The sequence below is a fragment of the Hominisplanchenecus murintestinalis genome (assembly GCF_943193015.1).
GTDB lineage: Bacteria > Bacillota > Clostridia > Lachnospirales > Lachnospiraceae > Hominisplanchenecus_A > Hominisplanchenecus_A murintestinalis.
On record NZ_CALPCM010000016.1, the window covers coordinates 1 to 57,671 of the forward strand.

Annotated in this window: 50 protein-coding genes, 1 tRNA gene and 1 pseudogene (1 of these 52 running past the window's edge); 43 read left to right on the top strand and 9 right to left on the bottom strand. The window is 46.9% G+C overall.

Features of this window, described 5'->3' with window-relative positions; all coding sequences use genetic code 11:
* The first annotated feature begins 88 nt into the window (after nt 1-88).
* The gene (locus NFR99_RS07580; protein WP_135976245.1) at nt 89-382 is read left to right on the top strand and encodes an emp24/gp25L/p24 family protein; all 294 of its coding nucleotides are present in this window, start codon (nt 89-91) and stop codon (nt 380-382) included.
* 146 nt (nt 383-528) lie between these two features.
* Nucleotides 529-1,935 carry a MobQ family relaxase gene (mobQ, locus tag NFR99_RS07585; protein WP_251353332.1) on the top strand — a complete coding sequence of 469 codons (1,407 nt, stop codon included), beginning with the start codon at nt 529-531 and terminating at the stop codon, nt 1,933-1,935.
* Nucleotides 1,936-2,012: 77 nt separating this feature from the next.
* Here the strand turns inward: mobQ and NFR99_RS07590 are convergent, their stop codons facing one another.
* Nucleotides 2,013-2,612 carry a hypothetical protein gene (locus NFR99_RS07590; RefSeq protein WP_135976243.1) on the bottom strand — a complete coding sequence of 200 codons (600 nt, stop codon included), beginning with the start codon at nt 2,610-2,612 and terminating at the stop codon, nt 2,013-2,015.
* Between the two features lie 702 nt (nt 2,613-3,314).
* Between NFR99_RS07590 and NFR99_RS07595 the strand changes: the two genes are divergently transcribed.
* The 11 genes from NFR99_RS07595 to NFR99_RS07645 all read left to right on the top strand — a co-directional run bounded on the left by NFR99_RS07595 (nt 3,315) and on the right by NFR99_RS07645 (nt 14,126).
* Entirely contained in the window at nt 3,315-3,788 is a 474-nt protein-coding gene (locus NFR99_RS07595; protein ID WP_251353333.1) for an Ig-like domain-containing protein, read from the top strand.
* Between the two features lie 309 nt (nt 3,789-4,097).
* Nucleotides 4,098-7,037, top strand: a complete 2,940-nt coding sequence (locus tag NFR99_RS07600) for a DEAD/DEAH box helicase (RefSeq protein ID WP_251353334.1) — start codon at nt 4,098-4,100, stop codon at nt 7,035-7,037.
* Between the two features lie 27 nt (nt 7,038-7,064).
* Nucleotides 7,065-7,469, top strand: a complete 405-nt coding sequence (mutT, locus tag NFR99_RS07605) for an 8-oxo-dGTP diphosphatase MutT (RefSeq protein WP_135976240.1) — start codon at nt 7,065-7,067, stop codon at nt 7,467-7,469.
* Between the two features lie 118 nt (nt 7,470-7,587).
* Nucleotides 7,588-8,682: a phosphoribosyltransferase domain-containing protein gene (locus NFR99_RS07610; protein ID WP_251353335.1), complete on the top strand. Its 1,095-nt coding sequence runs from the start codon at nt 7,588-7,590 to the stop codon at nt 8,680-8,682.
* 109 nt (nt 8,683-8,791) lie between these two features.
* Nucleotides 8,792-9,850, top strand: coding sequence for a cysteine protease StiP family protein (locus NFR99_RS07615; protein ID WP_251353359.1), 1,059 nt, complete (start codon nt 8,792-8,794; stop codon nt 9,848-9,850).
* Nucleotides 9,851-9,862: 12 nt separating this feature from the next.
* The gene (locus NFR99_RS07620) at nt 9,863-10,831 is read left to right on the top strand and encodes an HpcH/HpaI aldolase/citrate lyase family protein (RefSeq protein WP_251353336.1); all 969 of its coding nucleotides are present in this window, start codon (nt 9,863-9,865) and stop codon (nt 10,829-10,831) included.
* A 2-nt stretch (nt 10,832-10,833) separates the two neighbouring features.
* Nucleotides 10,834-11,235, top strand: a complete 402-nt coding sequence (locus tag NFR99_RS07625; RefSeq protein ID WP_251353337.1) for a hypothetical protein — start codon at nt 10,834-10,836, stop codon at nt 11,233-11,235.
* Nucleotides 11,236-11,255: 20 nt separating this feature from the next.
* A complete protein-coding gene (locus tag NFR99_RS07630) occupies nt 11,256-11,405 on the top strand; it encodes a hypothetical protein (protein WP_251353338.1) in 150 nt (49 codons plus the stop codon).
* Nucleotides 11,406-11,760: 355 nt separating this feature from the next.
* On the top strand, nt 11,761-12,630 hold the full coding sequence (locus NFR99_RS07635; RefSeq protein ID WP_251353339.1) for a restriction endonuclease: 870 nt from the start codon (nt 11,761-11,763) through the stop codon (nt 12,628-12,630).
* 655 nt (nt 12,631-13,285) lie between these two features.
* Nucleotides 13,286-13,358 (top strand) — tRNA-Thr (locus NFR99_RS07640).
* A 234-nt stretch (nt 13,359-13,592) separates the two neighbouring features.
* Nucleotides 13,593-14,126 (top strand): hypothetical protein, encoded by a 534-nt coding sequence (locus NFR99_RS07645; RefSeq protein ID WP_251353340.1) that lies wholly within the window; start codon nt 13,593-13,595, stop codon nt 14,124-14,126.
* Between the two features lie 348 nt (nt 14,127-14,474).
* Here NFR99_RS07645 and NFR99_RS15680 read toward each other — a convergent pair.
* Nucleotides 14,475-15,389 (bottom strand): annotated as a pseudogene (locus NFR99_RS15680) (IS4 family transposase); the annotation flags it as partial.
* Between the two features lie 20 nt (nt 15,390-15,409).
* Between NFR99_RS15680 and NFR99_RS15555 the strand changes: the two are divergent.
* From NFR99_RS15555 to NFR99_RS07700, 11 genes are all read left to right on the top strand, one after another.
* Nucleotides 15,410-15,577, top strand: coding sequence for a hypothetical protein (locus tag NFR99_RS15555; protein ID WP_416388331.1), 168 nt, complete (start codon nt 15,410-15,412; stop codon nt 15,575-15,577).
* A gap of 122 nt (nt 15,578-15,699) precedes the next feature.
* Nucleotides 15,700-16,161: a Na+/H+ antiporter subunit E gene (locus tag NFR99_RS07655; RefSeq protein WP_251353341.1), complete on the top strand. Its 462-nt coding sequence runs from the start codon at nt 15,700-15,702 to the stop codon at nt 16,159-16,161.
* A gap of 4 nt (nt 16,162-16,165) precedes the next feature.
* Nucleotides 16,166-16,492: an MrpF/PhaF family protein gene (locus tag NFR99_RS07660; protein WP_251353342.1), complete on the top strand. Its 327-nt coding sequence runs from the start codon at nt 16,166-16,168 to the stop codon at nt 16,490-16,492.
* Complete coding sequence (locus NFR99_RS07665; protein WP_120482706.1) at nt 16,479-16,874, top strand: cation:proton antiporter; 396 nt, start codon at nt 16,479-16,481, stop codon at nt 16,872-16,874. The genes NFR99_RS07660 and NFR99_RS07665 overlap by 14 nt, the downstream gene beginning before the upstream one ends.
* A 1-nt stretch (nt 16,875) precedes the next feature.
* Complete coding sequence (locus tag NFR99_RS07670) at nt 16,876-17,148, top strand: hydrogenase subunit MbhD domain-containing protein (RefSeq protein ID WP_120482704.1); 273 nt, start codon at nt 16,876-16,878, stop codon at nt 17,146-17,148.
* Nucleotides 17,141-18,115, top strand: a complete 975-nt coding sequence (gene mbhE, locus NFR99_RS07675; protein ID WP_120482702.1) for a hydrogen gas-evolving membrane-bound hydrogenase subunit E — start codon at nt 17,141-17,143, stop codon at nt 18,113-18,115. The genes NFR99_RS07670 and mbhE overlap by 8 nt, the downstream gene beginning before the upstream one ends.
* A 1-nt stretch (nt 18,116) precedes the next feature.
* Entirely contained in the window at nt 18,117-18,494 is a 378-nt protein-coding gene (locus NFR99_RS07680; RefSeq protein WP_120482699.1) for a sodium:proton antiporter, read from the top strand.
* Entirely contained in the window at nt 18,494-20,008 is a 1,515-nt protein-coding gene (locus NFR99_RS07685; RefSeq protein ID WP_251353343.1) for a complex I subunit 5 family protein, read from the top strand. Before NFR99_RS07680 ends, NFR99_RS07685 begins: the two co-directional genes overlap by 1 nt.
* A 12-nt stretch (nt 20,009-20,020) precedes the next feature.
* Nucleotides 20,021-21,520, top strand: coding sequence for a complex I subunit 5 family protein (locus NFR99_RS07690; RefSeq protein WP_251353344.1), 1,500 nt, complete (start codon nt 20,021-20,023; stop codon nt 21,518-21,520).
* 13 nt (nt 21,521-21,533) lie between these two features.
* Nucleotides 21,534-23,009: a complex I subunit 5 family protein gene (locus tag NFR99_RS07695; RefSeq protein ID WP_251353345.1), complete on the top strand. Its 1,476-nt coding sequence runs from the start codon at nt 21,534-21,536 to the stop codon at nt 23,007-23,009.
* 16 nt (nt 23,010-23,025) lie between these two features.
* Nucleotides 23,026-25,095, top strand: a complete 2,070-nt coding sequence (locus NFR99_RS07700) for a complex I subunit 5 family protein (RefSeq protein ID WP_251353346.1) — start codon at nt 23,026-23,028, stop codon at nt 25,093-25,095.
* Between the two features lie 43 nt (nt 25,096-25,138).
* On the opposite strand, the gene NFR99_RS07705 is transcribed toward NFR99_RS07700, so the two are convergent.
* Both NFR99_RS07705 and NFR99_RS07710 read right to left on the bottom strand, forming a co-directional pair.
* Complete coding sequence (locus NFR99_RS07705; protein ID WP_120482689.1) at nt 25,139-25,333, bottom strand: DUF6440 family protein; 195 nt, start codon at nt 25,331-25,333, stop codon at nt 25,139-25,141.
* Between the two features lie 82 nt (nt 25,334-25,415).
* Nucleotides 25,416-25,778, bottom strand: coding sequence for a hypothetical protein (locus tag NFR99_RS07710; protein ID WP_147407904.1), 363 nt, complete (start codon nt 25,776-25,778; stop codon nt 25,416-25,418).
* Between the two features lie 197 nt (nt 25,779-25,975).
* Between NFR99_RS07710 and NFR99_RS07715 the strand changes: the two genes are divergently transcribed.
* The 11 genes from NFR99_RS07715 to NFR99_RS07765 all read left to right on the top strand — a co-directional run bounded on the left by NFR99_RS07715 (nt 25,976) and on the right by NFR99_RS07765 (nt 38,738).
* On the top strand, nt 25,976-27,859 hold the full coding sequence (locus NFR99_RS07715) for an O-antigen ligase family protein (protein WP_251353347.1): 1,884 nt from the start codon (nt 25,976-25,978) through the stop codon (nt 27,857-27,859).
* Entirely contained in the window at nt 27,856-30,480 is a 2,625-nt protein-coding gene (locus NFR99_RS07720) for an Ig-like domain-containing protein (protein WP_251353348.1), read from the top strand. The genes NFR99_RS07715 and NFR99_RS07720 overlap by 4 nt, the downstream gene beginning before the upstream one ends.
* A 121-nt stretch (nt 30,481-30,601) precedes the next feature.
* A complete protein-coding gene (locus NFR99_RS07725) occupies nt 30,602-30,820 on the top strand; it encodes a hypothetical protein (protein WP_120482681.1) in 219 nt (72 codons plus the stop codon).
* A 107-nt stretch (nt 30,821-30,927) separates the two neighbouring features.
* The gene (gene proS / locus NFR99_RS07730; RefSeq protein ID WP_120482679.1) at nt 30,928-32,367 is read left to right on the top strand and encodes a proline--tRNA ligase; all 1,440 of its coding nucleotides are present in this window, start codon (nt 30,928-30,930) and stop codon (nt 32,365-32,367) included.
* Nucleotides 32,368-32,458: 91 nt separating this feature from the next.
* Nucleotides 32,459-33,028: a prolyl-tRNA synthetase associated domain-containing protein gene (locus NFR99_RS07735; protein ID WP_251353349.1), complete on the top strand. Its 570-nt coding sequence runs from the start codon at nt 32,459-32,461 to the stop codon at nt 33,026-33,028.
* A 191-nt stretch (nt 33,029-33,219) separates the two neighbouring features.
* Nucleotides 33,220-34,428, top strand: coding sequence for an ABC transporter substrate-binding protein (locus NFR99_RS07740; RefSeq protein WP_120482677.1), 1,209 nt, complete (start codon nt 33,220-33,222; stop codon nt 34,426-34,428).
* 210 nt (nt 34,429-34,638) lie between these two features.
* Nucleotides 34,639-35,523, top strand: a complete 885-nt coding sequence (locus tag NFR99_RS07745) for a branched-chain amino acid ABC transporter permease (protein ID WP_120482675.1) — start codon at nt 34,639-34,641, stop codon at nt 35,521-35,523.
* An 18-nt stretch (nt 35,524-35,541) separates the two neighbouring features.
* The gene (locus NFR99_RS07750; RefSeq protein WP_135976650.1) at nt 35,542-36,618 is read left to right on the top strand and encodes a branched-chain amino acid ABC transporter permease; all 1,077 of its coding nucleotides are present in this window, start codon (nt 35,542-35,544) and stop codon (nt 36,616-36,618) included.
* A 2-nt stretch (nt 36,619-36,620) separates the two neighbouring features.
* Nucleotides 36,621-37,379 carry an ABC transporter ATP-binding protein gene (locus NFR99_RS07755; protein ID WP_120482673.1) on the top strand — a complete coding sequence of 253 codons (759 nt, stop codon included), beginning with the start codon at nt 36,621-36,623 and terminating at the stop codon, nt 37,377-37,379.
* Nucleotides 37,380-37,391: 12 nt separating this feature from the next.
* A complete protein-coding gene (locus tag NFR99_RS07760) occupies nt 37,392-38,102 on the top strand; it encodes an ABC transporter ATP-binding protein (RefSeq protein WP_120482671.1) in 711 nt (236 codons plus the stop codon).
* A 12-nt stretch (nt 38,103-38,114) separates the two neighbouring features.
* A complete protein-coding gene (locus NFR99_RS07765) occupies nt 38,115-38,738 on the top strand; it encodes a cytidylate kinase-like family protein (RefSeq protein WP_120482669.1) in 624 nt (207 codons plus the stop codon).
* Nucleotides 38,739-38,815: 77 nt separating this feature from the next.
* Here NFR99_RS07765 and NFR99_RS07770 read toward each other — a convergent pair whose 3' ends face one another.
* Both NFR99_RS07770 and NFR99_RS07775 read right to left on the bottom strand, forming a co-directional pair.
* Nucleotides 38,816-39,085: a hypothetical protein gene (locus tag NFR99_RS07770; protein WP_120482819.1), complete on the bottom strand. Its 270-nt coding sequence runs from the start codon at nt 39,083-39,085 to the stop codon at nt 38,816-38,818.
* Nucleotides 39,086-39,145: 60 nt separating this feature from the next.
* Nucleotides 39,146-40,504, bottom strand: coding sequence for a serine hydrolase (locus NFR99_RS07775; RefSeq protein ID WP_251353350.1), 1,359 nt, complete (start codon nt 40,502-40,504; stop codon nt 39,146-39,148).
* Between the two features lie 152 nt (nt 40,505-40,656).
* Here NFR99_RS07775 and NFR99_RS07780 point away from each other — a divergent pair, with 152 nt between their 5' ends.
* The 3 genes from NFR99_RS07780 to glgB all read left to right on the top strand — a co-directional run bounded on the left by NFR99_RS07780 (nt 40,657) and on the right by glgB (nt 44,754).
* Nucleotides 40,657-41,232, top strand: coding sequence for a TetR/AcrR family transcriptional regulator (locus NFR99_RS07780; protein ID WP_158604992.1), 576 nt, complete (start codon nt 40,657-40,659; stop codon nt 41,230-41,232).
* Nucleotides 41,233-41,254: 22 nt separating this feature from the next.
* Nucleotides 41,255-42,607 (top strand): alpha-amylase family glycosyl hydrolase, encoded by a 1,353-nt coding sequence (locus NFR99_RS07785; RefSeq protein ID WP_120486262.1) that lies wholly within the window; start codon nt 41,255-41,257, stop codon nt 42,605-42,607.
* A 239-nt stretch (nt 42,608-42,846) separates the two neighbouring features.
* Nucleotides 42,847-44,754: a 1,4-alpha-glucan branching protein GlgB gene (gene glgB, locus NFR99_RS07790; protein WP_243126880.1), complete on the top strand. Its 1,908-nt coding sequence runs from the start codon at nt 42,847-42,849 to the stop codon at nt 44,752-44,754.
* A gap of 149 nt (nt 44,755-44,903) precedes the next feature.
* Here glgB and NFR99_RS07795 read toward each other — a convergent pair whose 3' ends face one another.
* From NFR99_RS07795 to NFR99_RS15405, 3 genes are read right to left on the bottom strand one after another with little or no spacing between them, the layout of a single operon-like run.
* Nucleotides 44,904-45,164, bottom strand: coding sequence for a TIGR03905 family TSCPD domain-containing protein (locus NFR99_RS07795; RefSeq protein WP_120486264.1), 261 nt, complete (start codon nt 45,162-45,164; stop codon nt 44,904-44,906).
* A 32-nt stretch (nt 45,165-45,196) separates the two neighbouring features.
* Nucleotides 45,197-46,576 carry an aldehyde dehydrogenase gene (locus tag NFR99_RS07800; protein ID WP_251353351.1) on the bottom strand — a complete coding sequence of 460 codons (1,380 nt, stop codon included), beginning with the start codon at nt 46,574-46,576 and terminating at the stop codon, nt 45,197-45,199.
* Nucleotides 46,573-46,842, bottom strand: coding sequence for a hypothetical protein (locus tag NFR99_RS15405; RefSeq protein ID WP_330642170.1), 270 nt, complete (start codon nt 46,840-46,842; stop codon nt 46,573-46,575). The genes NFR99_RS07800 and NFR99_RS15405 overlap by 4 nt, the downstream gene beginning before the upstream one ends.
* A 290-nt stretch (nt 46,843-47,132) precedes the next feature.
* On the opposite strand from NFR99_RS15405, the gene NFR99_RS07810 reads away from it, so the two are divergent.
* The 5 genes from NFR99_RS07810 to NFR99_RS07830 form a co-directional block, all read left to right on the top strand.
* Nucleotides 47,133-48,881 (top strand): RICIN domain-containing protein, encoded by a 1,749-nt coding sequence (locus NFR99_RS07810; RefSeq protein WP_251353352.1) that lies wholly within the window; start codon nt 47,133-47,135, stop codon nt 48,879-48,881.
* A 165-nt stretch (nt 48,882-49,046) separates the two neighbouring features.
* Nucleotides 49,047-50,573, top strand: coding sequence for a leucine-rich repeat domain-containing protein (locus NFR99_RS07815; protein ID WP_251353353.1), 1,527 nt, complete (start codon nt 49,047-49,049; stop codon nt 50,571-50,573).
* 21 nt (nt 50,574-50,594) lie between these two features.
* Entirely contained in the window at nt 50,595-52,994 is a 2,400-nt protein-coding gene (locus NFR99_RS07820) for a leucine-rich repeat protein (RefSeq protein WP_251353354.1), read from the top strand.
* A 775-nt stretch (nt 52,995-53,769) separates the two neighbouring features.
* Nucleotides 53,770-56,493, top strand: coding sequence for a serine/threonine protein kinase (locus tag NFR99_RS07825; RefSeq protein ID WP_251353355.1), 2,724 nt, complete (start codon nt 53,770-53,772; stop codon nt 56,491-56,493).
* Nucleotides 56,494-56,502: 9 nt separating this feature from the next.
* On the top strand, nt 56,503-57,671 hold the 5' portion of the coding sequence (locus tag NFR99_RS07830) for a hypothetical protein (RefSeq protein ID WP_251353356.1). Its footprint extends 223 nt past the window's final position; 1,169 of the gene's 1,392 nt are visible here — the first part of the coding sequence; the start codon lies at nt 56,503-56,505; its stop codon lies off the right edge, out of view.

Here is a 57,671-nt window from a genome sequence, read left to right on the forward strand (position 1 = left end):
GAATTACCCTTCTGTCTAACAAAAAAAGAATAAGCCTGTAAGCTGTTTTTCTTGCTTACAAACTTATTATACGAGGAGCGATTGACGCATGGCAAAGACCAAAGCCGAAAAAATCACAAGCATTGAGGAAGAAATCCGACAGCTTGAAAACAGGCGCAGACAGCTTGTGCAGGAGCAAAAGGCACAGGAGCGCAAGGACAGGACGAAACGCCTATGCCGCCGCATACTGGACGAACTGACCGCCCAGAACGCCCCCACAGCCCCCGCACAGGGCGCGGAAACGGCGGCACAGGGTAACACACCACACACCGCTAAAACCGCCCATACAGCCCGCGAGGGCGGCGCAGGCGGGGACGCGGACGGGGGCGCGGCGCAAGGGTAACGGGCTATCCCTATACCCTTGCTAAAAAAGCAAGGGCGCACTTATATACCACATAAATGTGGTATGTGCGGTCTTGCAGACGGCGTTTTGTGCCTGCCGGCACAAAAGGAAACGGCGGGAGTTACCCGCAGAAAGGAGCGTGGCGCGTGGCAATCTACCATTGCAGTATCAAAGTCATATCCCGCGGCAAAGGCAAATCCGCTGTTGCCGCCGCCGCTTACCGGGCGGGGGAAAAAATCACAAACCAGTTTGACGGAATGACCCACGACTACACCCATAAGGGCGGTGTCGTCCATACGGAGATTTTACTCCCCGACCACGCCCCCGCCGCTTTTTCAGACAGGGCGGTTTTATGGAACGAGGTTGAGAAAATCGAGAAAGCGAAAAACGCCCAGCTTGCGCGGGAGATTGAAATTGCCTTACCCCGCGAACTGACGAGGGAGCAAGGCATTTCCCTTGTCCGCGAGTATGTGAAACGGCATTTTGTGGCGGCGGGAATGTGCGCCGATGTATGCCTACATGATACGGGCGGCGGCAACCCCCACGCCCATATCATGCTGACAATGCGCCCTTTTAACGAGGGCGGCGAGTGGGGAGCGAAGCAGAAAAAGGAGTACATTCTTGACAGGGACGGGAATAAAATCTATGACCCGAAAAAGCGGCAGTACAAATGCAAATCCATTCCCGCTACCGACTGGAACGAGCAGACCAAAGCCGAGGAATGGCGGGCGGCATGGGCGGGGCTTTGCAATCAGGTATTGGAGCAGTACGGACACGCGGAGCGTATCGACCACCGCAGTTATGAGCGGCAAGGGATAGACCAGATACCCACCGTCCATTTAGGCGTTGCCGCTTCCGCTATGGAGAAGCGCGGTATCCGCACCGAGCGCGGCGACCTTAACCGCGAAATCGAAGTGACGAACCAGAAGTTGCGGCAGTTAAAGGCGCGTATCTCCAAACTGCAAAACTGGTTGAAAGAAGAAGCCGAGAACACCGAGCCGCCCACCCTTGCTGACTACATTCAAGGCATTTTGTCACGCAAGGCACAGGCGGGGAAAGCGGGATATTCGCAATCGCTGTATAATCTCAAAGACGCGGCGAAAATGCTGAACTTCCTGCAAACCAACAGCATTATGGATATGGCGGGGCTTGATGAAAAATTCAAGTCCATGATAGGGGAACAACTGGATATTCAAGGGAAGCTGAAACCTGTTGAGCGACGGCTTGCCACTCTGAAAATGCATTTAGAGCAAGCCGACATTTATTTCAAGTGTAAGGGAAAGAAGCCGCTGATCGAAGCCGAGCAAATCCTATTCACAACGGCGAAAGATTATCTCAAAGGTGTGATGAACGGCAAGACCACAATCCCGACAAAGGCATGGAAAGAAGAATACACCAAGCTGACCGCCGAGAGGAAAACGCTTAATCAGCGGTATCTTGCATTGAAAGAGGAAGTGAAAGAAGCGGAGAAAATCAGAAAGAGTGTTTACAGTATCTTGCGGCAGGAACAGCGGGAACAGCAACCCCGCAGAAAGCAGGATATGGAGCGATAACAAACAGGGCGGCGGGATAGTCAACACCTGCCCGCCGCTCTGTTTTGAGTTTTGAATTAGCCCGATAAATGAGAAATTTATTCGCCAACTTTTGAAACCACTTTTTGTTCCGTTATTTCCATGTGTTGCTGACGGTATGTGTCATTGTCTTTCGCTTTGAGTTCGGCATTTACTTGTGCAAGCTGTGCCTCTAATTTCTCTTTTTCCTTTGGTTCCTTTGCCGCCGCAATTTTCTGTTCAAGCTGTGTTTGTGTTTGCTTTAACTTCTCAATCTCCTTATCTACTTTATCTGTGTTTACAGTAGTCTTTACAATATTAGGTTTTTCGCTCTCGTCCTGGGGCTTGGCTTTAGGTTGTCCCTGTGCAGTTTCACAACTCTCATCTACTTGAATAATTCTCCGACCATTTTCATCGTGAGTAACTTGATACACTCCCGCCGATTGTTGCGGCGGTTGTGCTTCATAGGTATCAACTCTTTTTTTTATGTCATTAGAAGAAGTATTGCGGCTTTCTTGCCCTTTTTGCTGTTCTAACTGGGCGATATGCTTTTCTATATTTGTAATGCGCTTGTTTTTTAACTGCTCTATTTTCCTATCCAAAGAAGAAGTATCATTGATTTCCTTTGCTTTGGGTGTGGTTGCCGGGCTGACTGCGCCAGCTATATTTGTTATACTCATTGCCCATTCCTCCCCCTATAAAAATTTTTCCAACTATATTTGAATTATAGCACACCTCTCTGACAAAAACAACCCCTGCTCTATATCCGTTCCGACTATCCAGACCGTCAAGGGACGAGTAGTATTTTTTCGCAAAGTGCGCGAAAAAATCTCCACTCTTAAACCCTTGACCGTCTGGATTTTTGCCGTTGCCATTTCGCCGCCGAAAACGGGGAACAGGATTTGACAACCCTGCCCCCGCTTTCGTCCGCTTCATTCTAACGGCAAAACCGTCTGCACTACTTCGGCGGCTGTCGGTAGGTTTTACGGTGGCTCTGCCCCCGCGCCCCCGACATCTCCCAAAGAACAGAATGGAATGTTACGCAATAGGGCTTGAAAAGGCTTGATTTTTAAGGCGTTTCAGGCACGAAAAACCACCAAGCAAGGGTTTTATACTACCCACACGCGAAAACGGCTTCTAACCGTCCACAGGTGCATTTTGCGCCCCTATTCCTGCCCCGTTTCCCGCCGCACTAATAAGGGCTTGCGTCAATAACTCAAAAAAGCACTTGACAAAACACTTCATGGAAGACGACGGAGGATGCAACGGTATTTGCAGAGGAGCGGCAGGAGCGGGTATGTTCTGTATGCGGTAGTTCTGAAAAGCGCAGCTATGACAAACGGCTGTCTCCGTATATAAAGCTGATGGCAAAAAGCCTGAAGATGCAGCTAAGACAAGCGACAAAGAAATTCAAAGTGACAGGCATGGCCAAAGGCGATTCGGTTGTCTCCGTAAGCTCAAGCAATCAGAAGATTTTAAAAGTATCGCAGGTGAGTCCTGACGGCGCTTTTAAACTGAAAGCCCAGAAGAAAAAAGGCAGGGTGAAGCTGACAATCACATTGGCGAGCGGATTGAAAAAGACGGTTAACGTAAAAGTGCAGAAAGAAAAGGTAAAAACAACAAAGGTTACCGTGAAATCTAAGAATGTGTCGCTTACAAGAGGAAAGAAAATATCATTAGAACCTGTTATTGCCCCGGTGACGTCACAGGAGAAGATAACATGTAAAAGTTCAAATAAAAAGATTGCGGCGGTCAATGCGAAAGGCGTTGTCACTGCGAGAAAAGCAGGAACGGCAAAGATTATTGTTTGTTCCGGGAGAAAGAAAGTGACTGTAACGGTGAAAGTAGGGAAATAAGGTAACAGTTCAGCCCAGGACTTTGCACTTGCTGCAAAGTCCGTGAAATATCGTCATGGCGGTCGCTTCATTGTAACTTTTTGCAAAGCCGTTGACGTTTTGAGGATTTATAGATATAATGCAGTTAGTGGACAAAAACCGTTGGAGGTTTTTAGCGGGATTAGTGCGTGCACGGATGCTGAATTTGAGCTGTTGAAAAATGACTCACGAAAGCGGGTTTCGGCGTTTTCGTGAGTCATTTTTCATAGAACTTTCAAAGGGATTTAGAATATTTTCTATAAATATATTTTTGATTAGGAGCATAGGCATATGGAAACTGAAACATACCAACTCCTGGAACAAGGGTTTGCAGCTGCATTTATAAATCGTAATATTTCCTCAAACTTGGCTTATAAGCCGCAGTTTGTCTCGAATGATTACAGACAGGGCAAAAAGGTTCTCTCATCCATTGAGGATGAGCTTTTTTCGTGTGATGAATTTGCGATCAGTGTTGCGTTTATTACGAGGGGAGGGATTACACCTCTGCTTCAGACGTTAAAGGAGCTTGAAAAGAGGGGGATTCCCGGAAGGATTTTGACGACAGATTATTTAAATTTCAGTGAGCCGAAGGCGATGGAAACGCTTGCTGGCTTAAAGAATATTACGCTGAAAATGTATGTAACGGAGGAAGCACGGGAAGGATTTCATACCAAAGGATACATTTTTAAGAAGGAAGAATTATATCGTATTATAATTGGCAGTTCGAATATGACGCAGAGTGCGCTTACAACAAACCGGGAGTGGAATACGAAAATCGTGTCGGCCGAACAGGGAGAATACACACAGGATGTGCTGGCGGAGTTTGAGCAGTTATGGGATTCCTCGCATGCGTTACCGTATGAAAAGTTTATTGATCAGTATTCGGAAAGCTATGTTCGAAATAAAGTAATCAGGAAGCAAAAGGAAATTGCAAGGAAGCAGGAGGTTGTTCGGTTGGAGGAGTTTACGCTTCAGCCGAATTCTATGCAGGTGGGATTTATTGCGAATTTGCAGAAGCTTCGGGAGTATGGTGAGGAAAAAGCTCTCTTAATTTCGGCGACAGGTACTGGGAAAACATATGCCTCTGCGTTTGCCCTGCGTGAAGAAAATCCAGAAAAGGTTTTGTTTTTAGTACATAGAGAGCAGATTGCAAAACAGGCAATCCGTAGCTATAAAAAGGTCTTTGGGAATACGAAGAGTTTCGGGCTTTTATCCGGAAATTCTAAGGAGTACGACGCCGAGTATTTATTTTCTACCATGAATATGATGGCAAGACCGGAAGTGCATGAACGATTTTCGCCGGACGAATTTCAGGTGATTGTTATAGATGAGGCTCACAGAACAGGAGCAGGCAGCTATCAGGAGATTATGAAATATTTCAAGCCGAAATTCTGGCTGGGAATGACAGCCTCACCGGAGCGAACGGATGATTTTGATGTATTTGAGGCGTTTGACCATAATATTGCGTATGAAATACGTTTGCAGCAGGCAATGGAAGAAAATCTGCTGTGTCCATTTCATTATTTTGGTATCACAGATTTGAGGATTGATGGGGAAGCGGTGGAGGATAAGGCAGACTTTAACTGTCTTATATCGGATACGCGTGTGGATTATGTAATTGAGCAGGCGGCGTTTTATGGTTTCAGCGGCAGCCGTGTAAAGGGACTGATTTTTTGCAGTTCGAAAAGAGAAGCGGCAGTTCTCAGTGAGAAGTTCAATGACAGGGGATTTCGGGCGCTCGCCTTAACTGGTGAAGATAAACAGGAAAAGAGAGAGGAAGCGGTAGAACGACTGGTATCTGATGGGCGGGAGGATATTCTGGATTATATATTTACAGTGGATATTTTTAATGAGGGTGTTGACATTCCAGAGATTAACCAGGTCATTATGCTTCGGCCAACGGAGTCGCCAATTGTATTCGTCCAACAGTTAGGGAGAGGACTGCGAAAGGCAGAAGATAAGGAATACGTGGTGATATTGGATTTTATAGGGAATTACGAGAATAATTTTATGATACCGATTGCGTTGTCCGGTGAGCGAAACTACAATAAGGATAACATGCGCCGCTATGTGATGGAAGGATGCCGGGTGATTCCGGGGGCGTCTACTATTCATTTTGATGAGATTGCTAAAAACAAAATTTTTCGTTCTATCGACCAGATGAAGGGAATCAAGTCGATAATAAAAAAGAGTTACCGTGATTTAAAATATCGGCTGGGACGGGTTCCAACGCTGATGGACTTTTATAAAAATGGAGAAGTGGACCCTCTGCTTATTTTGGAGCATTATAAAACATATTATTATTTTTTGCAGAGTGTTGACCGGGAGCAGTGTACGGAGTCCTTAACAGAAAAAGAAGTCCTGACGCTGGAATATGTTTCGAAAGTTGTTGCGAGAGGGAAACGTCCTCATGAGGCTGAGATTTTGTCGGAGATTATGAAAAGGGGACAAGTTGACAAATTGTTTGTCATTGAGGAAATTGAGAGAAAGTATGGGAGTAGGGTATCTGAACGTGAGATAGATTCTGCTGTTTCGAATCTGGAGGGTTCTTTTGTTAGTAAAAGCGATGAACAAAAGAAATACGCGCAGATTGAAATGGTACAGAGCACACAGTCGGGGATGATCTGGAGAATGAGGAGTTTATATGAAAGGCTGAATCATCCGGCATTTTATTCCTTTATGAAGGATTTAGTAGAGCTTTCTCAGGCAAGAATGCAGGATTTGTATGCAGGGAAATTGCGGGAAGATGTGTTTGTGCTCTATGAAAAATACTCTCGCAGGGATGTATGTCAGTTATTGAATTGCACAAGGGATATGTCCTCTACGATGTATGGAATGAGACGAATTGACGGCGATGCCTGTATTTTTGTGACGTATCATAAGCAGGAGAGTGCTTCGGGGCAGGAATATTTAGAGGGAAAGCCGGATTATGCAGATGAATTTGTGGATAATCACACTTTTATGTGGGATTCTCAAATTGGAAGGGGACCGGACAGCAGTTATATGAAAGAGGTATTGACGGCAGAGCGCAGACGGCTTTTTATAAAGAAGAGTGATTCTGAAGGCGCGGAGTTTTACTATATGGGGCTTTTTGATGTAATAGAAGCGAAAGCAGGGCAGAAAAAAGATAACCGTGGAAAGATGCGGGAGATTACGAAGGTTAAGGCACATATGCACCAGGAAGTCAGGGAAGATTTGCTGAATTATTTAAAGAGCACAGTTGAAACATAAAAATTTGTATATTACGGCGGAGGTTCTATGAAAACAATTAAAGTAACAGCAGCAATCATCATCCATAACAATATGGTATTCGCAACCCAACGCGGTTACGGAGAATTTAAAGACGGTTGGGAATTTCCGGGCGGTAAGGTGGAAGGTGGGGAAACATCCCGGACTGCTCTGGTACGTGAAATTCGTGAGGAGCTGGACACCGAAATTGAAGTTGGAGAACTTTTTGATACAGTGGAGTATGATTATCCGGCGTTTCATTTGTCGATGGACTGTTATATCTGCAAGGTGATTTCGGGAAAGCTGGTGCTGAAAGAGCATGAGGACGCCAGATGGCTGAAATGGGATCAGTTGGACAGTGTGGACTGGCTTCCGGCGGATATCGGGTTGATTCGAAAGCTTGCAGAATATCTACAAAATGGGAGCAAAGGGTAAGTATATGCTGGGGAGAAGTTACAGTCCATTTTGGACGAATTAACAGAGTGTAGAAAACATGATAAAATATGGAAAAGAAGATAGAAGATATTCACAAAAATCGGAGTAAGAGGTAAGCATGTACAAAAAAAAGCAACTGGTAGGAATAGCGAAACGGGAAAATAATACAAAGAGAAAATACCTGGTGGTGAATCGTCTGCAGGGAAAGCATATCCCGGTAAGACCAAAGGAGGCATTTCAGATGTTTTCGGAGCTTGCCGCCCAGGTTCGGGAGGCATATGCTGGGGAACGTCTGCTTCTTGTAGGGTTTGCGGAGACGGCTACGGCGATTGGGGCGGCGCTTGCCACGGAGTTAGATACTTTATATATACAGACTACCCGGGAGGATGTTTCAGGTGCGGAGTATCTGTATTTTTCGGAATCCCATAGCCATGCTACAGAGCAGAAGCTGGTTAGGAATGAGCTTGACGGAAGGATAGAAGCGATAGACAGGATTGTATTTGTGGAGGATGAAGTAACTACCGGGAATACGATTTTGAAGATTGTAAATCTTCTGGCGGCGGAGTATCCGGGGAAGACAGCATTTGCGGTGGCGTCGCTGTTGAATGGGATGCAGGAGGAAGCCCTGGAAATTTATAGGGAGCGGGAGATTCCGGTACACTATCTGGTAAAGACAGACCACAGGGGTTATACACAAATTGCTGAAAATTATCGTGGAGATGGACAATACTTTGCGAAGGATGAGCAAAAGACTGTCGTGACGGAGCTTCGGGTAAATGGGAAAATAGATGCCCGCAGGTGCGTTCAGGCACGGGAATACCGAAAAGCCTGCGGGGAATTGTGGACAACAATTGAAAAAACAGACTTCTTTGTGGATAAGAAGCGGGTTTTGGTACTGGGAACAGAAGAGTTTATGTATCCGGCGCTGTATGTGGCGGAGAGAATGGAAGAACAGGGGATTTTTGTGAGATGCCATTCCACTACCCGCAGCCCGATCGCGGTCAGCAGTGAGGAGGAGTACCCTCTTCACGGGCGGTATGAATTGGAGAGTCTGTATGAGACAGGGCGGAGGACGTTTATTTATGAGCTGGACAAGTATGACGCTGTGTTGATTCTTACGGATGCGCGAGATGGAGGAAGGGGCGTAGATACGCTCGTGAATGCTTTGAAATCCTGCGGGAATCAGGACGTTTTTCTGGTAAGATGGTGCTGAAAAGAGTCAAAGACCCCGCCGCAAGCAGCGGGGCATCAAACTTTTTAGAAAAAAGGAAAATATGATTCAAAAAGGAAGACAGGAAAATGATACAGAAAGGGAGAAGGGGATGCAGAGTTCTTACCGTGCAGAAGATGTAACGCTGCTGCTGAAAGATATTACGGGGCTGGTGAAGCCCAGCCCTACGGAGGAGAGGGAAAAGCTGATACAGGCGGGGAAGCATTACTGTGAGATGCTTCCTATTGAATATGTTCCGACGGAGAAATATATGGAAGTTTATCAAGAGGCGCTTGCGAGGTTTGCAGAGCCTACGGCGGCAGCGGTGGGAAACCTGTCGGATAAAATTATGGAAAGGCGGGGGAAACGTGTAGTTCTCGTTTCCTTAGCCAGGGCGGGAATCCCGATTGGGATTCTGGTGAAGCATTTTATCAGGAAAAAGTATGGGATAGAAGTCCCGCATTATGCGATTTCGATTATCCGGGGCAGAGGAATTGACGGCAATGCGATGCGGTATCTTTTGGAGAGATACGAACCCGCGCAGCTTTTATTTGTGGACGGATGGATTGGAAAAGGGGCGATTCTCGGGGAACTGCAGAAAGCGCTGGCGGAATATAAGGGCGTATCTGCGGAGCTGGCAGCGGCGGCTGACCCGGCAGGCATTACAGAGCTGTGCGGAACTCATGAGGATATCCTGATTCCCAGCTCGTGCCTGAACTGTACAGTGTCCGGTTTGATTAGCCGGACATTTCTTCGGGAGGATATTATAGGGAAAGATGATTTTCATGGGGCGGTATATTACGGTGAGCTTCGGAATGCAGATTTATCATATGAATTTATTGACGCCATTGAAGCACATTTTACATATGGAACATATTCAGAGCGGCAGGAAAAGCAGATAGAAGAAGGGAGCGGCGCCGAAGAAGTCAGGGAGTTGGCGAATATTTTCGGGATAAATGACGTGAACCTCATAAAGCCCGGAATCGGCGAGACGACCAGGGTGCTTCTGCGCCGGGTTCCATGGAAGATTCTGATGGATGAACAGTACAGGGAGGATGCGCAGTTGGCGCACATCAGAAGGCTTGCTGCTGAGAAGCAGGTGCCGATAGAGTATTATCCTCTAAAGCACTATAAATGCTGCGGGCTGATTAAGAAAATGGCAGATACATAAGGGAGAAGACAGATGAAAAATGCAGTAAAGTATTATAGCGTGGGCGCGCTTTTGTATTGCCCTGCAAACCGTGCAGGTATCGCGGAATCTATCATTAATCAGAAATTTGGAGATAAATTTTCTCTGGCGCTGTGTCTGGAGGACACGATAGGGGATGACTGCGTAGAAGAGGCAGAGGAGATGATGCGGGGAAGCCTGGAAAAGATTTATCGCTCATCCCAAAAGAAAGTATTTTACCTGCCCCGGATTTTTATCAGGGTGAGGGAGGCAGAACAGATTGTCCGCCTGATGAAAATGCTTGGGAAGGTGTCGGAGATTATCAATGGATTTATTCTCCCTAAGTTTTCCCTGGACAATGCAGACGCATATATACAGGCGATGCGCCGTGTGAATGAAAATGTGAAAAGTCCGGTTTATATGATGCCGATTTTTGAAAGTCCGTCATTGATTAATCTGAGGGACAGGTACGATATTTTGTATAAATTAAAAGAAAAACTTGATCAGGCGGAGGAGCTGGTGCTCAATATCCGGGTGGGAGGAAACGATTTGTGCAATGTATTTGGATTTCGGCGGCACAGCAATGAGTCTATCCATAAAATCCATCCGATCGCGGGCATTCTTTCCGATATCATTACCGTGTATGGAAGGGATTATGTAGTGTCAGGCCCTGTATGGGAATATTACGACGGCCCGGGCTGGGAAAGCGGGCTTCGGCAGGAGCTGGAGGACGACAGGCTGTGTGGATTTGTGGGAAAGACGGTCATACATCCGAAACAGATAGAGCTTGTAAACGAGGCTTATCAGGTATCACGGGAAGATTTTGACGACGCCAGGCAAATCCTGGGGTGGGATGCGGACTCCCGATTTCTGGTGGCGGGAAGCTCCGCCAGTGAAAGGATGAATGAATATAAGGTTCATACGAATTGGGCGGCGCGGACGATGATGATGGCGGAGGCTTTTGGGGAAAAAGGTGGTTTATAGATATGGAATATGCCGTGGAAGAACGATTCCAGATACCATACATAAGATTAAAATTTATACTTGTATTGTCAGAGGATTCCATACTGCCCAAGGAGAAAGTATCTGCATTGCGCGGTGGGATGGGGGAAATGTTGCTGAGGCAGAACTGCATTGGGATGAGGGATTGCAAAAACTGTTCGTTTGAAGAAGCATGTATTGTGCGTAGCACGGTATATACACGTATGAAGCGGAAGCCGGCGTTTATGCAGGGAGATGACAGTATTGGGTATCTTTTGGAGTGTGAGAATGCGCGGACAGATTTCAAGGCAGGGGAAGAGAAAATTTTGGAGAACCAGACGGCTCATATGAAAAATTATCGAATTGAGACAGTGGGGGCTTATTTGGAAAAAGAATTAGAGCACTGAAACGGCAGGGGTGTAAAAGTATGCTGATTTTTCATACGCCGCTCTGTTTGAAGTTCCAAGGAGAATATTTGAGGGAGTTCCGCTCAGAAGCCATATTTCAGGCGGCATTCCGCAGGGTTATGATGTTGGATTACTTTGTAGAGAAATATATAGAAAAACCGGAATTCTGATAAGACACTTTTTATAGCATTTATTAACTGTTATATCCTTATCTCCAAAAAGTACGCAAACCCTTGAAAATGCTAAATTTATAGCAAGTGAATTTGCCCTTAGACTTTCCCTTGTGTTATATCCTTTTTCCTCATGTCACGAACCCTCATAAGGGCAAAAATAAGGGAAAGAAAAACCTGTAATAAATGTATAACATGAAATGAACAGGACAGGAAGAACTGATTGGAATGCTTTCACAAATTTCTCCAAAACACAGATTTCTTCAAAAAGGAATGTTATAATATTTTTGCTGCACTTACAAAAGGAATGTGGTATGTTCGTCAGTATGGCTCAACAAATGAGGAGGCAACAAAAATGGCTTTTATAAAAAAATTTATAGATGGCTTTAAAACGAAAAACCAAGAACAAAATTATAATATACTGCACGAGAATCTATCCATCTTAGAAGTTGAAAAAAAGCTTAAAAGATCTAACGAACTGGCCAATATAGCAAACAAGACTACTGATAGAGATGAGTTTTATCGGTCAATAAATAAGTTTATTGATAACAGAGTAAAAAATATTGATTCTTTTAATAAAAAGACAGCAGAGAACACACTTCCGAGAATAATATGTATTGTCAATGAAGCAAACGAATTTTTAAAATACATATCTACACCATTAGAAAGACTTTTTATGAATTCCAATATGGTGGGAATATATTTTATCCTGTTTTCAAGATTTTCATTAAAAAGTCTATCGTTGGGGATAATAGGGGAATTATTAGAAGTTTCTACTGCTGATAAATTGAAAATACTTCTATCAAAAAATGAATCTGCCAACTATAAACAGAGTATGACAAGAAATTTTGATGATATGGGCGGACATCAATTTGAACATTTTTGCGCTGATATCCTTAGAAAAAATGGTTTTGAAAATGTGGAAGTAACTCAAGGGAGCGGTGATCATGGAATAGATATACTTGCGGAAAAAGATGATATTACATATGCTATCCAATGTAAAAGATATGATAAGCCAATTGGAAATGATGCAGTTCAGCAAGCGATTGCTGGAAAAGGCTTTTATCACAGGGATATTGCAGTGGTCATGACAAACCGCAATTTTACTCCACAAGCTATAGAAGAAGCAAAGGCTTTGGGCGTAAAACTTTGGGACAGAGATAGACTAAATAAGATGATTGGGCGAGGCAAAATTGCTCCTGTTCAAGATAAGGATGGGGATTAAAAATAGTAAATAACTTTTACATATTTAAGAATAAAGTTGCGATTGTGCCTTTGTGAATGATAAAAGTCAAGATAACATATCTTTCTTTGTACAGAGGACTGGTCAAAATATAAACCAGTTCTCTCTTTGTTTGTAAAAAGAAGAATGTTATAATTTCATTAATCCAAATACATTAAAAAGGAATACTTATGAAAACCGATATTCAAGAGCACTACGATTCCATACAGTTCAAAAAAGCCTTGCAGGAGTTACATATTACTAATGTTTCAGAACTTAAAGAGTAAGGGTATATCGCTCCTGATATAAACGGTTACGATGCTTATCAGAACCAGCCCCTGGAATTCACGGCCAGAGCTTTTGCAAGAGATGAGGTGGAACGGATTTATTCCTACATAGAGTAATAGTGAGTTATTTTTAATCACCAGAAAGGTCAAGTATTGGTGCTCATCTGAACAATGCCGGACATACTTTTGCAAAAGTACCTGTGATAGCATAATTGGCAATGCTGCGGGCGAGTACCGGGAATAGTGGGGGTCAACTCCCCACCGCAGGGCGCGTGTCGTTGTTATCCTTTCTTGCCAGCACACATCAAACTGAACTGTCAGCAATAACCAAAAGCGATTCCGTACTATTATTGGTTCGATTCCGCACTTCTGCCGTTATAACTCAATTGGTAGAGTACCCGATTCGTAATCTGGAATGTTTCGGTTCAAATCCGTCTGACGGCTTTCCGGATACGCTATTTGCTGGCGCAGATGAAGGAGAAAGACACTTCGGTATTCGTTGACGAGAAGCAGGAGTAGCTTGAAGCAGAACGGGCGAAGCCGTTCACAGGACCACTCAACAGCGGAACACAGCCAACGGCAGCGGAATGGTGAAAATCCATGAGCCCTGACGAGCGCATGAAGCTGAAAGCGTCCTACCCTGCGGCCTACGAGAGAATGAGAAAAGAAGAATAACAGATGCCAAGAGCAGGAACATTTGGCGGTCTTGTCTCTGACCCGGAAGTATTTGCGGATTACATGGCAGAACAGCCCACATGGAGTAATGCAATTATCGCGCCCGGCATTTTGCAGGACGACGATACAATCATGGACTTAATTGGAGCGAAAGGAAATGTAGCGACGCTGCCTTTCTGCAAGCCAATTAGTATTGATGACTATGAACCGTTAAACAATAACAGTATGACAGACAACACGTCGGAAGAAGTTGAAGGCGGCAAACAGACCGCTATGCTGATTCAGCGTATGAAGGCATGGAAAGCAAAAGACTTTACAAAGGATGGATGTCATTTTTCTAAAATGTATCTTGCGAGGAAAATCTGCATATGCTATAATGCCAGTAGGCAAAAGGATATGAATAGTCCATGTAGGACGGCAAAAAGCCCCAGTGTTGCAGCACCGGGGCTTTTCTATTCCCTATTTTGGAATGGCAGGGTTTATGGCCATAGGCTAGTTACCGGCTATTCGTCACTGTCTAACCATTTGCATACATAGTAGGCGACTATGCCTGCCATGACAGAGATAATAAAGGATACGAATAATTCCAAGTAAGACACCCCCTTTCTGTCACCAGTTTAGGGGCGGTAACGGAATCATTATATCATGCAGTTTGGCATAATTCTATAGTTTCTTCCCTTTATCACAATATCTGTTATAGTGTAGGTATTACATATAAGGCGGGGTATGATAAGCCTTTCCGCTCGCGAGCTGTCTTATCGCATAAACAATGGACTTCTTTTTCTTTTCTGGAAAAATCATCGTGGTAAAGATAAAAAATAGAATTGACAAGGTTAAATAGAATTAATAACTCAAACTTCGCACATAGATTTTGCCTATGCACCTTTTGCATACCTTGAAGAAAACTTCAATATCCCAGCGCTTGCCATAAATACGGATGATTTCATTTTCATCCAGAGTTGTATCTGTAGAGATAAGGCATAAATATTCTTTCCTCTTATTCCGGTTATAGATTGTAATCAGGGACATATCTTCCCCATTGTATCGGAAGAACATTTTGGGAGTCTTTTTCACCATACCAATGACATCATAACCGATCGTCTTTACAGCATGGAGGGTGCTTGGAGAAGAAAACCAGCTATCAAAAAGGACATACTTTGCCGGAACAGCCGCTTTCTTAGCAGTTCTTAAAAGCTCAAGCATGGCCTGTGTCCCTTTTTGAATGGAAAGCAGCCTCCGTTTGTACCCGGCAGTCCGCTTATCAACCTCCACTGCTTCATTGACCCTGTTCTTTTTGTTTTCAGACGAGAGAAAAATGCTGTTCACGGGAAGAAAAGAGCTTCCATCTGACCATCCAAGTGTAAGCATACGAAATCCAAAACGGTATCAGTGGTTTGCGTGGTCGTAAGCCTTTGCCAGAAGCTCTACTTTTTTAGAACGATTGCGTTCGAACATAGAATCATCAATGATGAATACATTTACACGGTCTTCTGAGTCCAAGGAGACGATCGCATCTCTGATAATCCGGGAAGCCAACAGAGTTGTAAAACGTATCCAGTTAATCTGGAGCATCTTCATGAACCGATACACAGTATCCTTAGCAAATCCGGGAGTATTTCGTCCAGTGTTCAGGCTCATATACATACTCCTGTTAGAAAAAACCAGCAGAAAAAGATACTGAAAAACCTCAATAACGGGAATGCCTTTTTTCTTATAGGCATTAGATGATTTCAATGCCGAGGAGATATGGAATCTTTTAAAAAATTTTTGCTTTCGGCGGAGACGGGATGCTCCTGCAATTTTAAACGAACGAAAAACTGATTGAACTGCGGAAGCAGAAAAGGAATCTGGACAAAGCTCTGGAAAGGTGTGAGAAAGAGCTGTCACGTATTTTTGATGATAATAATACAAACAGTATGGAGATTAAGGAAGGACTGCTTATAAGGAGGAGTAGCAGCGGAAAGACAGAGTGGGTGATTGAATTGTAGAGGAATTGTGGAAGGCGGCGGGAAATTTGGCGATTTTTAAACTTGAATAAATATATAGAAAGAGTTATAATCAGAACGGTTTTGAGATAGGAAAAAATAGCTGGTTATGGAGGGGAAAGGGTATGTATTTCTTATACTTTTTACTATGGGTTATTTTTAATGGAAATTTCACGCTGGAAATCTGCCTGTTTGGGATTGTGATTGCGGCGGCGGTGTTTGCGTTTACGTGTAAGTTTATGGATTACAGTGTGGCGCTGGAAATAAGTAATTTAAAGAAGCTTGGGAAGTTTCTGCGCTATGTATGCGTACTTATTATTGAAATTGTGAAGGCGAATTTTACGGTGATTCCGATGATTCTGTCGGAACGGGAGGAAATAGAGCCAGCGTTGATAAGGTTTCAGTCGAATCTTAAAACTCCGGCAGCTCGGGCGTTTCTGGCGAATGCGATTACGCTGACGCCGGGGACGATTACGGTTCATCTGCAGGGGGCGGAATATGTGGTCCACTGCCTGGATGAAAGCCTGGCGGATGGAATTGATGATTCTGTGTTTGTGAAACTGCTTTCTGAGTTAGAGGAGGATTGAGAAGATGGGAAAAGGAATACCGGGGCTTGAGGGGGCATATCATGTATTTTTTACAGCGGCTCTGATTTTTCTTGCGGTGATGCTGGTGCTGTGCCTTGTGCGTGCGATTATCGGTCCGCGGGTGGCAGACCGCCTTGTTGCAGTTAATATGATGGGTACGATGGTCATGGTTATTATTGCGATTCTGGCGCTGATGCTGGAGGAGGGGTATCTTGCAGATATCTGCCTGATCTATGCGATGATCAGCTTCCTTGCGGTCATCGTAGTGACAAAGGTTTATATGGGAGTTTACCAGCAGAAGAAGGAGGAAGAGAAAAATGGCGGTGCTTGAATGGGTTCGTTTTCTGGCAGGGGCGGTGCTGATGCTGTGCGGGCTGGGGATTTTTGTGATTGAAATGATTGGCGTGTTCCGCTTTAAGTATATCCTGAACCGTATGCATGCAGCGGCAATCGGCGATACGCTGGGGATAGGCTTTTCGCTGCTCGGGCTGATTTTGATGAGCGGATGGAATTTTACTTCGCTGAAGCTGCTGTTTGTGATTGTGTTTTTGTGGTTTGCTTCTCCGGTGTCCTCGCATTTGATTTCGCGTCTGGAAGTGACGACGGATGAGGAAAAGGAGGCGCACTATAAGGAAATTATATTGGGAAAGCAGGGAGAGAAGAATTTCGTTGAGGAGACGCCTGAGAAAGCGATAGAAAGGGAGGATGGATGATATGCAGCTTTTTATGTACATTTTGCTGGGCTTTCTGCTGGTGTGCGCCATATCGGTCAGCCTGTCGAAAAATCTCTTAAATTCGATTCTGGTGTATATGTCTTACAGCCTGGTGATGTCGATTATATGGATTCTGCTGGAATCGCCGGACTTGGCGATTACGGAGGCGGCTGTGGGCGCGGGAGTGACGAGCGTGCTTTTCTTTGTCACACTGAAAAAAATCCACGCGATTATGAAAGCAGAGGAGAAGGAGGGGGAGAAGAAAGATGAGTAAGAAAGTATCTCAGGAAAAATATGAGAAGACCCGTTCCTATCGGATGAAGCAGTGGTTTGACGGGACGAGGGATCCCTTTTTAAATACAGTGGAAATGAAGCCTCAGAAGGCATTTTCTGAGGATAAGGAAACGCTGGAACGGCGGGCAGAAGACAGGAAGGAGCTGCGGGAGCGCATCTATGATACGGCAGGTAACACGGAGGTGCGGGTTTTTCGGAAATTTTACCGGGTAGCCAGCGTTCTGTTTTGTATTTGCCTGGTGGTTATGCTCCTGGCGGCAGTGTCGGGGCTTCCGGCCTTTGGAAATCCTGGGAATCCGGTAAATAATGAAGTGGCGGCGCGCTATATTGAAAATGGCCTTCAGGAGACGGGGGCTGTAAATATTGTTACGGGAATGATTTTGGATTACCGCGCGTTTGATACGCTGGGCGAGTCTCATGTGTTGTTCATTGCCACTTGTACCGTGCTGATTTTGCTGCGTTTGGATAAGAGCAAAAAAGGAAGCCACGGTATAGGCTATGAAGCAGAGGAAGACCGTATTTACGAACCAAAAAATGACGTGATTCTCCAGACAGTAGCGAGGATTCTGGTGCCGCCGATTGTGATTTTCGGTATTTATGTAATTCTCGGAGGGCATCTGGGGCCCGGAGGCGGATTCTCAGGGGGCGCAGTGATTGGAGCGGGTCTGATTTTGTATGTAAATGCATTCGGGTTTGCGAAGACGGAGAGGTTCTTTCATGAAAAGACGTATAAACGGCTGAGTTTTTGTGCGCTGGCATGTTATGCGCTGGCAAAGAGCTATTCGTTCTATACAGGTGCGAACCATATTGAGAGTATGATTCCGCTGGGAACACCGGGAGCGATCTTAAGCAGCGGCCTGATTTTGATTCTGAACATCTGCGTAGGACTGGTGGTTGCCGGGACGATGTACACGTTTTATGTCATGTTCAGGAAAGGAGCGTACTGATATGAACTTGGGAAATCTTTTCAATAACTACGGGGAAGCAGTGGCGATGATTCTTTTCGGAATCGGATTTTCCAACCTGCTTCTGCAGAAGAACCTGATTAAGAAGATTATCGGGCTAAACATCATGGATACGGCAATGTATTTGTTTTTGGCGCTGAAAGGATTTATCGGCGGGCGGAAAGCCCCGATTGTCACGGATGGCGTGCAGAGCGTGGAAGCCTACATAAATCCGATTCCGAGCGGGCTGGTGCTGACAGGTATCGTAGTGTCTGTTTCGGTGACGGCGCTGATGCTGTCTCTGACCATCCGCCTGTACCGCAGATACCATACGCTGGATTTGGATGAAATCTCTACGAGGCTCAGGAAGGAGGGGCTGTAATGGCATTTGTACAGAATTTTCCGTTTATGTCGATTATCCTCTCTTTGTTTTCCGGCCCCCTGTGCTCGATACTGAGCGGCAGGAAAGCGAAATGGGTAAATGCAGCGGTGATCGTTATCATTGGCGGCATGTCGGCGGCAGTGCTGGGATTTGTGCTGGGGACCGGGCAGGAATATGTCTATACAATGGGGCATTTTCCGGCGCCCTGGGGAAATGAAATACGGGTAGGCGTGCTGGAAGCGGTTATGGCAGTATTTTTCTGTGTGATTATGCTGCTCTGTATGCTGGGAGGAATCCGGGAGCGTGAGGAGGAGATTGAGGACACCAAGCAGAATCTTTACTATATTATGGTAAACCTGCTGCTGAGCTCTTTGCTGGCGCTGATTTATACGAACGATTTGTTTACGGCTTATGTATTTGTAGAAATCAATACGATTTCTGCATGCGGGCTGATTATGATACGGCAAAATGGACGGACTCTGGTGGCGGCGACGCGTTATATGATTATGAGCCTGCTCGGCTCCGGTCTGCTTCTGCTGGGAATCTGCTTTTTGTATGATTTGACAGGACATTTGCTGATGAGTAATATCCGGGAGCAGGTAGCCCTTATCCACGCAAACGGGAGTTATCATATTCCTCTGCTGGTTGCCGTGGGGCTGATGTCCGTCGGGATTGCTATTAAAAGTGCGCTGTACCCGTTTCATAGCTGGCTGCCGGATGCTTATGGATACTCCACGCTTTCTTCTGCGTCTATCCTGTCGTCCCTGGTTTCGAAAGGATATATTTTCCTTTTGGTAAAGATTTTCTACCGTGTCATAGGATTTGACATTGTGCGGGACAGCAAGGTAATCAATGTGCTGTTTGTATTTGGTATCGTAGGAATGATTATGGGCTCTGTCAGCGCGATTAAGGAGAGTAATATCCGCAGGATGATTTCTTACTCTTCGATTGCGCAGATTGGCTATATCTATATGGGCTTTGGGCTTGGGACTACGGCGGGTATCGTGGCGAGCATCTATCACATCGTATCCCATGCGGCTACAAAAGCGCTGCTGTTCGTAGCGGTTTCCGGGATTACGGAGGTATCAGGAGACAGCACGGATTTCTTTGATTTGACAGGCGCGGGTTACCGGAATAAGCTTTCGGGCATTGCATTTACGGTAGGTTCTCTGTCTATGGTAGGTATTCCGGTATTCTCCGGGTTTATTTCGAAGCTTTTGTTTGCCCAGGCGGGCGTGGGCGTGGAAAATACGGCAAAAATGCTGCCAACGCTGATTGCCCTGGCGATTAGTACCGTGCTGAATGCAGTGTATTTTATGAAAACAGTGATTCGGCTGTACACACCTGAAAAAAAGGCAGTTCTGGAGAAGAAGCAGTTTAAGCAGGTGAAAATGACAGAAGAGCCGGCGAAGTCTTTCGCCCTGATTTGCTTTATCGTATTGAACTTGTTTTTAGGGTTGTCGTCTGAACCGATTATCCGTTTGATTGAAAATGGATTAAATATGTTTGCATAGGAGGAAAATATCATGGATTGGCTGATTTTATTACCGATATTTCTGCCGTCGCTTGCAGGAATTGTATTGCTGGCGTCTTCTTTTTATGAACATATAAAATACGGACAGACGGATGAAAAGAAACGGAAAAGCGTGCATCTGTTTTCAGGTGCAGTGCTCGCGGTTTCTGCCGCTGCTGCGCTTTGGATTGCGTGGCGCGGAACAGGGAGTGTGACGCTGTTTTATTTGATGGAGGATATACCTGTTTTTTTCCAGGTTGATGCGCTGGGCAGTGTGTTTGCCTCTTTTATGAGTATCGTATGGGTTCTCGTGGCAGTTTATTCTTTTGTTTATATGGAGCATGAGGGAAACGAGAAGAGGTTTTTCGGCGTCTATCTTCTGGTATATGGGGTATTGATAGCATTGGATTTTGCGGGAAATTTGGTGACTCTGTACTTATTCTATGAGCTGATGACTTTGACTTCCATGCCGATGGTACTGCACAACGGCTCGAAAGCGTCGATTATGGCGGCTCTGAAATATTTGTTTTATTCTATGTGCGGCGCATATTTAGGGTTATTTGGAATTTTCTTTCTATATAAATATTGCGGCACGCTGAGCTTTGTGGCGGGAGGTTCCCTGAACTTGGCGCTTGCGGCGGGAAATGAGGGAATCCTGTTGATTGCGGTGTTTGCGATGCTGATTGGCTTTGGCGCGAAAGCGGGCATGTTTCCGCTCCACGCATGGCTTCCGGCGGCGCATCCGGTAGCGCCCTCTCCGGCATCGGCAGTGCTTTCCGGTATTATCGTAAAGGCTGGCGTACTGGCGGTAATCCGCGTGGTTTACTATACCGTAGGCGCAGATTTCCTGCGGGGAACCTGGGTGCAGGCAGTGTGGATGGCGTTGACGCTGCTGACAGTCTTTATGGGCTCGCTGCTTGCGTTTCGGGAACCGGTATTTAAGAAACGGCTGGCTTATTCTACGGTCAGCCAGATTTCGTACATTTTATTTGGTTTGTCGCTGCTTACGCCTGTCGCGGTGACGGGGGCGCTGCTTCATACAGTATTTCATGCGTTTATCAAGTGCGCCTTGTTTCTGACTGCCGGAATTTTCATTTTCCAGTGCGGGAAAAGCCGGGTGGAAGAGTTGGACGGGATTGGAAAGAGGATGCCCGGGACGCTCTGGTGCTATACGTTTGCTTCCCTGGCGCTGATAGGGATTCCTCCGGCGAGCGGGTTTATCAGCAAATGGTATTTGGCGCAAGGGGCGCTAAAAGCAGGCGTGGGGATTTTCGGATGGCTGGGCCCCGTGGTGCTGTTAATCAGCGCGCTTTTGACAGCGGGGTATTTGCTTCCCGTTACCATGAAGGGCTTCTTTCCGGGACATGGGGAAGCCGTCTCGGCGGAGAAGCAGGAGGCGAAGCCCGGGATGCTGTTTCCGCTGGCAGTGCTTGCGGCTGCTGCGGTTTTGCTGGGTGTTTTCCCGAATCCGCTGATTCAGTACGTCAGCCGGATTGCAGAAGCATTGATGTAGAGGAGGAGAGAAAATGAATGCAAATATTATGGTGATTGTTGTGCTGCTGCCTATGCTGGCTGGCGCGCTGGTTTCTCTGATTCCTTTTAAGACCAGGACACAGATGATGGTGTACATCGAAAGTGTCGTGCTGCTGAACTCAGCGCTGGTGCTCGCGATGCTGCTGAATCAGCCGGATGAACCGGTGGTACTGTTCCGTTTTACGGGAGACTTGAGCCTCAGTTTCCGGCTGGACGGCCTGGGGACGGTATTTACGGCGATTCTGGCGGCGCTCTGGCCCTTGGCGACCCTGTACTCCTTTGAATATATGAAGCATGAAGGACATGAGAAGTTTTTCTTCATGTTTTATGTGATTACCTACGGAGTGACCCTTGGGATTGCGCTGGCGGAGGATATCGTGACGATGTACTGTTTCTATGAGATGCTTACGCTGGTGACGCTGCCGTTGATTATGCATACCCTGTCAAGGGAGGCGATTTTGGCAAGCCGTACATATCTGTACTATTCTCTGGGGGGCGCGGCGTTCGCGTTTATCGGGATGATTTTTATCCTTACTTACGGGACGACCTCGGTATTTGTTCCGGGCGGTGTGCTGGATATGGCGGCAGTAGGGAATAAGACGAATCTGCTGTTGTTTATTTATGTATTATGTTTCTGCGGATTTTCAGTAAAGACAGCTATGTGGCCGTTTTCGGCCTGGCTTCCGAAAGCAGGAGCGGCGCCGACTCCGGTAACAGCCTTGCTCCATGCGGTGGCGGTGGTTAAGGCAGGTGCATTTACCATTATGCGCGTGACATATTATAGTTTTGGTACGGATATCTTAAAAGGGAGCTGGGCGCAGTATGTGGTAATGGCGCTTGTGATTTTCACGATTGTGTACGGCTGCAGCCGCGCCCTGAAAGAGACGCATATCAAACGGCGGCTTGCCTGGTCTACGGTCAGCAATCTGTCGTATATCCTGTTTGGCGCAGTGCTGATGACGCCGCTTGGCCTGGTGGGGGCGCTGTGCCATATGGTATTTCATGCGGTGATGAAAATATGCTCGTTCTTCTGTGCGGGTTCGGTAATCTATAAGACGGGAAAGAATTATGTGCATGAGCTGGATGGCTTTGGAAGGAAGATGCCGAAGGTATTTATCATCTTTGCTATTTCCGGTTTTGCGCTTATGGGCGTGCCTGGGCTTTGCGGGTTCATCAGTAAATGGAATCTGGCGAAGGCGGCGGTGGAGAGCCAGAATACGCTGGCGTATGTGGGCGTGGCGGCGCTTCTCGTTTCCGCTTTGCTCACGGCTATGTATATGATGACGATCTGTGTACGCGCATTCTTTCCAGGGAAAGATTTTGATTATGATACGATTCGGGAGGTAGAGGACCCGAACTGGATGATGATACTGCCGCTGGTAATCTTTGCAGTGGCGATGCTCGTATTTGGCCTGCACCCGCAGCCTGTGATTCAGGCGTTGGAGTCGGTTGCGGCAGTGATGCAGTAGAAGGAGGGACGAGAAGATGAATGTAAATATTGCGCTGGCAGTCCTTGTATTCTGGCCATTTGTTGGCGGCCTGCTCTGTTATGCGGCTGGTACGAAGAATGAGAGATTCCGCGATTACCTGGCGGACTTTGTAGCAGTGTCGGAGTTTGTTCTTGCACTGTTTCTGTTGTCAGGCTCCGGTGCGCCGGGGAGCTCATGGGTTCCGGAAAGTTTTGATGCTTCGGGCATCTGCGGATTGGGGCTTCATTTTACGCTGGACGGGTTTCGGGCGGTTTATGTAACAGTGGCGGCTTTTATGTGGATGATGGCGACAGTTCTTTCCAGGGAATACTTTTCACATCATGAAAACAGGAACCGCTTTTATCTGTTCCTGCTTTTGACGCTGGGGGCGACCATAGGGGTATTCCTTTCGGCAGATTTGTATACGACTTTTATTTTCTTTGAAATCATGTCCTTTACCTCTTATGTCTGGGTGGCACAGGAGGAAAACGGGCCGGCTCTGCGCGCGGCGGAAACTTATCTTGCGGTAGCTGTTATCGGCGGTCTGGTAATGCTGATGGGATTGTTTCTTCTGTACCATGCGCTGGGAACGCTTACGATTTCGGAACTGCTTCCCGCAGCAGCAGCTTGTGCGGATAGACGTCTGCTCTATACAGCGGGCATATGTGCGCTGGTGGGATTCGGAGCTAAAGCGGGTGCATTTCCCCTGCATATCTGGCTTCCGAAGGCGCATCCGGTGGCTCCGGCTCCGGCTTCTGCACTCCTGTCGGGTATCCTGACAAAGACGGGTATTTTCGGAATCCTGGTTATCAGCAGTAATCTGTTCCTTCATGATGCCGCATGGGGCGCATTGATTCTGACGGTGGGAGTATTGACGATGTTTGGCGGTGCGCTTTTGGCAGTATTTTCTGTGGATCTGAAACGTACACTGGCATGTTCTTCGATGTCTCAGATAGGATTTATCCTGGTGGGCGTCGGGATGCAGGGGATGCTGGGGGAGGAAAATGCCCTGGCGGTACATGGAACGCTGCTCCATATGGTAAACCATTCGTTGATTAAGCTGGTGCTCTTTTTGGCGGCAGGAGTGATTTTCATGAATGCCCATGCACTGGATTTGAATGAAATCCGCGGGTTTGGAAAGAAGAAGCCTCTCTTGAAAGGGATTTTTCTGATAGGTGCGCTGGCGATAGCGGGTATCCCGCTGTTTGGCGGTTATATCAGCAAGACGCTGCTTCATGAGAGCATCGTGGAGTTTGGCGGCGGCAGCCTGATGCGGGCTGTGGAATATATTTTCCTATTCAGCGGCGGTCTGACTGTGGCTTATATGACAAAACTGTTCGTTGCTATTTTCATGGAGGAAAATGCAGATAAAAAGGTTCAGAAGAAGTTTGACGGTATAAAGGTTTATATGAGTGCGGAAAGCATCTTTGCGTTGGGAGGAAGCGCTTTGGTTCTGCTGGTATGGGGGCTGTTTCCCCACACAATTATGGACAGGGCGGCAGAGCTTGGGCAGGGACTGATGCATCTGGAGGAAAGCGGACACACCGTTTCTTATTTCAGCTTGACAAACTTATCCGGGGCATTGATTTCTATTAGCATCGGGGTTGTCGTGTATGTTTTGGTGATTCGGAAACTCCTTATGAGAAAAGGCAAAGCAGGAGAACGGGAATATATTAACGCGTGGCCTGCGTGGATGGATATGGAAAATTTGATTTACCGTCCGTTGCTGCTTGGCTTCCTGCCTTTTGTGAGCAGGCTAATCTGCAGGGTGTTTGACAGTTTTTTGGATACGCTCGCAGTTCTTCTCCGAAAGACCTTCTACCGGGACAGCCCTCTGCCGCATGAGCTGCCGGAGGGGAACGGACTGACGCTTATAGCGGGGCGCGTGATGAACTTTTGGCGCCGCTTGGGCAATCGTATCCATCATCGGGACGGCAGCGGGGATAAAGACTATGTTCATGTGCTGGCTATGAAATATGAAGAATTCATGGAATCGAACCGGATTATTGAGAGGAGTTTGTCTTTTGGACTGCTGTTGTTTTGCATTGGGCTGAGCCTTACGCTGATTTATATTATTTTGTGGTAAACAAAATCCCCAGGGCGGCTGCCCCGGGGATTTGTTTATATTTTTATATAGAATCTTTACCATCAACAGATGTAATAATGGGTTTTCCGTCCTTATCAACTAGAACAGCCACACCGCACCCGCTGGTCATATTGGACGAAAGCAGCAAATAATTTACTCCTGTTTCTGTATCGACAATAATCTTGCGGACGTTGGATATGCCCTGTGAATAGGTTTCAATAAATCTTTCTTTTGCCATATTCGTTTTCTCCTTTCAAATGATGTCTCCATTATAGTATCTTTTTTCTGAGATGTAAAATATTTTATGCAAAAATATCTGATTATGGCAATAAAGCCCGCGGACTTGGTGATATTATCTTTTTGTAGCTTCCGGCGAAATTGCCGTTGAAAATCGTTAATATACTACCCTTGAGGGAAAAACGGCAAATGTAAGAAGTTTGTTTTGTTTTCGAGCCGGAATCGGGAGTGAGTTTTAATTTATGATCGGAAACAAGTGCATAATCGCCGTGGTTTTTTCCGTGGCTGTAGCGGCTGCCTTTATAAAACGTAAGTACAGGTGAAGCAGACTGGCTGCGGCACCATGTCCCGGCAAGCATGTTTTTTTCTGTCTGCCATGAACTGCATCCGGTACAGAGCGGAAATAATATAAGTAATAATATAAAAGATTTTGTAAGCTTTTTCATCTGTTGTTTCATTCCTTATGGCAAATTTAATGTGTATATTTCCCATTATAAAGTTTTGCGCCGGTATTTTCAGTGTTTGTATGTATTAAATATGTAAAATTTTTTATTTAGTGATTCTCTTGTTTTGTGAAACGTTTTATGATAGAATCTGCCTGAGTTGTATATGTTCTTACCGGGAGAACAGGGCAAGACGCCGGTTGGAGCGTGAAAGAAGCAGGAAAGGCGTCCGGTGGGCGGAAGAAGGAAAGGTTGCCATGCGAAGAGGGAAAGAGAGAGGGATGAGGTGGGATTTACTGCCGCTTATCGCGCTGTTTGTCTTACTGCCGCTGGTTGTAAGGATGCAGCTGATGGATAATCTCCTGAAGGAACATCCGTGGTTTCCGGGAGATGGGCAGAGAGGAGACTTTTTTCTGTACTGGAAAAGCCGTTTCCTGCAAGTTCTGGCGGTATGGATGCTGCTCGTTCTTGCCGACCGCAGGCTGATCCGGAGAAAAGTGAGTGGCGGCGGAAAGCGGTTCCTTCCATTGGCGGGGTATGGCCTGCTGGCAGTCTTGTCTACGGTGTTTTCAGTGGACAGGGAACTCAGCGTCTACGGTATGGCAGATCAGTGTGAAACGATAGGGACGCTGCTGTGTTATCCGCTCGCGGCTTATTATGGTTACTGTGTGGTAGAAGATGAAAAGGATGTAAAAATTGCCGTTGCCGCGCTTGCCGCCGGAGGGGCGCTGCAGTGCCTGCTGGGAATCAGCCAGATTCTGGGGCATAGCTTTTGGGAGACGGCGGCCGGCAGGGCGCTGATTATCCCGGAAGGGATTGACGCGGGGCAGGTAATCTTTAATTTCGCACAGGAAGAAATGCACAGTGTATATATGGCTTTGTACAACCCGAATTATGCGGGAGTTTATATTGTACTGCTTTTACCGGTGTTTATCGCGTTTTTCTTTTTGGCGGAAAAGAAAATATGGAAAGTTTTTGGGGCGGTGTTTTCGGCGTTGTTTTTGTGGTGTCTGATAGAAACCGGGTCAAAGACGGGACTGGGCATTGTGCTTCTTGGCGGCTTGGCCGCATCATTCTTTGCCGGGACGTCCCTGAAAAAGCGGCTGCTCTGCCTGGGGGCGGCTTTCTGCGGTGTGATTCTCGTAATGACAGGATATGATTTTCTGACGGGGCATAAAGTATCGCGCTATTTTACGGAAGCGTTCCGGGAGAGGGAAGCCGCGTACCTTCTGGAAAATATCCGGACAGAAAAGGAATACGTCAATATCCGCTTCGGCGGCGAGGAACTGTATTTCAGGCTGGACGACGACGGGAATGTGCTTCTGGAGGACGGCAAAGGAGAGCGCATGGAGAAAAAAGAGCCGTCAGAGGAAGGGATTTATCCGGCAAATGGAACGGATGATCCTATGCGCTTTCATGCGGAAACACGAAACGGCGTCCCGTATCTCGTAACGGAGTATCAGGGGATTGCGTGGTATTTTACAGACAGGACGGAGGATGGCGGATACGCTTATATTACGCCATACGGAAAGGCTGACGGCATCACAGAGGCAAAGAGCGCATTTCCGGCGCAGTGGGACTCTCTGTTTACTTACCGAGGATATATCTGGGGACGGACTATCCCTCTTCTGGGAAAGTCCCTCTTCTGGGGAAGCGGGCCGAATACCTTTGCCGTAGTATTTCCGCAGAATGATTACCTTACCCGGGCAAAATTAAAAGAAGGATTTTTCCGCGAAATCCTCACGAAACCCCACAATATGTACCTGCAGGCGGCGCTTGAGACAGGGGTGGCGTCGCTTTTGCTCCTTCTGGCTTTCTGGGGAAGATACCTAATAGAATCTTTCAGGTTATACAGAAAGAAAGAAGGGAGGGATGGCGTCGGTCTGACAGGGCTTGCCATTTTTGCAGGGACAGCAGGCTATCTGCTGGCAGGGATTACAAACGATTCCATCGTAGCGGCCGCTCCCATATTCTGGGGAATGGCAGGCGTGGGGATGGCGGTAAATCAGCTGGTTCAGCCGAAGCAAACAGCGAGCAGGCAAATCAGCGGCATAGATAAGAGAAAGAGGAGGAGAAAAGAATGAGAAGAAGTTTACTCAACATGAAACGCCGTGTGGCGCTGTCGATGGCAGTTGTCATGGCAGCGACGCTGCTTCCGGCGGCGTCTCCAAAGCCATACAGAGCCAAGGCGGCGGAAACGGAGCTGTCGAATCCGGTTATTGTGGAAGACGATTTTACAGGCGAGCGGACGGTAGCCTGGGACAGCGTGTATTTTGGAAGCTATCCGCAGGCGGAGGTGATACCGGGGGGCGTGGAATATACCGCTCTGGACAGCAGCCTGCTCCGCGATGGGGACGTTATCGTATCGGATGATGTGTATGCCGCCCTGCAGAGCGCGGAAGGGTGGGACGCCAACAATGATCTTACCCTGGATGGCGTAAAATACCGGAGGATGAAGAAAGAGGGCGCCACAGTTGCAGTCGAGAGTTCCCAGGATGATTCTCAATGGTCAGACGGCAATTCTTATCATTATTTTAAGTATGAGCCAATCAAATGGCGGGTGCTGCACACGGACGGAGAACAGGCGCTGTTGCTGGCGGATACTGCGCTGGACGCTCAGAAGTACCATACGGTACTTGAAGAGGTCACCTGGGAGACAAGTACGGTGCGGAGCTGGCTGAACGGTTATGGTGCGGGGAGTAACAAGCAGTCCGTAGATTATAGCCAGAAGAACTTTATCGGCAGCGCCTTTATTGCTTCCGAACAGGCGGCAATCGTAAATTCATCCCTGGAAAATGCCGACAACATAGAAAATGGAACAAGCGGAGGAAACAATACCACGGACAAAATATTCCTGCTCTCCGAGTCGGATGTGTGGAATACGGATAAGGCGAAATCTTATGGATTTGTAAAGGATAGATATAGCGATGAATCCCGCTTCTGTAAGGGCAGCACCTATGCAAAGGCGATGGGAATGTGGAGTAATATTAGTGAAGATTACGCTGAGAACGGCGAGTGGCGGCTGCGCTCGCCGGGCCTTAAGTCAGACTATGCTATATACGTCAGGTACAACGGTTGGGTCCACATTAATGGCGACGGTGTCGACAACGATCTTGACGGCATTCGTCCGGCTTTGAATCTTAATCTTTCATCCCCTAATCTCTACACCTATGCGGGAAAAGTGTATTCGCAGGAGAAACAGGTAGAAGAGATTACGGGAAGTATTGATGACGTCGGCGTTCATACGGTTTTAGCAGAGTACGATAAAGAAACATGGTATACCTTTTCACCGCGAAAGACAGGATTTTATCTGGTAGAATATGAAGACGGTGAATGGCCCTGGCGTCTGGATGTATATCAGGACGAATGGCTGCTCGCCCGGAGTAGCGTTTACAGGGGGCTTTACGAACTGGAGCAGGGGCACACGTATTACCTGGGAGTCTGGGGCGATGGAGAGAATAACGAAAGGAGTGTGAAGGTTTTAGGGATAGAGGTTCCTAAAGTGTCGATAGACGCCCCGGTTTCCGAAAGGTTTTTCACGTTTACAGTGCCGGAAGACGGGTATTATACGGTGAACAGAGAACAGGATTCCTTCGGGATTTACAGAAAAAGCGATTATGAAGAGATTTTCTATACAGAAGGGATTGAGAGGGGTAGCTATGCCGCATGGCGTTTCTGGCTGGAAAAGGATACGGAATATTTCGTGGCGCTGACGGGCGAGACCGAAACGCCGACCCGGATAGCAAAGACGAACCGCTATGAATATTATGAGTACGAGCAGTGCCAGTCGTTCCTCGCGTCCGGGGGAAGCATTAACTATGTGCCGGATGAAACAGGGAAAGGCGGCTCCTGGGAGTTCAATACGGACGGCTTCAAGAACCCGGAAGATACATGGACGCCCGCCGAGCACCTTCATTACCACTATGAGCCGGAAGGCGTGCCTTACCAGTTTGCCTACGACGCATTCAAACAGGCGGAGGATATGTACCGCCCGCTGGAGCAGCTGTATATCGCAAAGCCGGGAAATATCTTTTCCCCGGTCGCGCCGACAGATTTGACGACAGGCGGAGACGCCCTGATGGTGGCGAAATTTAAAGAAACCGGCGAGACTCCGACCCCGCCCGGCCAGCCGGATAAGAAACCTTCGCAGGACACAGATAAAAAGCCGCCGGAAACACCAGTGGCAGTAAAACCTTCCGGCATACGGATAAACTATACAAAAATCAAGATGCAAAAAGGGACAAAGTTTAAGTGGTTAGAAGCATCCGTGCTGCCGCAGAACGCTTCAGACCAGACGCTGGCCTGGGAATCTTCCAATCCCAAAGTGGCGTCCGTAGACGGAAAAGGCGTGATAAAAGCCAAAAAGGCAGGAAAAGCGCGTATCACAGTCTCCACGGCAAACGGAATCAGGAAGAATATTAACGTACAAGTTGTTAATAAAAAAATTACCGTGGCGAAAATCACGTTAAGCCAGAAGAAAGCCACGGTGAAAAAAGGCAGGAAGCTGAAACTGCGCGCGGGAATAGCGCCTGTAAACGCGGCAAATAAAAAACTCACTTGGAAATCCTCGAACCCTAAAGTGGCGTCCGTCAACAGTAAAGGAGTCGTCACAGCGAAGAAACCGGGAAAGGTGAAGATTACCTGCACCGCGAAAGATAAGAGCCGCAAGAAAGCGGTGTGCGTTGTCAACGTTAAGAAAAAGTAGTTTTCAGACGTATATGCTTAAGGCAGCATCCCGGCATTTGGTTCCATTATTAAAAGAAGTAACATCTTTCCGCATCTTGACATTTTCCGGATTTTGAAATAGACTATCTGGGAAAGGAAACATGGCGAAGAAGAGGAATAGTACATCTGCCGAATCCCCCAGAGAGGAAATCGTTGGTGAGAGATTTCTGCCGGAAGCTGATGGAACCGGCCTTGGAGCCCCATGTGAAAATACTTCCGGTATTACGGTTTGTATAACAGGAAGCGTCGTGGGAGTATTGAAGCGTGGCGTCTGGCCGGCGTTAACGGCAAAAGAGAGAGCGGCCGGAGCAGGCAGCTAATGAGGGTGGTACCGCCGATGACTTTACGGTCTCGGTCCCTTTGCAAAAGCATAGGGGCTGAGGCCTTTGTGCATATCAGGATAATGAAAGGAAGAGGAGAGAAGAAGATGGCAAACGACAAAAAACTTGTAGAAGCGATTACTTCTATGGAAGAAGATTTCGCCCAGTGGTATACGGATGTGGTGAAGAAGGCAGAGCTGATTGACTACACGAGCGTAAAAGGATGTATGGTAATCAAACCCGCAGGCTATGCAATCTGGGAAAATATCCAAAATGAGCTTGACAGGAGATTTAAGGAAACGGGAGTGCAGAATGTATACCTTCCTATGTTTATTCCGGAGAGCCTGCTTCAAAAGGAGAAGGATCATGTGGAAGGCTTTGCGCCTGAGGTGGCGTGGGTGACTCACGGCGGGCTGGAGCCTTTGCAGGAGCGTCTTTGTGTAAGGCCGACTTCGGAGACGCTGTTCTGTGACTTTTATGCAAATGATGTGCATTCCTACAGGGATTTGCCGAAGGTATATAATCAGTGGTGTTCCGTGGTGCGCTGGGAAAAGACGACACGTCCGTTCTTGCGTTCCAGGGAATTCTTGTGGCAGGAGGGACATACGGCGCATGCAACTGCAGAGGAAGCAGAGGAGAGAACGATCCAGATGCTGAACGTGTATGCAGGTTTCTGTGAAGAGGTACTTGCGATTCCGGTAATCAAGGGAAGGAAAACGGATAAAGAAAAGTTTGCGGGAGCAGAGGCTACCTATACAATCGAGTCTTTGATGCATGACGGCAAAGCTCTTCAGTCGGGAACCAGCCACAATTTTGGGGATGGGTTTGCAAAGGCGTTTGGCATCCAGTATGCAGATAAAGATAATAAATTAAAATATGTCCATCAGACTTCCTGGGGAATGACGACCCGGATGATCGGGGCGATTATCATGGTGCATGGCGACAACAGCGGCCTGGTGCTTCCGCCAAGGATTGCGCCTGTGCAGGTAGTCGTTATCCCTATCCAGCAGAAAAAGGAAGGTGTGCTTGAGAAGGCAAACGAGGTTGCGGATGCTTTGAGTGCGGCAGGAATCCGCACCAGGCTGGACGATTCCGACAAGAGTCCGGGATGGAAATTTTCAGAGCAGGAAATGAGAGGATTCCCATTGCGTGTGGAACTGGGGCCAAAAGATATCGCAGCAGGCCAGGCAGTGCTTGTGCGCCGTGACACCCGTGAGAAGATGACTGTGCAGATAGAAGAACTGGCGGTAAAGACAGAGGAGCTTCTGGAGACGATACAGAGGGAAATGCTGGAGAGGGCGCGGGCGCACAGGGATGCCCATACGTACACAGCGAAGAATCTGGAAGAGATGAAAGATATAGCAGAAAATAAGCCGGGATTCATCAAAGCTATGTGGTGCGGCTGTCAGGAGTGTGAGGACGCCATGAAGGAAGAGGTTGGAGTGACTTCACGCTGTATTCCTTTTGAGCAGGAGGAAATTGAGGATACTTGTGTATATTGCGGAAAACCGGCTAAGAAAATGGTGTACTGGGGCAAGGCATATTGATTTTGATAAATTAAGCAGTTAGGCTTGCTGAAAAAATGAAGAATCTGCCGCCGGATTCCTGAAATACGGAAACCCGACGGCAGGTTTTCTAATGGAGGGAATAGATATTATGAAGGTTGATATGACGTTATATACAGGGCGGCCTGATTCGGATGGGCGTCTTCCCGCAGAAATGGCAGTTTATGATCTGCTGGAGAAGCTGGACATTCCATATGTAAGGGCGGATCATGAAGTAGCTCCTACGATTGAAGCGTGCCGGGAAGTTGATGCGCTTTTAGGTATTGATATGTGTAAAAATTTATTTCTTTGCAATCGGCAGAAGACAGAGTTCTATCTGCTGCTGATGCCTGGGGACAAGCCGTTTCGGACAAAAGAGCTTTCAGCCCAGATAGGAAGTGCACGCCTATCCTTTGCAGGAGAAGACTTTATGGAAGAATTTATGGGGCTTACGCCTGGCTCAGTAACGGTTCTGGGACTGATGAATGATAAAGATTGCCGGGTACGTCTGCTTATTGATAAGGAAATTGCAGAATCCGGGTACATAGGATGTCATCCCTGCATCAATACTTCCAGTCTAAAGCTTAAGACAAAAGATGTGTTGGAAAAGTTTCTTCCATATATAGAGCATGAGTATACGCTGGTAGAGCTTGGGGGTGAGTAGAAGCGGAGGTTGTCCATATAGGCTGCATTCGCCGGACAGCAGTAATCCGCGCCGTTACTGGCTTTCAAGCATCGTTTTTTGAAAAAAGAGGTATTGACAAAGAAAATAATACAGCGTATTATTATTTCCAAGATTTCAGAAGAAATCCGTTAACATGCGTTGGACGCAGGAATAAGAAGGAGGAAAATATTATGAAAAAATTTAAACAGGCAGCGGCATTTATCATGGCAGCGTCTATGGTAGTTGCGTCGCTGGCAGGATGCGGTGACAAGTCTGCAGAGACATCCGCAGAAACAACGGCAGAGACTGCAGGAGAAAGCGGAAGTACATCCGCAGCAGGCGGCGTATTTAAGATTGGCGGCATCGGACCGACAACAGGCGGCGCAGCAGTTTACGGACAGGCAGTTAAGAATGCGATGGAGCTGGCAGCAGAAGAAATCAATGCAGCAGGAGGAATCAACGGAGCACAGGTTGAGATTCAGTTTGAAGATGATGAGCATGACCCTGAGAAAGCTGTAAACGCTTATAACTCTCTGAAAGACTGGGGAATGCAGATGCTGGTCGGTACTGTTACATCCGGACCGTGTACCGCAGTTGTTGAGAAAACATTTGAGGACAATATGTTTCATCTTACACCGTCAGGTTCAGCGGTAGAGAGCATCCAGCATGAAAATGCTTTCCGCGTATGCTTCTCCGACCCGAACCAGGGCGTTGCTTCCGCACAGTACATCGGCGAGCATGCGTTAGCTTCTAAGGTAGCAGTTATCTATGACAGCTCTGATGTATATTCTTCAGGAATTTATGAGAAATTTGCAACAGAAGCAAAGAACCAGTCTTTTGAAATCGTAGCAGCAGAAGCATTTACGGCAGACAATAAGACAGATTTCTCTGTACAGCTTCAGAAAGCAAAAGATGGCGGCGCAGAGCTGGTATTCCTTCCGATTTATTATACAGAAGCTTCTCTGATTCTTCAGCAGGCAAAAACCATGGGATTTGCACCAAAATTCTTCGGATGTGACGGACTTGACGGAATCCTTGCAGTAGAAGGTTTTGACACTGCACTGGCAGAGGGCGTAATGCTCCTGACACCGTTCGCAGCAGATGCAGAAGATGAGATGACAAAGAAATTTGTAGGTACTTTCACAGAGAAATACGGAGATATCCCGAACCAGTTTGCAGCAGATGCTTACGATGCAATGTACACGGTTAAAGCAGCAGTAGAAAAAGCAGGTCTGACACCGGATATGAGCGTATCTGATCTCTGCGAAGGCATGAAGACAGCTATGACAGAGGTTACTGTAGAAGGTCTGACAGGAACCATTACATGGACAGCCGACGGAGAGCCTTCCAAAGACCCGAAAGCAGTTGTTATCACAGACGGCGCTTACAAAGCAATGTAATCTCCGGGCGGGATATACAGCCAAATACGAATATAATATAGTAAATACTACATCCAGAGAGGGGTTACTGCAATTTGCAGGCCCCTCTTTTGCATGGAACTGCCGCAAGCCGAATCACAACTGTAACTTTTATGTTGAATTACAGTGACAGAGTATGCTATAATCATTAGAATAGTGTGTAACTTTAAATCTTTTAAAGAGGGGTGTGCTATGAGTTTTATATCTTATTTAATCAATGGCATCAGCCTCGGCAGTGTATATGCAATCATTGCCCTGGGCTATACGATGGTATACGGAATTGCCAAGATGCTGAATTTTGCCCACGGTGATATTATTATGGTCGGAGGGTATGTGGTGCTTACAGCCACGGCTGCTATGGGGATGTCTCCTATGCTGGGAATCTTGGCGGCAGTCATCGTCTGTACTGTATTGGGAGTGACGATTGAGCGGGTGGCGTACAGGCCGCTGAGAAATGCCGCGTCGTCCCTGGCTGTTCTGATTACGGCAATTGGCGTCAGCTACCTGTTGCAGAACGTTGCGTTGCTGCTCTTTGGCGCGGATACGAAATCTTTTACATCCGTGGTTTCGATACCGGCGGTTACGCTGGCAGGAGGCGATCTTACCATTACCGGAGAGACGATGGTGACAATTGCGGCATGTATTATTATTATGGCGGGGCTGACTCTGTTTATTAATAAGTCAAAAGCAGGACAGGCTATGCTTGCCGTTTCCGAAGATAAGGGCGCGGCACAGCTTATGGGTATTAATGTAAATGGGACGATTGCCCTGACTTTTGCTATTGGTTCGGCATTGGCTGCTATCGCAAGCGTGCTTTTATGTTCGGCATATCCGTCCCTGACGCCGTATACAGGCGCGATGCCGGGAATTAAAGCTTTTGTGGCGGCAGTATTCGGTGGAATCGGTTCGATTCCGGGAGCCATGATTGGCGGAATTCTGCTGGGGGTTATTGAAATCCTGGGAAAAGCTTACATATCGTCACAGATGGCAGACGCTATCGTGTTCGCCGTGTTGATTGTGGTACTGTTGGTGAAGCCTACGGGAATCCTGGGCAAACAGGTACAAGAGAAAGTATAGGTGGTGGCGAAGATGAAAATGAATAAGTTGAAAATAAATAAGACGGCAAAAAGTAATTTTATTACATATGGTATTGTAATCGCTGCGTTTATCATCGTACAGATTCTGGTGTCGGCAGGACAGGTTTCCAGCCTGATGAAAGGACTTCTTGTACCGCTGTGTACTTATGCAATTCTGGCGGTGTCTTTGAACCTGGTAGTAGGTATTCTGGGGGAATTGAGTCTTGGACACGCTGGTTTTATGTGCGTGGGGGCGTTTTCCAGCGCATTTTTCTCGAAATGTATGGTTGAAGTAATCCCTGTGGCAGGAGTGCGTTTCTTCCTGGCGCTTCTGGTAGGCGCTGCAGTGGCTGCCTTGTTTGGCATACTGATAGGTATCCCGGTGCTGAGGCTGAAAGGCGACTATCTGGCAATTGTAACGCTGGCATTCGGTGAGATTATTAAGAACCTGATTAATGCATTTTTTATAGGAAAGGACAGCAATGGTTTTCATTTCTCCATGAAAGACGCGATGTCCCTGAACATGGAGGCAGACGGGCAGGTGATTGTGAACGGGCCTCAGGGAATTACCGGAACTCCCAATGATTCTACCTTTTTCATAGGAATCCTTTTGCTGCTGCTCACTCTTTTTATTGTGCTGAACCTGATTCATTCCAGGGACGGGCGTGCGATTATGTCTATTCGGGACAACCGCATTGCGGCAGAGTCTGTAGGTATCAACATTACGAAGTATAAGATGATGGCGTTCACTATTTCGGCGGCGCTGGCAGGTGTGGCGGGCGTGCTCTATGCCCATAATCTGGCGACTTTGTCTGCGCAGCCCAAGAATTTCGGATACAATATGTCAATTATGATACTGGTATATGTAGTGCTTGGAGGAATCGGAAGAATCCGCGGTTCCATGATTGCGGCGGTTATTTTAACGCTGCTGCCGGAGATGCTGCGTTTCCTGAGCGATTACCGTATGCTGATTTATGCAGTCGTACTGATTGTGATGATGCTCTTTAACTGGAGCCCGAAGGCGCTGGAATGGCGGGAGAGGTACTCTCCGAAACGGCTGTTGAAGAAGAAGCAGGAAGCAAAGGAGGGTGAGTAATCATGGCGTTGTTGGAGGTAAAAAACCTGGGAATCTCCTTTGGAGGGCTTCGTGCCGTGGACAGTTTCAATATCAGCATTGAAAAAGGCCAGCTTTATGGACTGATAGGGCCGAACGGCGCAGGGAAAACGACAGTATTTAACCTGCTTACAGGCGTATACAAGCCGAATGAAGGAATCGTTACCCTGGACGGGAAGAATATTACCGGAAAAAAGACCATAGAAATCAATAAAGAGGGCGTTGCGAGGACGTTCCAGAATATCCGGCTGTTTAAAGATATGAGCGTGCTGGACAATGTAAAGGTCGGACTTCATAATAAACATCATTACTCCACGCTGGAAGGGATTCTGCGTCTGCCGAGATACCGGAAGGTAGAAAAAGAGATGAACGAGCAGGCTATGGAGCTGCTGGATGTATTTGACCTGGCGGGACAGGCGGATTATCTGGCGTCAAATCTTCCTTACGGAAAGCAGAGAAAACTGGAAATTGCCAGGGCATTGGCTACGGAACCTAAGCTTCTGCTTTTGGATGAGCCGGCGGCGGGCATGAACCCGAATGAAACTCAGGAACTGATGGATACCATTCATTTTGTGAGGGATAAATTTGATATGACCATCCTGCTTATAGAGCATGATATGAAACTGGTATCCGGTATCTGTGAAAAGCTGACAGTGCTGAACTTCGGCCAGGTGCTGGCAGAAGGGGAAACAGGGGAAGTGCTGAATAACCCACAGGTAATTACTGCATATCTGGGAGAATAGGAGGAAAGACTTATGGCAATGCTTGAAATCAAAAATCTGGAAGTATATTACGGCATGATTCAGGCCATCAAAGGGATTTCCTTCGAAGTAAATGAAGGGGAAGTTATCGCCCTGATCGGTGCGAACGGAGCGGGAAAGACGACTACGCTTCATGCGGTTACCGGACTGATTCCGGCAAAAGCGGGAGAAATTATATTTGACGGAAAGAATGTTGCAAAAATCCCCGGGCATAAGATTGTGTCGATGGGAATGGCGCATGTGCCGGAGGGAAGAAGAGTTTTTGCAGAGCTGAGCGTATACCAGAACCTGAAAATGGGCGCGTATACGAGAAAAGATAAAGATGAAATTGCCGGGAACCTGGAAATGGTCTATAAAAGGTTTCCGCGTCTGAAAGAGCGGAAGAACCAGATGGCGGGAACTCTGAGCGGAGGCGAGCAGCAGATGCTGGCTATGGGCCGGGCGCTGATGTCCCAGCCGAAGATTATTCTGATGGATGAGCCGTCTATGGGGCTGTCCCCAATCTTTGTAAATGAGATATTTGATATTATCCGGGAGGTAAGCGCAGCGGGAACTACTGTACTGTTGGTGGAACAGAACGCAAAGAAAGCGCTTTCCATCGCGGACAGGGCATATGTCCTGGAGACAGGAAGGATTACACTGCAGGGAGACGCGAAAGAACTGATGAACGATGAGTCAGTGAAGAAAGCGTACTTAGGAGAGTAAGGAGGGATTTCTGTGGAAAAAGTAATCATTACAATCGCCCGTCAATATGGAAGCGGCGGTAAGACAATTGGGCAGATGCTTGCAAACGATCTGGGGATTCCCTTTTACAGCAGGGAAATCCTGCGCCTGGCATCGGACGACAGCGGAATCAGGGAAGAGCTGTTTAATCAGGCGGATGAAAAGCTGCGCAGCAATCCGTTGTTTGGGGCTTCAAAGAAGGTCTACACCGGCGGGTTGATTTCACCGGAAAGCGATGATTTTGTTTCCAGTGAAAACTTGTTTAATTATCAGGCAAAGGTTATTAAGGAGCTGGCAGAGAAAGGCTCCTGTGTAATCGTAGGCCGCTGCGCGGATTTTGTATTGAAGGACAGAGCGGACGTAGTAAGCGTGTTTGTCCATGCTCCGGCGGATTACTGCATGGAACGTGCGATGGAGCGGAATGATATGAGCAGAAAAGAAATGGAGAAATTTATTGCTAAGACGGATAAATACCGAGGTGATTTCTACCATTATTATACAGGAAATGTCTGGAATGACGCCAGGAACTATGATTTGTGCCTGAACAGCAGTAAGCTTGGATTTGAGAAATGCGTAGAAGAGATAAAAGCGTATATCAAAGTGAGATTTGAAGAATAGAAACAGGTGGTATAAAGAAGAAAACGCCGTGACTGCGTATGACGTGCAGCCGCGGCGTTTTCTTCTTTATAGAGGCGTCATGAATCTTCTTCAATGACATGAAATTCCAGATAGTCAAAGTCAATCTGTTCAATAAAGTTATCCTGATAAAACCTTGCCTTGTCATGGCGTTTAAATTCCGCCACTGTAGAGTCGAGCCAGATTGGTTTTCCCAGATCAAATACATAGCAAATTTCATCCAGGGCGCGAAATATTTTGTGAGTCCTGGTGTCGATGGTGTTGTCCTCCACAACGGTATCAACAAGCATCCGGTTATCTTTTATTATTTTTCCCCAAATACGCATAATAAGTACCTCCAATATTCAAATGCCATGTGCCGAGGCCTTATGGCCGTGGTTAGCGGCTAATTACTCACTGGCATTTTCTACAATCATATATTTATCCGTATCGGCGATAGCCGCGTTAAAATGGTTATACACAAGTTTTGTAAGCGCACGTATATGGTCAATGGCCTGGTTTCCGTTGTCCCAGCCCCCGGACATAATGCACAGCACGAAATCGCCTCCGGGAGAATAGATAATTGCAGCGTCATTTTCAGCATCGCTGATTTCTCCGGTCTTGTTAGCGGTAACGGCTTCAGAAGGTACAGCGGTAGGGATTTTGTAAGTAATCTCCTGGTTTAACAGCAGATTTTCCATATCCCTGGACGCCAGATGGGACACCAGTTTCCCTTCATAAATCTGTGCCAGCAGTTCTCCGCAGTCCCGGGCGGAGGTCTCATTCTGCAGGTGAGGAGAATGGCGCAGGCTGGAGTCTTCCAGTCCGTTTACGTGCTGTGTGTCCGGGAAACTGTGGCGTTTAGCGAAGCTGTTTACATAGGTAAGCCCATCTTTGTGGTCATGTTCCGGGCTGAGATAGCGCACCAGTTCGTTAGAAGCTTCATTGTCACTGACAGTAATCATATCATTCAGAAGAGAACGGATGGTATCTGTCTCTTCCAGCTTTCCGTTATGAATCTGCTCCATCACCGCGCCCATGATATAGAGTTTAATCAGGCTTGCAGATTCCATAGGCTTCTGGTTGACAGCTATCGTATCGCCGTTTGCAAGGTTTTTTACATATACAGACCAATTTCCGGAATAGCCCTCAGTCATAGAAATCAGCTCTTCTTCAAGATGTTCCCAAGAGAGAGAAACCTCTGTTAAGTCATAAAGATAGTTTGGCTGAAACTGCGCAATTTTATAAACGTCATCCTCATAAACATAGATTATATCCCCGGTATCTGCAGATGAGATGCTAAAGGCGTATTTATCTGCTGCATAAGGAGCGCCAGAAACGAATGGAGCCGCAGGAGAAGTTTCTGTCAGATCAGGGTATGAGAAAACAGATGAAACGTCAGTTTCTGTTGCAGACTCTGCAATTTCATATTCACCGGAAAGCTCTGAAGATGTTTCAGCAGTAACGGAATCCGTACTGTCTGCGAATGTTTGGGTTTCTGAAGAAACTTTTCTCTCCGCAGGTGCTTTTGGTTTCGGAGGGCTTTCCGTGTTTTGCAGGGTATCTTTTTTCGGATTCTGTGTCTCAGAGGAAATTTCAGTCTCTATAGAGGAAACGATTTCCGGTGCGATATCCTGTACAGTGGGAGCGGCGCCGCCATAAGTAAAAGTGTATGCCCCCATATAAAAAGCCCCGCCCATAAGGGCTGCCGCAAAAGCCTGAAGCAGACGGGGATAGAAGTTGTGTATGGGTGTATGTTTGAATTTCATATGTATCCAGCCTTTACGCTTTTTAAAGAAATGATACAATAGATAGCGAAAAATGTAAATCCCTTTGACGAAAATTCCCGAGTGGCTGCTTATGCTTGACATATTGTATACCGAACGGTATAATGGAGAATATCAGAAGAAAGGGGGCGTTTATGGATAATAAAGAAAAAATCCTCCGGTGTGCATTGGATTTGTTCTATGCGAAAGGATATGATGCGGTAGGGGTTCAGGAGATTGCTGAAAAGGCCGGAGTGACGAAGCCCACGCTGTACTATTATTTCGGAAGCAAATACGGGCTGCTGGAAACACTTCTGAATACAGAGCTTTCTCATGTAAACGCAGCTGTCCGGGAGGCGGCCGAGTATCACGGGGATGTTCCCGCGACTCTCTATCGGATGGCGTCGAAGATGCTTGACCTGGCGAGCGCCAACCGGAAAATGTATATGCTGATGATGGCTCTTTTTTATTCGGCAAAGGAGAATGAAGCCTACCGGGCAATCCGTCCCCTGATGACAGAGCTGTATGGGATTGTGGTACATTTTTTTGAAGAAGCCACGCCGCAGCTTGGGAATATCCGCGGAAGGCAGGAACAGTTTGCGATAGGTTTTCTGGGAACGATGAACCAGTATATCCTGCGGATGTGCGACAGCCTGAAAGAAGGCGCTATGGTAGATGACGAAAGGAAGAAATCGCTGGTAGACCAGTTTATGTATGGAATAAATTCTTAGAAATGATGTGGAGGAAAAAGAAATGAGCAAATGGTACAATGAGGCGGTATTTTATCATATCTATCCCCTGGGACTGACAGGCGCGCCGAAGGAGAACCGGGACGGCGGGGTCTGCCACAGGATGGAGGAACTGTTTCCGTGGATCGAGCATATCCGTGAGCTGGGGGGGACAGCGATTTACATCGGCCCCTTGTTTGAGTCTACCAGCCACGGCTATGATACAAAGGATTACAGGATTGTAGATAAGCGGTTAGGAGATAATGAGGATTTTAAAAAGTTTGTCCGCCTTGCACATGAGGCGGGAATCCGCGTGGTGGTGGACGGCGTGTTTAACCACACAGGAAGGGAATTTTTTGCTTTTCGCGATATTCAGCAGAACAGGGAAGGATCCCGCTACTGTAGCTGGTATAAAGGCGTGAACTTTGGCTGGAATACTCCTTATAATGACGGGTTTGGATATGAGGCATGGAGGAACTGCTTTGAATTGGTGAACCTGAATCTCTGGAATCAGGAGGTACGTGATTACCTTCTGGATGTTATCCGTTTCTGGATTCAGGAGTTTGATATTGACGGCATCCGGCTGGACTGCGCGGACTGTCTGGACTTTGAGTTTATGAAGCAGATGCGCCAGGTGACAGCGCAGGAAAAAGAGGATTTTTGGCTGATGGGCGAAGTGATCCACGGGGATTACGCGCGCTGGGCAAACGATGAGATGCTTCATTCTGTAACGAATTATGAGCTGCATAAGGGACTTTATTCCGGGCATAACGACCACAATTATTTTGAAATCGCACACACCATCCGCCGGGAATTTGATGAGAACGGAGGCATTTATAAAGGAAGGACACTGTATTCTTTTGTGGATAACCACGATGTGGACCGCATCATGAGCAAACTGAACAATAAAGAGCATGTGTATCCGGTGTATACGCTGCTGTATACCCTGCCGGGGATTCCCTCGGTTTATTACGGTTCAGAGTGGGGCATAGAGGGAAAGAAACAGGGGGCGAATGATGACGGGATGCGCCCGAGGCTGGAGCTTGCAGAAATGGAGATGAAGAATGAGCATCCGGAACTGACTGCCCATATCAAAGCGTTAGGAGAGCTGAGGAAAGGAAATGAAGTGCTGGCAGACGGAAAATACCGGGAACTGTTGCTGACAAACAGGCAGTATGCATTTGCCAGAATACTGGGAGACAGGGCAGTTATTGTGGCTGTCAACAATGACGAGTCTCCGGCATCCATGTCTATTCCTATGCCGGTGAGTGCAGATATCTGCACAGATGTATTCACAGGGGAAACACTGAAAGCAGAAGGGGGAAGGCTGAATATTGAGCTGGATGCCTGCGGCAGTAAAATCGTAACAGCTTCATAAGGAAGCGTCAGAGGCAGCAGTTGTTGGCTGTCCGGTTATCCGGGCAGCTTTGTGTGCCGCGAAGCGGCGTATATAGATGGTAAGTCATAGAAGCAGAGGTGGGTAAGATGAACAAAAGAACATCGAAAAAGCGGGCATCAAAGAAGGAAGCTCCCGCAGGAATTACGCAGCAGGTATCAAGGAAGGGTTCTGGCGGAATCGTGAAACAGGCATCAGAGAAGACAACGCCTGTAGTTAAAATGCAGGAAGAGGAGCTGCGTGTCGGGGATTTGGATCAGTACCTGTTTGGACAGGGAACACATTATGATATCTATAAAAAGCTGGGGGCGCATAAAACAAAGAGAAACGGGCGCACGGGCGTTTATTTTGCCGTATGGGCGCCGAATGCGGCGGCAGTAAATGTGATTGGGGAATTTAACGGATGGAATGAGGAAAACATTCCTATGGAGCGCCTGGAGCCTCTGGGTATTTATGAGGCGTTTGTGCCGGAGGCAAAGGTGGGGATGCTTTATAAATTTTTAATCCATGCCAGAGATGGGCGGAAGCTTTACAAAGCGGATCCTTTTGCGAATTCCTCTGAGCTGCGGCCGGGGAATGCATCGAAGATTGCGGATATCCCGAATTTTCGCTGGGGCGACAGCACATGGATGGAAAAACGGGAATTGCAGGATGTAAATGAGATGCCGATGAGTATTTATGAAGTGCATCCCGGTTCCTGGAAGAAGCACCCGTGGAATGAACAGAATGAGGATGGATTTTATAATTACCGGGAGCTGGCGCATTCCCTGACGGAATATGTGAAAGAAATGGGGTATACCCATGTGGAACTGATGGGGATTGCGGAGCATCCGTTTGACGGTTCCTGGGGGTATCAGGTAACAGGGTACTATGCGCCGAGTTCACGTTATGGCACGCCGGAAGATTTTATGTATCTGGTGAATTATCTGCATAAGAACAAAATCGGTGTGATCCTGGACTGGGTTCCCGCGCATTTTCCGAGAGACGCCCACGGGCTGGCAGAGTTTGACGGAACCTGTGTGTTTGAATATGCAGACCCGAGAAAGGGAGAGCACCCCGACTGGGGTACGAAGGTATTTGACTTTGGGAAAAATGAGGTGAAGAATTTTCTGATTGCCAACGCGCTGTTCTGGCTGGAGCAGTTTCATGTGGACGGCCTGCGTGTGGATGCAGTGGCTTCTATCCTTTATCTGGACTATGGCAGACAGGACGGGCAGTGGGTTCCAAATAAATACGGCGGGAATAAAAACCTTGAGGCGATAGAGTTCTTTAAACACTTAAACAGCGTAGTGCTCGGAAGAAATCACGGGGCGCTGATGATTGCAGAGGAGTCTACCGCATGGCCGATGGTAACCGGCAGGCCGGAGGATGACGGGCTGGGATTCTCCATGAAATGGAATATGGGATGGATGAATGACTTCCTGGAATATATGAAGCTTGATCCGTATTTCCGCAAATACAATCACAATAAAATGACATTTGCTATGTCCTATACGTATTCAGAAAAATATATCCTGGTACTTTCCCACGATGAAGTCGTTCATTTGAAATGCTCTATGATTAATAAAATGCCGGGGCTTTACGATGATAAGTTTGCGAACCTGAAAGCCGGGTATTCGTTTATGATTGGCCATCCGGGAAAGAAACTGCTCTTTATGGGACAGGATTTTGCTCAGTTTCAGGAATGGAGCGAGGCGAGGGAACTGGATTGGTATCTGTTGGGAGAGGAAAAGCACAGGCATCTTCAGAACTATGTGAAGGAACTGCTGCATCTTTACAAGAGCAATCCGGCGTGTTATGAGGCAGACAATCATCCTACAGGCTTTGAGTGGATCAATGCGGACGATGGGGACAGGAGTATTTTCAGTTTTGTGCGTCATTCCTTTGACGGTAAGAATAACCTGCTTTTCGTTGTAAACTTCACTCCGGTAGCAAGACAGGATTACCGGGTGGGCGTACCGAAAAAGAAACAGTACCGCCTGATTCTGAACAGCGATGCAGAGGAATTTGGGGGCAGCGGAAAGGAACAGCCGTTGGTATACCGTGCAGTGTCTCAGGAATGTGATGGAAGGGAGTATTCCTTTGCATATGACCTGCCTGCATATGGGGTAGCGGTGTTTAAGTTTTGATATGGATAGAAAGGGCGTCTGAAACGCTGCTGTGAAAGAAATATCCCGGTATCTGGGAAGTCATCTTACATAGATGGTTCCGGACGCCGGGATGTTTTTGTCTTTATTCCCGCGAGCAGCGATCTAAGTGACTGCTTGCAGGCAGTTGGCTACGGAGTATTTGCTTTTTCGAGTGCTTCGCGCAGGGCCAGAGCGAGCTGGTCGGGGCAGGAAGTAGGTCTGGGGCCGCACTTGATGCCTTCAAGCTTTTCAATGGCGTCCCGGGCTTTCATGCCTTCTACGAGCCGGGCTACGCCCTGTGTATTTCCGGAGCATCCGCCGATAAATTCTGCCTTTTTAATGGTGTCGCCGTCTAAATCAAGGATGATTGCCTGTGAGCAGACGCCGCGTGGTTTGTAAGTAAATGCCATGTGATTTTCCTCCTTTGTTCTGGGTTTCCGCGTCAACGTAAGAAGAAGCGGATGAGTTTATCGTTTATTTTTTTATAGGGCTGGTATCTCATAGGCAGATCCAGCCACAGCTTTTTGTCTACAATGCTTTTGTAGTGTGAGAAGGTACGAAAGCCTTCTTTGCCATGATAAGAACCCATGCCGCTCTCCCCAAAGCCGCCGAAGCCCATCTCGCTGGTGGCGAGGTGTATGATGGTGTCGTTAATACAGCCGCCGCCAAAGCCGCAGCGCGAGGTGAATTTTCCGGCGGTTTCCCTGTCGCGCGTAAAGATGTAGAGAGCCAGGGGATGGGGCATGGAATTGATTTTCCGGATGGCTTCATCCACGGAATCATAAGTAAGGACGGGAAGCAGCGGACCGAAAATCTCTTCCTGCATCACGGCGTCTCCGAAGTCTACGGAATCCATGACGGTAGGTTCTATTTTCAGGCGTTCGGCGTCTGTATTTCCTCCGCAGATGATTTTGTCCCGGTTCATCAGGCCGAGGATGCGCTCAAAATGTTTTCGGTTTATGATTTTGCCGTAGTCCGGGTTTGTAAGAGGGTGTTCCCCAAACTGTTTCTGAATCTGCCTGCGGATTTCAGCAAGCAGTTTGTCTTTGATGCTTTTGTCACAGTACAGATAGTCGGGAGCGACGCAGGTCTGCCCGCAGTTTAAGTACTTGCCGAATACGATGCGCCTGGCTGCCAGGGCCAGGTCGGCGCTTTTTTCTACGATACAGGGGCTTTTGCCGCCCAGCTCCAGGGTGACGGGAGTGAGGCGTTCTGCGGCGTGTCTCATGACTTCCCTGCCTACGGACTGGCTCCCCGTAAAGAAGATATAGTCAAAATGCTCCCTCAGCAGGCAGGCGTTCTCCGCCCTGCCGCCCGTGACGACAGAGACATAGCTTTCATCAAAACATTCTGCTATGATGCGGCTGATGATCCGGCTGGTGGCAGGGGAGTAGGCGCTGGGTTTAAGAACCACGGTATTTCCTGCCGCCAGTGCGTCTACCAAGGGGTCGAGGGTCAGCAGGAAGGGATAATTCCAGGGACTCATAATCAGCACTGTGCCGTAAGGGGACGGCTTCTGGAAACTCCTTGACGGAAACTGCGCCAGGGGCGTGTGGACAGTACGCTCTTTTGCCAGAGAGCGGATATGCCTGCGCATATAGCGGATTTCGCTGAGCACCAGCCCGGCTTCGCACATGTAGCTCTCTGTACAGCCTTTTCCCAGGTCTTTCGAAAGTGCGGAGAGTATTTCAGATTCGTATTTTAATATGGAAGCTCTGAGCTTTTCCAGTGCGCGGATGCGGAATGAAATATCCAGCGTGGCTCCTGTAGAAAAAAATACGCGTTGTCTGTCGGTAAGACGGGTGATTTCTTTTTCGGTCATGGCTGCTCCACATCCTTTCCGGTATCCGGCGTTACCATGCGGTAAAATTTTTCAAGCTCCTCAGCGTCCATCAGTACCGGGACGGGATAGAGAGGGTTTGCTTCTTTATCCGCATAATAGGCGAGCTTCGGGATGTCAGTTTCCTGGATTTCCGGAAGTGCGTTTACGCTGCCCACGATTTTCGGGTTCCGATAAGGAAGAAACGGCAGAGAAAGCCTGAGCGCCGCCTGGAAGGTACGGCAGTAGAGCTTCTTCAGTTTGTGCATTGCTTTTCCTCTCTTTCTGAGCGCTGCCAGAGGGCAGTTTTTTCGAAGAAAGTATAGCAACTTGGTGGGAGGATGTCAATATTTAGGGAGATGGGCAAGTGGAAAATCAGATTTCACATCTTATAAAAATACCTGGTTAAAAAATCATCATTTTACCATATCGTCGAAAGTGAAAAAACAAATTTGCAAATCGCATCCTGTATAATAATACCATAGTAAAAATTTGGTAACAGTTCAGCGGATATTCGCTGAAAACACAGAATCGGGAAATTGGAACAGGAGGAGAAGAGATGAAGGGGAAAAAATGGCGATGTGCAAAAAAAATGGCGATAGTGCTGATGTTTGTACTGCAAATGCTGCTGGCAAATACAATCACTGCAGACGCCGCGTCAAATCCTTATCCGGAATGGCAGACAATCGGAGGGATTACGAACAGGCGGTGTACATGGTATGCGTGGAAAATGGCGTATGAGCGGACGGGAGTGGCGCTGCCGGGATTGGGAAATGGCGGAGAATGGTATGATAATGCCAGGAATCATGGATATTCGGTGGGGACAACGGCTGTGGCAAACTGTATTGCCGTCTGGACGGACAGCGGATTTGGGCATGTGGGATTTGTCGAGAGCGTCAGCAATGGGAGAATGCATGTACTTGAAGGCGGGCGTACAGATATTGCGGGGGGCATAGGAACGATTAATTTGTCTGCCACAGTAGGGACGAAAAGGAATGATAATACGCAAACCTTAAAGGGATTCATATACTTGAATCATAGCGGCAAGTGGTATGATTCGATGACTCCTGTAAATGAGGGAGATACTTTTTATGCGAATCTTATAAAATGCGAAGGGTGGGTGCATGTTGGAAGCCCGGAGGGCAGTAATGTGGAAATCAGCAGCGACAATACGGTTTTCTGGTATTTTGTAAGACAGCCGGACGGGAGTTATGTGATATATAACTGCAGCAGTGGAAATGTTTTGGATGTGCAGGGAGGTTCAACAGAAAACGGGGGAAATGTACACCTGTGGGGATACGCAGGGTTGGATAACCAAAAGTGGTATATCTATGGAAGGTGGAATGGCGAATATTATCTGCGCCCGAAAAATTCGGATAAAGTTTTGGACGTGAGTAATAACGGGAATGCAATCGGGACAAATGTGCAGATATGGGACAAGAACGATACTGCAGCGCAGAGGTTTTCTATTTATAAACACCCCAAAGCAGGGAGTTCCGTGCTGACAGTTTCAGCGGGAGATTCCAATACGTTTTCGACTTTGTCATGGACGGCGGCAAGCGATACCACAAGTTATAATGTCAGGATAACAATGAAAAATGAATCAACCGGAGAGTACGCGCCGTACAGGGATTTTTGGAAAGAGACAGGAACTTCGTGCAGCACAGTTTTGCCGGCAGGGAATTATCGTGCGTATGTAGATTCCTGCAATAGCTATAGCTATACAGCCAGTAATGTGGTGGATTTTACCGTGCGCCAGGGAGCGGGGGCAGTCAGACCTCCGGAAACGGAGCCGTCAACAGAACCGGGCGCTGAGCCGGAAACGGAGCCGTCGGCAGAACCGGGGACAGAACCAGATAGTAAACCAGGTACGAAGCCGGAGAGCGGGGCGGATAAGGAATCAGAGAGTGAAACGGCGAAAAAGCCGTCGGGCACGGCCTCCCGTCCTGGTAAGGCAGAACAGAAGCCAGGCACGTCTGTAAAGAAGCCTTCATCTTCAAAACCCTCGTATTCCGCGCCGGTGAGGAAATTGGCGAAATGTAAGATCAAGAGCCTGAAGAGCAGGAAGAAGAAAGCAACGCTCAAGTGGGGAAAAGTGAAAGATGCGTATTGGTATGAAGTGTGTTTCTCGACAAAGAGGAACGCGGGGGGAAAGAAGCGTACGGTGTACGGTACGAGCTTTACGACGCCAAAACTAAAAAAAGGAAAAGTTTATTATTTTAAAGTCCGCGCTTACGGATATCCGGGAAACGGATCGACGTCGGCTTACAGCGCATGGAGTGCGGTGAAAAAAGTAAGGATAAAGTAATGGATAATAAAGTTTTTCTCATTGTTTTTGAAAAACTTTTATTTAGCAGGTGTGTAAAAACAAATTTACAAAAACGTTTGATATAATAGAATTTGGAAAATATTGTGAATATGCGTCCGCAGCTGAAAACAAAGATTTCAAAAGGAAAAGAGAGGAGAACAAGGTATGAGTTATAAGAAAGCAGCAGCGATTGTGATGTCGGCGGTGATGCTGGCGGCAGTTTTTCCGGCGGGGCTGGCAGAGCATACCGGGACAGCGGTAGAAGTGGAGGCTGCAGACCACGGGGAACTTGTGGAGTTCGGAACAGAGGGAGATTTTGCCTATATAGAATACAGCGATGGGACGATAGAGATTTCCTATTATAACGGAAACGCTACAGAACTGGTAATCCCGGCAAGGGTAAATGGCAAACAAGTTACAAGCGTGGATATAGATATGGAGGACAAAGGACGCATCAGCCGCGTGGTTATACCGGAAGGCGTCAAAGAGATAGGAAGTGCATGCTTTAACGGGTTTAGCGGACTGGAAAACATTGTGCTCCCGTCTACCTTGACGGAAATAGGGGAGTGGGCTTTTGGGGGATGCACGTCTCTTACAACCTTCAGGATTCCGGATAGCGTGACAATGCTGGGTCATGGAGTATTTGATGGGTGTCTCAAACTGGAGACGATTAATATACCGGCAGGAGTCACTGAACTTTCATCATATCAGTTCAAAGGATGTTCATTTAGAAGCATCACGGTTCCGGAAACAGTAAAGAGAATTGGAGAAGGTGCGTTTTATGAGTGTGCTGCTTTGAAGAGCGTGACGATTTCAGACGGAGTAGAAGAGATTGGCGAAGTTGCTTTTTGGGGAACGGGAATCTCATCACTGACAGTTCCGGGGAGCGTGAAAAGAATTGGTCACGGCGCTTTTTCTGAGTGTAGGGCTTTGGAAACACTTACACTGGCAAGCGGTGTGGAAAGAATAGAAGATGCGGCTTTTGGGGCATGTTCCGCTTTAAAAAATGTAACGATTCCAGGCAGCGTAGAAAGTATCGGAGAGAATTCTTTTGTAGAATGCAGAGCTCTTTTGAATGTGACGGTGCAAGAGGGGGTAAAGACAATCGGGAGCTGGGCGTTTTCATACTGTACCAGCCTTGTCAGTATCTCCATCCCAAACAGCGTTAGTATGATGGGGTATGACATTCTTTCTGGAAGTTCGGGAAATATGGTGTGCAATGCGAACTCCTATGCTTATGAGTATGCGATTAGGCACGGCTATATTAAGGTTGGACAGCAGCCGCCGATTCAGAGGCCGGTTGTCACTCCGCCGACAGTCACCCCGGTTACTCCTTTCGCAAAAGGACAGAAAGTGAATGTGTCAGGAGGAAACTATGTAAGCCTGGGCGATGGAAAGGCGGCATATGCGTCCCCGGCAAACAAAAAGGCAGCGTCTGCAACAGTAGCAGATTATATAAAAGTGAGTGGAGCCACATATAAAGTTACGCAGATTAATGCAAAAGCATTTTCCGGCTGCTCAAAGATGAAAAAGATTACGATTAAAGCAAAATCTCTGAAAAAAGTAGGCGCCAAGGCGTTCAAAGGCATCCACAAGAAAGCAAAAATCAAAGTGCCGAAAGCGAAGCTGAAAGCCTACAAGAAGCTGCTTAAAGGCAAGGGGCAGGCGAAGAGCGTGAAGATTACGAAGTAAAGGATGAAGAAGAGGTGGCATATGCGTAAAAAGAAAAATTTTTGTGTGTTGGCAATTGCGATAGGCTTTTTATCATTTGGTAGTATTGCGGCAGCTGCAGATGAAGAACAATATGGGGATTTGGGAAGTTGGACTGCTTCAGACGGCACAGTTTGGGAGTATGTGGAAATAGACGATGATGAAGCGGCGATTTATGGGGTGTCCAATGCCTTGGTGGAACTTGAGATGCCTTCTTATGTATATGATGAAAATGGCAATGGGAGGAAAGTGACAGAAGCAATTGGAGTGGGAATAGACGATGATGAAGCGGTGATTTACTATGATGATTGTAGTTTATCATATACGGGCCGGGTGAAGGGATATGAACCATATAGTATTTCTTTTCCGGACACTGTCCGCTATATAGGAAAGCGGGCATTTGGCTCATGGTGGGATGGTGATTCGGACGAAGACCTAGATGAGGGTTCAGGCGAAGATTCCGATGAGAATCCAGATGAGGGCTCAGACGAAGATTCCGATGAGGATCCAGATGAGGGTTCAGAATATACTTGGGGGCATTGGAGTTTTTTGGGTGAGGTTGTGCTTCCGCAAAATCCGACGCTTGTGATAGGGGAGCGGGCTTTTAGCGGTTCTCTGAATCTGCAGAAAGTTACATTCCGGGCAGAGATTATGAAAGCTCAGCCGGCAGACATTGGCGCACTGGCATTTGGGAATTGTCCAAAATTGACGGAATTTACTTTCCCCCAAGGGAGTACCGTGGCAGGAAGTGCGCTGAGTAATTGTTCTAATTTGAAACAAATTATCAATGTTCCGGGAAAAACCCATCTATATATGGGAGAAACTTCAAAATCATCTTTGGAAAAAATCATTTATGCGGAAGGGGTGGAGGAAATTGGAGGGGTCAGTTTTGAGCAGAAAATTGGAGACACACATCATTATAATGCAGTGAATAATACATTAAAAGAGATAATCCTTCCGGCAGGGGTAAAAAAGATTACGTCTAGTGCATTTAAAAACTGCGCCGCACTGACGTCTATAAACCTTCCAGAAGGTTTGACAGGAATTGGGGGCAGCGCATTTGAAAACTGCTCAATGTTAAACAGCTTTACTACGCTTCCGTCTACATTGGAAGAGATTGGGAGCTGCGCGTTTATGGGATGTAAAAATCTTCACCTGTCTGTAAAATATCCAGCAGGAGATACAATGTGCGCGTATGAATTTAAGGACAGCGGAATCACAGATATCTCTTTCCACAACCGGATGCAGCTGATTTATTCGGGTTCATTTATGGGATGTAAAGATTTGAAGTCCATCCAGGTGGATCCAGGGCATCATACGTTTTATTCTATAGATGGAGTACTCTATTCGAAATCCAGGAGAAGGGATGAGGATGGAAAGGTAGTTGAGGAACTTGGGGGAATTATGATATATCCGGCGGGAAAGAGCTATGCTGGAAGTTATACGATTCCTGCAAATGCAGAGTACTTGGATATAGCGGCTTTTGACTCCTGCAAATTTACAGAAATTAGGATTCCGGTTACGGTAAAAGCCATTCTATCAGGGCTAATGGCAAGCCTGACACAAGATAAGGTTTGGTATTGTAGTTTTGACAATATGGAAACGAAATGCCCATTGTATGTGGTGGAAAACTCTTCTGCAGATTTAGACATAACGTGGCGTTATGGCAGCAGAGTAAAGTATATGCCGGGAAACCCCGTAAAGATTACGTATGAGATGAATGGGGGGACAAACCACGCAGGGAATCCCAAAACCTTTGTGGGGGGAGATGTTATCCAGCTGAATAATCCTACTAGAAAAGGTTACAAATTTGCCGGATGGAAGATAGATGACAAAAACAGTACCGCAAAAGGAAGATGGGACGACGCTGGCTGGTGGGTGGATGAATATGAAGGGGAAAAAGGATGGAAATATGTTCCAGCCAGAGACGAGCTGATACGGGGCGTTACCTTTGTGGCGGAATGGAAAGCGGAAAAAACAGATTCCAGTACAGGGAATGGAAGCATACAGGGGTATAAGCTGAATGCGGACGGTACGGCAGAATATAAAAAAACAGCGTCATCGGATTCTAAAACGTCTGTCACAGTACCGGATAAAGTAAAGGCGGGCGGCAAAACGTACAAAGTGACAAAGATTTCCGCAAATGCCTTTGCGAAGTGCAAGAAACTCAAGTCAGTTACCATAGGAAAGAATATAAAAGAAATTGGCAACAAGGCGTTTAGCGGATGCAAGAAACTGCAAAAAATCACAATTAAATCAAAGCAGTTAAAGAAAGTAGGCGCCAAGGCGTTCAAAGGAATCCACAAGAAAGCAAAAATCAAAGTGCCGAAAGCGAAATTAAAAGCCTACAAGAAGCTGCTTAAAGGCAAGGGGCAGGCGAAGAGCGTGAAGATTACGAAGTAGCAGATGAAAAATGCGGAAAAGAGAGGAGACGGCAGGCGTGAAAAAGGGAACGTATTATATTAAGGTGTCTGCAGACGGGCTGTTTCGGTTCCGTTATCGCTTTACCAAAGTAAAGTAGCCGAAAAACACAAAGCAGACGAAGGCCCTGAATATCAAAAAAGGAAAACGGTTAAGGATATCTTGTGTTTCTGTTACTGTGAAGAGCCTTATCGGTTCCGACGGCAGCTCGAAGACGTATCTTTATAAAAAGGGGCAGTCAAAGCCAATCGCAAGCAGCACGTGGGGGATGAGGAAATTAATCTATATGGGAGGGGATGAGAAGTACCTTTTTAAGACAAAATTCCCATTAGAAAAAGGGACTTATTATTTGAAAGTGTCAAAAAATGACAAAAAAGATTCTATTTATTATTCGATAAAATGGAAATAATCTATTGATTTATAACATAAAAATAAAGATATGTTATTTCTTTAGGAATAAAAAGACTGCATATGCGGTCTTTTTGTGCCGTAAAAATATACAAAAACTGGCGTGGGTATCAAACGGCATAAAAAAACAATATAAGAAAAAATTGTATTAAACATTGCATTTTGTTATACTGAAAAGATAGGAACAATAATAAAAGAGAAAGATTATGTATCGGCGGTGCAGAGGCTCTGCCGGATTGTGACAGATTTGTATAATGATTGCAGAGTTCTTTTACCGGGAGTATGGATTTGTGTTCAGAGCAAAGGATGTATTTATCGGAGTCGGACGGTAAACAGCAAGAATCTAAGGATGGAGAAGAGTATGGAAGCACAGGGGAAACGGCATTTGGAGCTGGGGACGGTACTTGACGGGCGTTATATTATTGAGGAAATATTGGGAGAAGGCGGCTTTGGAGTCACTTATCGGGCTGAGAACCAGCGCGTGGGAATTTCCGTTGCGATGAAAGAATTTGCCGTGCAGGATCAGAAAGCAAGAGATAAAATCCTGAATGAAGCCCATATCCTGGGCGATTTGGTGAATCTGGATAATATTGCCAAAGTTATTGACTATTTTGAGGAAGACGGCGCCGCGTATATCGTGATGGAATATGTAGAGGGGAAAACGCTTAAGCAGTATGTGAAAGAAAACGGAAAGATAGATGCGGAAGAAATTTTTCGGATGATGATGCCGTTGATGGAAACATTGGGGAAAATCCATAAAAAAGAAGTCCTCCATAGAGATATTTCCTCTGATAACATCATGGTAATGTCGGACGGTTCCCTGAAATTGATTGATTTTGGGGCGGCGAAAGCGAATTCTGTGGTAGCGGAAGCGACGTACTCTATTGTGCTGAAGCAGGGTTACGCTCCTGTAGAACAGTATTCCAGAGGAGGGAAGCAGGGACCCTGGACGGATGTTTATGGGCTGTGTGCGACAATTTATGAATGTATTACAGGAAAGATTCCTGCGGCGGCAACGCAGAGAACCCTGGGGGAAGAGTTGGAAATGCCTTCCCAAATGGAAATCGCAGTAGGAGGAAGACTGGAAAAGGTCTTGGAACAGGGGCTTAGGGTGCATCCGGAAGAGCGCTACTCTTCCATGGAAGACTTGCGGGAGGAGACAGAAAAAGCGCTCATCCCTGAACAGAAGAAACGGATGCCGGGCTGGATGGCGGCTGTTTGTGCGGCGGCGGGAATTCTTTGCCTGCTGGCGGCTGTTGGGATTTATTTCTATCTGCATCCGGAACTTTACCGCTTCCGGGGAATCGTTACAGAAACCGTGCTTTTCTGGCCGGACGATGAAATGACGGCGAACGGATATTTGGAGGCGAAACAGGCCATAGAGGACAAGTATCGAATTCTCGCGGGAGAAGGAAACTATATTATACAGGACAGAGAGGATGGCGCGATTGAAGTAACGGCTCCTTTAGAGGCGTATCAGGGAAAGGATGTCTGGGAAGTATGCAGGGACTACATAAGCAGTCCTGCGACGCTTACCGCATATGATTATCAGGACATAACTACAGAATCGCTGTACCGTATTGCAGAAAGCGATATTTTGGACGCACATTTGGAAACGGGGATTTTGGACGGCATAGATCGTGAAAAGATAGGGCTTCCGTCTGCGGGGGACTTTCGCTATGCAGTGCTGGCTCTTTCAAAAGAAAAGGCAAAAAGAATCCACAGTCTTGCGAATGAAGATGGTTGGCTGAGAATGGGATGGAATATACGCGTGAGCGGCGCGGTTATTTATAGAGATTGTATAGAGTTTTATGTCAGGACGGCCGGGGACGGAGAGACGTTCTATTTGGTTTCTCAGGATCAGAGCGAGGCATTTCAGGAACTTCTTATCTATAATCTGACGCATACGCCTCTGGAAAAATCATTGTATGTAAGGTTTGAGATACCTGCTGAGTGGGAAGAACCGGAAAAAACAGAGGGGGCAGGAATCAACCAACGCTCCAGAGAAGAATTTGAGAAAAACAGCATTTGCGTGAGATATGCCTGTTCCGGTGAGCTGTCGGATGGAGAATGGGTGGACATGATAGCCTGTTTTAAAAATCGCCTGGATGTGCTGGGCGTGCCCTACGCTTTTGGAAATTCTCCAGGGAACAGAAGTGAAGCAGTTGTTATGTTTTCGCCGGAAGGATTGTACGAGGATGCAGTAGTGATGGCGGGATGGAGCAAGGGCACGGTGTCTGTCAGTGATAAGTGGAATACCGTATTTTCAAATTATGATATTGAAGATATGGAGTTTCAGCAGGAAAGTCAGGGAAACTACGTTCTGAAGGTTTCTTTATCATCTTATAGCCAAGGGAAGCTTTTGGAAGAGATGGAGAAGGCAGACGGCAAAGAATGGTATTTAGATGTAAGGGGATACCGGATAGCAAAATGCAGTCTGGAAACGGATGTTGAAGAGGACGCCCTGTTGTTCAGGACTTTGTGCAGTTATGGGGAACCTGGGATAACGGATGAGAATATTAGTGTTTTAAAACTTGTAAAAGAAATCGCACTGGGAATAGATATGCCGCAGTCATATAATCAGGAAATGGTTTGTGAGTTTGACGCTGACGGGAAGCTTATGAAGAATGTGGACAAAACAAAAATGTATTCGATGAAACTGGGGGAGGAGCGTCTGGAAGGGGTACAGGAGAAACTGAAGGAAATAATGTCCGGGGCGTTGGCGGAGGCGGATGAAGAATCCACTTATGAATATCCTCTGCGGGTGCTCCTTCCGGCAGGCAAAGAGTTTCCGGCGTCTTTTCTGGAGGCAGTGCAGAAAGTATATGAAGCCTGTGATTTGGGAAATGGAGACTATGATTTGATAGAGTTTATACAAAGAGACGAGAACGGTGAGGAGCAGGCAGAATTTACGTTCTTTAAAATGAGCGGGAAGATGTCAGGACATGCAGTGCTTACAGGAGAAGGGATGAAAAAACATCTGGAAAAGATAAAAGACCTGGAGCAGAAAAGCGAATTCTACCGGGAACTGGTGGATATGGAGAACCAGGAACGATGGAACGAGTGGAGATAGGAGGAACGCGTGAGAAAGAAAGGTAAGAAGAAAAAAGACAAAGATAACAAAATGACTCCATTTGAAAAAATAATCAGTGAAGTAGCGGCAGAATACACAGGGGAAAAGTATCTGGAAGAGTGCATGAAGTTCCCGGTTGACGCTAAGGAGAGGATTGCGCGCCGGCATCGGCTGATTGCCCTTGGGTTTGTGAAGGGCAGTACGCTGGATGAGGTGAATGAAAGCCTGGCTGCGGGAGGATGTGAAAAGCTGTATGCCAGAAGTTTGTGGGAAATGACGCTGAGCTATGTGTTCCTCAATGGGCTTTCCTATAAAGAGTGCATGAAATTGCATCAAATCGCTAAAGATGCCCGCAGCAGATGGGGAATACAGGAGAAGTGGTTTCCGGGCGGGAAGATTACTGTGCCTCAACTCGAGGGGTACATCAGGGAAAACAGCGGGGAACCTGAGGAATGCCTGGTTACGGGGCGCGTGACGAAAAGGATGGAGCAGGTGATGAAAGGGCTGGACGGAAGCGAAAGAGAGTACAGGACTCTCCTTTTGGACAATCTGGAACATTTCAGCAAGGCCAGGGAAAAGACGAAGTACTATTTCTGCAAGTATCTTTGCCGTTATCTTTGGCAGAAGATAGAGGACGCCGCCAAAGCGGTAGGCCAGGGAAAAGATAAAGACGCTATTTTTGAGGATATGAATATGTTTCAGATCATCACGGTTTCCAAACGTAAGAAGAGGGCGCCGAAAGAAATACGGGAACTTTTCAGGAATGCGCCCATATCATGCAGAGGGATTTTTGATGCATTTGACAATTTCTATTTTGGCTATGTGACGACAGAGTGGAAAGATATCCTTTGGGAGTCTTACGGGAAAATAGAAGTTCTTTCCGAAGAGAAGAAAGCAGAACTGGCAGAAAAGATAAGGAGCCATAATCCTTCTTTGAAAGAGAAAACAAATGATGAAGTAATTGAAGAAGGCATGAGAAGACAGGAGCAGAAAGAGTGCAGCCTTGATGAGAAGCATAAAAAGGGAGAAAAAAAGTCGTATCAGAGCGGAAGGAACGGTGAGAATGTTATAAGGAAGTATATCAGAGGGGTGCTTGACGTAGACAGAACTACATTAATCTGTTTCCTGCTGTTTTTTTCGAGCGGGACGGAACTTCCGCCGGAGGAGGTTTTGAGCAG

What these genes read in the sequence shown, in the direction of transcription:
- NFR99_RS07660 (WP_251353342.1), top strand. Translation starts at nt 16,166, where the DNA reads ATGGGAAAAGGAATACCGGGGCTTGAGGGGGCATATCATGTATTTTTT.
- NFR99_RS07700 (WP_251353346.1), top strand. Translation starts at nt 23,026, where the DNA reads ATGAATGTAAATATTGCGCTGGCAGTCCTTGTATTCTGGCCATTTGTT.
- glgB (WP_243126880.1), top strand. Translation starts at nt 42,847, where the DNA reads ATGCAGGAAGAGGAGCTGCGTGTCGGGGATTTGGATCAGTACCTGTTT.
- NFR99_RS07615 (WP_251353359.1), top strand. Translation starts at nt 8,792, where the DNA reads ATGCAGAGTTCTTACCGTGCAGAAGATGTAACGCTGCTGCTGAAAGAT.
- NFR99_RS07740 (WP_120482677.1), top strand. Translation starts at nt 33,220, where the DNA reads ATGAAAAAATTTAAACAGGCAGCGGCATTTATCATGGCAGCGTCTATG.
- NFR99_RS07725 (WP_120482681.1), top strand. Translation starts at nt 30,602, where the DNA reads ATGGCGAAGAAGAGGAATAGTACATCTGCCGAATCCCCCAGAGAGGAA.
- mbhE (WP_120482702.1), top strand. Translation starts at nt 17,141, where the DNA reads ATGAGTAAGAAAGTATCTCAGGAAAAATATGAGAAGACCCGTTCCTAT.
- NFR99_RS07580 (WP_135976245.1), top strand. Translation starts at nt 89, where the DNA reads ATGGCAAAGACCAAAGCCGAAAAAATCACAAGCATTGAGGAAGAAATC.
- NFR99_RS07735 (WP_251353349.1), top strand. Translation starts at nt 32,459, where the DNA reads ATGGAGGGAATAGATATTATGAAGGTTGATATGACGTTATATACAGGG.
- NFR99_RS07590 (WP_135976243.1), bottom strand. Translation starts at nt 2,612, where the DNA reads ATGAGTATAACAAATATAGCTGGCGCAGTCAGCCCGGCAACCACACCC.
- NFR99_RS07745 (WP_120482675.1), top strand. Translation starts at nt 34,639, where the DNA reads ATGAGTTTTATATCTTATTTAATCAATGGCATCAGCCTCGGCAGTGTA.
- NFR99_RS07595 (WP_251353333.1), top strand. Translation starts at nt 3,315, where the DNA reads ATGCAGCTAAGACAAGCGACAAAGAAATTCAAAGTGACAGGCATGGCC.
- NFR99_RS07655 (WP_251353341.1), top strand. Translation starts at nt 15,700, where the DNA reads ATGTATTTCTTATACTTTTTACTATGGGTTATTTTTAATGGAAATTTC.
- NFR99_RS07785 (WP_120486262.1), top strand. Translation starts at nt 41,255, where the DNA reads ATGAGCAAATGGTACAATGAGGCGGTATTTTATCATATCTATCCCCTG.
- NFR99_RS07815 (WP_251353353.1), top strand. Translation starts at nt 49,047, where the DNA reads ATGAGTTATAAGAAAGCAGCAGCGATTGTGATGTCGGCGGTGATGCTG.
- NFR99_RS07710 (WP_147407904.1), bottom strand. Translation starts at nt 25,778, where the DNA reads ATGAAAAAGCTTACAAAATCTTTTATATTATTACTTATATTATTTCCG.
- NFR99_RS07820 (WP_251353354.1), top strand. Translation starts at nt 50,595, where the DNA reads ATGCGTAAAAAGAAAAATTTTTGTGTGTTGGCAATTGCGATAGGCTTT.
- NFR99_RS07775 (WP_251353350.1), bottom strand. Translation starts at nt 40,504, where the DNA reads ATGAAATTCAAACATACACCCATACACAACTTCTATCCCCGTCTGCTT.
- proS (WP_120482679.1), top strand. Translation starts at nt 30,928, where the DNA reads ATGGCAAACGACAAAAAACTTGTAGAAGCGATTACTTCTATGGAAGAA.
- NFR99_RS07690 (WP_251353344.1), top strand. Translation starts at nt 20,021, where the DNA reads ATGGATTGGCTGATTTTATTACCGATATTTCTGCCGTCGCTTGCAGGA.
- NFR99_RS07610 (WP_251353335.1), top strand. Translation starts at nt 7,588, where the DNA reads ATGTACAAAAAAAAGCAACTGGTAGGAATAGCGAAACGGGAAAATAAT.
- NFR99_RS07795 (WP_120486264.1), bottom strand. Translation starts at nt 45,164, where the DNA reads ATGGCATTTACTTACAAACCACGCGGCGTCTGCTCACAGGCAATCATC.
- NFR99_RS07720 (WP_251353348.1), top strand. Translation starts at nt 27,856, where the DNA reads ATGAGAAGAAGTTTACTCAACATGAAACGCCGTGTGGCGCTGTCGATG.
- NFR99_RS07645 (WP_251353340.1), top strand. Translation starts at nt 13,593, where the DNA reads ATGCCAAGAGCAGGAACATTTGGCGGTCTTGTCTCTGACCCGGAAGTA.
- NFR99_RS07810 (WP_251353352.1), top strand. Translation starts at nt 47,133, where the DNA reads ATGAAGGGGAAAAAATGGCGATGTGCAAAAAAAATGGCGATAGTGCTG.
- NFR99_RS07800 (WP_251353351.1), bottom strand. Translation starts at nt 46,576, where the DNA reads ATGACCGAAAAAGAAATCACCCGTCTTACCGACAGACAACGCGTATTT.
- NFR99_RS07625 (WP_251353337.1), top strand. Translation starts at nt 10,834, where the DNA reads ATGGAATATGCCGTGGAAGAACGATTCCAGATACCATACATAAGATTA.
- NFR99_RS07620 (WP_251353336.1), top strand. Translation starts at nt 9,863, where the DNA reads ATGAAAAATGCAGTAAAGTATTATAGCGTGGGCGCGCTTTTGTATTGC.
- NFR99_RS07825 (WP_251353355.1), top strand. Translation starts at nt 53,770, where the DNA reads ATGGAGAAGAGTATGGAAGCACAGGGGAAACGGCATTTGGAGCTGGGG.
- NFR99_RS07695 (WP_251353345.1), top strand. Translation starts at nt 21,534, where the DNA reads ATGAATGCAAATATTATGGTGATTGTTGTGCTGCTGCCTATGCTGGCT.
- NFR99_RS15405 (WP_330642170.1), bottom strand. Translation starts at nt 46,842, where the DNA reads ATGCACAAACTGAAGAAGCTCTACTGCCGTACCTTCCAGGCGGCGCTC.
- NFR99_RS07705 (WP_120482689.1), bottom strand. Translation starts at nt 25,333, where the DNA reads ATGGCAAAAGAAAGATTTATTGAAACCTATTCACAGGGCATATCCAAC.
- NFR99_RS07755 (WP_120482673.1), top strand. Translation starts at nt 36,621, where the DNA reads ATGGCGTTGTTGGAGGTAAAAAACCTGGGAATCTCCTTTGGAGGGCTT.
- NFR99_RS07670 (WP_120482704.1), top strand. Translation starts at nt 16,876, where the DNA reads ATGCAGCTTTTTATGTACATTTTGCTGGGCTTTCTGCTGGTGTGCGCC.
- NFR99_RS07600 (WP_251353334.1), top strand. Translation starts at nt 4,098, where the DNA reads ATGGAAACTGAAACATACCAACTCCTGGAACAAGGGTTTGCAGCTGCA.
- NFR99_RS07760 (WP_120482671.1), top strand. Translation starts at nt 37,392, where the DNA reads ATGGCAATGCTTGAAATCAAAAATCTGGAAGTATATTACGGCATGATT.
- NFR99_RS07635 (WP_251353339.1), top strand. Translation starts at nt 11,761, where the DNA reads ATGGCTTTTATAAAAAAATTTATAGATGGCTTTAAAACGAAAAACCAA.
- NFR99_RS07680 (WP_120482699.1), top strand. Translation starts at nt 18,117, where the DNA reads ATGAACTTGGGAAATCTTTTCAATAACTACGGGGAAGCAGTGGCGATG.
- NFR99_RS07750 (WP_135976650.1), top strand. Translation starts at nt 35,542, where the DNA reads ATGAATAAGTTGAAAATAAATAAGACGGCAAAAAGTAATTTTATTACA.
- NFR99_RS07665 (WP_120482706.1), top strand. Translation starts at nt 16,479, where the DNA reads ATGGCGGTGCTTGAATGGGTTCGTTTTCTGGCAGGGGCGGTGCTGATG.
- NFR99_RS07780 (WP_158604992.1), top strand. Translation starts at nt 40,657, where the DNA reads ATGGATAATAAAGAAAAAATCCTCCGGTGTGCATTGGATTTGTTCTAT.
- NFR99_RS07630 (WP_251353338.1), top strand. Translation starts at nt 11,256, where the DNA reads ATGCTGATTTTTCATACGCCGCTCTGTTTGAAGTTCCAAGGAGAATAT.
- NFR99_RS07685 (WP_251353343.1), top strand. Translation starts at nt 18,494, where the DNA reads ATGGCATTTGTACAGAATTTTCCGTTTATGTCGATTATCCTCTCTTTG.
- mutT (WP_135976240.1), top strand. Translation starts at nt 7,065, where the DNA reads ATGAAAACAATTAAAGTAACAGCAGCAATCATCATCCATAACAATATG.